Raw genomic sequence first — 43796 nt, 5'->3', positions numbered from 1 at the left:
ATCAACTCGTCAAGCACGGCTTTGGCGCGGAACAACGCCATGCTGCGACGAGGAATATGATCACACGAAACTAAACAGTTAGGCTCCTGCGGTGGGGGAAATGGCAGCGGGAATGACCGTACCGGAAATCCTATCCCGACAACGGTGGAAGCAGACGATTGGCCCATAGCCACCCCAGCTAGCCAAGGTATTTCTGCTACCTCGATGCAAGCCCTGCTCGATGATGGCGCAGCAAATCCGTTTCTGTATAGTATGTTGGTCGTGCGCAATGGCCAGTTGATTGGGGAGCGCTATTACGGCGGCGCGAAATCATCGGACCTGCGCGGCGTTGCCTCCGTCACCAAGACCGTCAGCAGCATGCTGATTGGACAGGCTCTGGCCGAAGGCAAAATCGCCAGCACGACAGATACCCTTTCCAAGCTGCTACCAAATGAGCTGGCCAAGACACCCAACGCTTACGCCGCCGGGATTTCGCTACAGCAATTACTTGACATGCGCGGCGGCCAGGAATGGAATGAGCCGACCCGCCAGTACGATGCTACCGGTGCTTCGGACCTGACTGCGTTTGCGCTGGCGTTGCCGTCAGACGGGAGAGGTCGTGGTACGCGTTGGAACTATACGACCGCCTCCTCCCACCTCATGTCGCCGATCCTTCGTGATGCGTGTGGGATGGATGAATTGGCGCTAGCGACCACCAAGCTGTTTGAGCCACTTGGTATTCGCCGCAGCGCTTGGTCACGCGATGCTGTGGGTACGGTGCACGGCTCTTTCGGTCTGCAGTTACGTACCCGCGACGTGATGAAACTGGCTTGGATGGCGTTGCAAGCGGGGCAATGGCAAGGCCGTTCCATCGTTCCAGCAAGCTGGCTGGCAGACAGTCATGCTCCCCACGTGACAAAGCTGGGTGATTCTGGCGCGCTGGAAAATATCGGCTATGGTAATTTGTGGTGGAGTGGGACCATGGCGGGATTTTCGGTCAATCTGGCTTGGGGTTATGGTGGCCAATTCGCACTAATCGTGCCGAAGCTGAATCTGGCCATTGCCACCTCAGCTGAGCAAAACTTTCCCTATGCCACAGCGGACGCGCACGAAACCAGCATTCTGAATTTGATCGGCCGCTTCCTGCGGGCCGCACCGGGTTAACACCACCTCGTTATACACAACTCCGGCGCACCGCCCAGCGGGCCTGAAAACGCGTTGACATTGAATGGCTTGACGCGCCCTTGTAAACGCGCCGCGATTCAGGCTTACGCTCGTCTTTTGCGTGGACGAATTGGCGACAGAGCCAGCACCTTGAACCGGGACGGAATTTGAACAACTCGACCCAGGCGATGCGCGCCTGAACAAACGAGCGAAGATCTTGACGGAACGATTTGCGGCTGACCCGACGGCGAGCGTGCCGAATGCCTGCCAAGGCTTGGGGCGAAACAATGGCGGCGTACCGCTTCTTCGACAACGACAGCGTCGACTGGCAGGCGATCATGGCGCCACATTGGCAGCAAACCGCGCAGCGCATGGCCGCGCTGCCGCTGGTGCTGTGCCTGCAGGACACGACCGAACTCGATTTCAATGGCCAAGGCGCGTTCGGCCTCGGTTCGTTGAGCTATCAACCCCCGCGCGGCATGGGCTGAAGGCGCGTACGATGCGCCGGATGGCGTCGAGCCGACCGACTGGTACCGCGCGCGCTGGGAAATCGAGCGGCCTGCCTGCTGCGAAAAAAACACCTCCGGACAAGCCAGGTCTGCACGACGTTCTGCGCCAACTCGCCTGCATCGGCGGCTTCCTCGCATGCAAGAGCGATGGCGAGCCCGGCGTCAAAACAATCTGGCTTGGATTGAAGGATGTTCATGTGGCGGCGGAAACGATACGCACGTTACGTGAAATGGGCGCGCTCAAGAGTTGTGTCTGACGAGGTGGTCGTAGTCAGCTAGCGAGTGATCCGAGGGGAGGATACATGCGTGGCTGCGCGAATATCGATGCGCTTATTGCACAGAATCGCGGTTCTCATGTACTACCTCGCGCAATTTAGCTGGTAAAGGAATTCGGCTGCCAGCCTCAGCGTGCACAGTAAGGCCTGATTTCCCACTATTTTCTTTCCACACCTAAACAATTCCAGAAAAGCACGGATGCCTTGTCGAAGCCGATGAATGGCGCCTTTTGGCCCACGTCGGCACTCGAATTCTCACATGCCTGCGTTGGCAGGCATCCAGACAAGGAATAGTGCAATGGTTGCGATTGTTAACGGACATGGACTTGGGCTGAATCTGACACTGAACGGTGTACTCGGCGATGGCGGCTTGCTTGGCCAGGCGCAAGCCGGCCGCAATGGCCAGCAGGTGTATGTTAACGGCAGCAATGGCAACCTGATCGTGCAGACCCGCGACGAACAGCTGTTCGATCATGGCCTCGACCTTGGCGTCTTGCGCACCTACAGCAGCCAGGGTCAGCTTGGCGACGCCGGCAGTGACAATCCCAGCACCGGACTGTATGCGCAACGCATCGAACTGATCCAGGGGGAGCTTGGCAGCCCGGGCAGCGCGATCCGCCTGAGCGGACGTGATGGTTCGCAAACCGTTTACTGGCTGGCCAGCGCGCCATCGCCCGGCGAAGGTTCCCGGCGCAGCGCCGAGTCCTTGCAGTATGTACCGGAGGCCGGTGGCTTGGCGGGTACCATCGAGGTCGTCGACGGCGCCGTTCTTTGGCGCAATCTGGACGCCACGCTGGTCCAGACCTACGATGGCGTGAGCGGACGCTTGCTGAGTGCAGTCGATGCCGGCGCTTACCGGGTCGACTATGCGTACACCGATGGCGGTTTGCTGCGTAGCGCCACCAGCGACAGCGGCGAAGCGGTGTACTACGAGTACGATGGCGCCAACCTGGCCAGCGTGCGCACGCATATCCAGGATGCCGACGGCAACTGGCGCGACCAGACCCGCGTGCGCTATGAGTACGACGCCAGCTCCCGCCTCAGCGCTGTCGTGGTCGACCTCAGCCCCGCAGACAACAGCGTGGCCGACGCAAACGTGTATCGCACCGGCTACCGCTACGATGGCGACAGCCAGCGCCTGGCATCGATTTCCCAGACCGACGGTACCACGCTGGCCTTTACCTACGTCGAAGACGACACGGGATTTCGCCTGTCGTCGGTTTCGGAAGGCGGCAGCACGTATGCGGACGGGAGCTACAACGTCACGCTGCTGGGTGCCGATGGCAGCCGGGTCGTCACGCACATCGACGGACAAGGGCAGGCGGTGCTGCAGACCACGAGCAGCCCGGACGGCACGAAAACCAGCGTGCGCCGCGAGGGTGGCGCCACCACCACCGTCAACGTCGCGGCCGACGGTACGACGACGACCGATACGGACGACGGTGCCGGCTACACCTCAACCACCATCCTCGGCGTGGATGGCCAAAGCAACACCACCTGGTCGCGCGCCGACGGCACCTCGGGAGACGCCTCCAGTGGCCCTGGCGTTGCCTCGTGGACGCGCTACGACGCGCAGGGGCGGACCGTGGAATCCGGGCAAACCCAGGTTAACGACTTCAGCCGGAAGACCGTCACCGAATACGACGAGAATGGCGACGTCCTGACCGAGACCGCGACGATGGCGTATGCCGACGGCAGCGGGTACAGCCAGGTCACGCATGCGGACGGCAGCTACGAAGCCAGCAACCGTGACCGCCTTGGCGCGGTGTCGACCAACGCCGGAACGGACGACGCTTACACCTGGCAAGACAGCGATGGGCAAACCGGCAGTTTCGAGCGCGCCGCCGATGGCACCGGAACGTACCGCGTCCGCTATCCCGACGGCACCTACAGCATTGAGACCTATATCGTGGACGTGGTCGACCACACCGTCACCTACAACGCCGAGGGCGCCATCATCGCCGACGATTTGGACCTGCCCGGCCTGCCACGGGTCAGCACCAGCTGGCATGCCGACGGTTCCAGTACCACCACCCGTACCAGCCCGACCGACGGCAGCTATACCGTGTCCGAGGATGATGGCCATGGCAACCTGACCAGCACCGACTTCGACGCCGACGGTAATCGCACCGCTGTCAGCTGGACGCACGCCGATGGCAGCAGCGGCGCCGAGAGCTTCGATGTCAGCGACGTCCCCCTTCTGAACAGTCCACTGGCGAACCAGGCGGCCGTCGGCGGCGCCGCGTTTACCTTGACGCTGCCGGAGGAACTGTTCCTTGTCGCCAGCGGCACGCCGGTCTCGTATGAAGCATCGCCGTACGATCCGACCAGCATGCAGTCGTGGCACTTCGACGCCGCGACCCGCACATTGTCCGGCGTTCTGGTCGCAGGTATTCATGGCTGGGTGCAGATCGACATCGTCGCGCGCAGCGTGGACGGCCTGAAATCGTCCACCACAGGCTGGCTCGACGTTGCCGCAAACAACAGCGCGCCAGTCGTCGTCGCGGCGCTGCCACCCCAGCAGGCGTCGCAGGGCGCACCGTTCGCGTTTGTCCTGCCGGCCGGCTTGATTGCCGACGCGGACGTCGACGACACGCTGCGCTACACCGCCTCCCTGGCCGACGGTGCGCCATTGCCAGCCTGGCTGGTATTTGATGCCACCACAGGCACCTTCAGCGGCGTGCCGCTGCAGGGCGACGTGGGCAGCGTGGACATCCGCATTACCGCCATCGACGGCGCCGGCGCAGAAGTCAGCGCTACCTTCAGCCTGGGCGTGGCCGCGGCCGCCAACGGCGATGCGGCGCGCCCGGGCCAGCTGTTCCAGTACGATGCGAACAGCGGCGAAACGACTTATACCGATGCGCTTGGCCGGGTAACCCGCCTTGGCTATAACGGCAATGGCCAGCTTGCAAGCATCAGTGCGCCAGGCGGCGCGCAGCCGGTGCAGATCGACTACGGGTGGAACGGCCAGGTCAGTACGGTGTCGGACCGCAACGGCGTCGCCACCCAGATGAGCTACGACGCTGTCGGGCACCTGGTGTACCGGTCGACGGCCGACGGCAAGTCGACCAACTGGACGTACAGCGAGCGTGGCGAACTGCTGGCCGAGCGCACCGACGATGGCAGCACCAGCGCGACCACCTTGTACTACTACGCGCCATCGCCAGCCGGCGCCGCCATGCACGGCGAGCTGCGCTACCGCGTCAGTCCGGAAGGGCGGGTCACCGAATACCGCTACGACGGCCATGGCCAGCTCGTCACGACCCTCGCGTACGACAAACAGGTACTCGACGCTGGTCAGCTCAACCAGTACATGGATGTGGCCGAGATCGCCGCCCTGGTGCTGGCCGCCACGCCTGGCGCCAGCATGGCCGGGCCGACCCGGCAGGACGTCGAACGCACCGACATGTTTTACGATGCGCACGGCCAGCTCACGCGCGTGCTGAAGTACGCGCAAGTGCAGACCGATCTGCAATCGACCGGCGTGGCCGGCAGCGCCGTCGAGACCCGCTACGTGTACGACCAGGGCGGCCGCCTGCTCAACAAAATTGACGGCGCAAACGGCACCCCGACCACCTATGCCTACGATGGCCTGGGGCGCGTACTGGGCGTGTCCGTCGGCGGCGTCGCCACGTCGGTCACGCTGTACGACGATGCCGGCAACCGCACCGTGGTCACCGACGCACACGGCGACAGCACGGTCAGCGCGTATGACAATGCCGGCCGCCTGGTGGCGCTGACGCAGCAGGGCTTGGGCACCACCGCCTATGTCTACGACGCCCTGGGGCGCGAAACGATGCGCGAAACGCCGTCGGGTGCGCGCACCTGGACCTACTACGACGCGGCCGGCAACAAGGCCGCCGACATCGATGCGGCGGGGCGGATGCATGCCTATGCCTACGACGCCAACGGCAACCGCACCTGGTCGGTGACGTATGCCGAACTGGTCGATACTGCGCAGCTCGTCGATGGCACCGGCGCGCCGTTGCCGCTCGACGTGGAAACGCTGCGCCCGCAAGCGCAGTCGGGCGACGTGCAGACGTGGACCACGTGGGATACCCAGGGGCGCCCGGTGCACCAGATCGATAACGCCGGCCACGTCACTGCGACCGCCTATAACGGCGCCGGCCAGGTGACTGGCGTCACCAGCTATGCGACCGCGCTGGACACTGCCGGCCTGGCGTCCATCCTGACGCCGTCCATGGTCTACGTGCCGGCTGCGCCGGGCGACCAGCTGGTGCGCAATTTGTATGACGCCGACGGCCTGCTGGCCGCAACCCTGGCCGCGACCGGCATGCTGGTGCAGTATCTGCACGATGGCGCCGGCAACCTGACCGAAGAACGTGCCTACACGACGGTCGTCGAGCCGGCACTGCGCGCAAGCGGTACGCTGGCCCAACTGAGCGCCGGCCGGCAGTCCGACGACGACGTGCGAACCATGTACCAGTACGACGGCGCGGGCACGCGCATTGCCACGTCGACGCTGCTGGGCTACCCCGAGAACGTGGTGCCCGGTGCGCACGTGATCGCCGGCGCGATCTCGCAGCCGGGCGAGCGCGACGCCTATGAATTTACCCTCACCGAACAATCGCGCCTGTTCTTCGACGGCGTGCAGGGCGAGGCAATGCAGTGGACCCTGACCAACGGCGCCAGCACGGTGTTTGCCAGCCGCGACCTGACCGCGACCGGCGACCGCTTCCTGGAACTGGGCGCGGGTACCTACCGCCTCACCGTCGATGGTCTGGGCGACCGCACCGGCAACTATAAATTCCGCCTGCTGGGTGAAGCGTCGGCCCAGGTCATCGTGCCCAATTACGCCGCCAGCGGCACGCTGCAGTCGGCCACGCAGTCGGCGCTGTACCAGGTCAACGTACAGGCGGGCGATCGCCTGTTCCTGCAGGCGAATGCGGGCAATTATGGCCTGCACTACACCATCTTCGGCCCGGACGGGCGCGTGGTCAGCGCACCCTACAGTTTCAGCGACAGCGGCGTGGTGACGGCCGAGCGCAGCGGCACCTACTGGGTCAGCATCGAAGGAACGGCCGGCGCCAACGAAGCGCTGGCCTACAATTTCACGCTGTACCGCAGCACGCCGCTGTCCCAGGCACTGGTGGCGGGCATCGCCACCCAGGCGAACACCGCGACACCGGGTGCGATCAGCTACTACGATATCGATGTGACCGAGGCCGGCTGGCTGCGCTGGGACCAGCTCAGCAGCGCCAACGACGCGCTGCGCTGGACCTTGACAACCCCGAACGGGACCCGGCTGGGGCAGGCGGACACGAATGGCGACGATGCGGCGCGCAGCATGCTGGCAGTCGGCCCGGGGCGCTATCGACTGGCCGTCGAGGCCGTCGGCCGGCAAGCTGCCGCGCTCGATTTCCGCATGCTGTTCGTGGCACGTGCGGCCGTGGCCGACCTGGCGCTCGGCCAGACCGTCTCGATCGATGCGCCAACCGGGCGCGAAGACCAGGTCTACAAGCTGCATGTCGACGGCGCGACCAACCTGGTCCTGCGTACCGCGATAACGACGCCGGGCCAGACCGTGCACATCCAGGTCAGCAATCCGGCCGGCGGCGTGCTCGACTATGCCGACAACATCCGCGACGGCAAGCTGCAGGATTTCGTGCTGCCGGCCGCCGGCGATTATTATATTTTCGTCGGCGGCAGCCTGGGCAACACCGGTCCCCTGGCGGCCACACTGTCCATCGACACCTGGGTCGACGCCACGGCCGACGCCGGCACCATTGCGCTGGACGTCGCGACCGCGTTCACCGGCGCGCTGGTGTCGCGCGACCAGCAGCTGACCACCACCTTCCACGTTGCCAGCGCCGGGACCTGGTTCTTCGATGCGCCCGCGTCGTTCGACGGCGGCCAGTGGGAACTCATCGGGCCGACCGGCACCGTGGTGGGCACGCGCGATCTGAGCTATTCCACCGGAACGAACGGCGTCAGCGCCTACCTGACGGCGGGCGACTACCGCCTGGTGGTGTCGGCCTGGGGCTACCAGGGCGGTGCATTCGAACTGCGCGCCACCGGCACCGCCACGGCCATGGCGTTCGAGCCGGGCACGCCCGTGGCGATCGGCGCACTGGCCGTTGGCGAATCGGCCCTGTTCGCGCTCGACGCGGCGCCGGGCGACGCCTTCGCCTACACCATGAGCGCGCCCTGGCAGTACGAAATCACGGCCTTCGACGCCTACGGGCGACGCGTCGGCTCTGGCTACTACCCGCAGGATACCCTGTACCAGCAGGGCGCCAGCGGTGCGCTGTACCTGCGCGTTACGCGCACGTCGAATGGCGACGCCGGCGCCACGCTCGATATCGTGCGTACCCCGGCCGACCCGGCCGCGCCAGCCGACAGCACGCCCATCACGGTGGGCCAGGCCGTCAGCGCCAGCGGTGACGGCCAGCTCGATTTCAGCTTCGACCTGGCGCAGGATGGCTGGATCGCGCTGAACTGGGAACGCGGGGACTGGCGCAGCGCCAGCCTGAGCGGTCCGCGCGGCGCCGAGAATTCGCTGTGGCTGGGGTCGTGGGACTGGCGCATGCCGGTGACCTGGCTGGTGGCAGGGCATTACCAGATGACGCTGACAGGCGGCAGCGGCGACGCCGCCTTCATGCTGGTCGACGCGGCCCATGCGCGAGCGCTGGCGACCAACGCCCCGGTGGCCATCGACCTGGCCGACGACGAAGCGTACGCGCTGTTCGATATCAGCCTCGACGCCGGCGCCGCCATCGATTTCCACGCGCTGGAAGGCTCCAGCGCCGGGTACTGGCGGCTGTACGATGCCGGTGGCGATGTCGTCGCTTCCGGCAACACCGCGTATGCGTACTACAACCGCTTGCCGGTGACCAGCAGCGGGCACTACCTGCTGGCGGTGGCACGCGGCGACAGCGGCGCGGTGCGCTTCGAAGTGACCCAGGGATCAAGCGCGCCTACGCCACTGGTCCTGGGCGGCATCAACCACGGCAGTTACGGGCCGGCCAGCACGCTCGACTACACTTTCACGCTCGGCGCCCCGGCCCAGCTGGCGCTGGCTGAGACGATCGCCTCCGGCAGCAGCAATTACGCGCTTCTCGACGCCTATGGCAACACCGTCAGTCCGACCTGGAGCAGCACTGGCAAGTCGACCTATTCGCTGGGCGCCGGGCAGTACACGCTGCGCGCCAACTATTACTACTCGTTGACCACGGCCGTACCGTTCACGTTCACGACGACGCTGGTTGACAGCGCAGCCAGCCCGGCCCTGCCGGCCGACGGCACCACCAGCGCCAGCGTGGACTGGGCGCAGGGTGGCGGTACCCTCAAGCTGAACCTGGAAGCGGGCAAGACCTACTGGCTCGCGCCCGCCAGCATCGGCTACTACGACACCATGGTCTACCGCGCCTGGAATGCCCAGGGCGAGGAGGCTGGCAGTACCTCGATCAGCGGCTATGCGGGCGGTTCCGGCTTCTCCATCACGCCGGACGCCAGTGGCGAATACATCGTCCAGCTGACCGGCGTCTCGGCCAGCAACGGCCAGCTGCTCACCGGCAGCATGGCATTTACCCTGTCCCAGGTCCGCGACCAGTTCCAGGACATCACATTGGGCATTCCCGTCACCGGCTCGCTGAACCTGCCCGCCGACCGCCAGGCGTACCAGTTCACGCTGGCGCAGGCTGACTGGGTCTGGATCGACGCCCAGGGTGGCGACTACACCGGCTCGCTGGTGCGCACCGACATCGAGTCGACCATCTTCACGACCGGCAGCCTGAACTACGCAGGCGAGCGCCGCCTGGTCCACCTCGATGCCGGCACCTACGCCTTGCGCCTGGTGCCGACCCGGGCATCGCCCGGCCAGTACCGGCTGGGCATCACCAGCGCCGCCGCCTTGCCGGCGCTGGCCGTCGGCGGCACCGTGACACCGGACGTGGCCGAAGGCCGCATGGCCAGCGCCTACCGTATCGACGGCAGTGCCGGCCAGAAACTACTGTTGGGCGGCACCTCGCTGACCGGCTATCCGTACACTTACTGGACCATCGTCGGCCCGGCTGGCCAGGTTGTCACGTCCGGCAGCTACTACGGCGGCGGCGGCGACAATGCGACACGGATCACCTTGCCTGTCGACGGCACCTACGTGCTGTACGTGTCGAGCCATGGCGGCGACACTGCGCCATTCAGCACGCGGCTGTCGCTGTCGGCCTGGAGCGAGCCGGTTACCGAACTGTCGCTGGGCGCCCAGGTCAGTGCCACGCTGGCCACTGGCGGCGACATCGCGCATTACCACTTCACGCTGGCCGAGGCGACCACCGTGCTGCTCGATTTGCGCGGCGGCAACGCGTCGCTCAACCTGACCGGCCCGTCCGGCAGCGCGTACAGCGGCACGCTGTCCGGCAGCGCCAGCGGCTACGCCGTCCTGCGCCTCGCGCCGGGGGACTACAGCGTCGATTTGCAATCGAACAGCCTGACCCCCGCATCGTATGCATTCGCCCTGCTGGACCTGGACGGCACTGCGGTCGGCCATGGTGCCGATGCCGTCTTCAGCGCCGAACTGGCCGCGGGTGCCAACACGTCCGTGCACCGGATCACGGCCCGGCCGGGCGTGCTGTACAACCTGGATCTGTCGGTCACCCCGGCCGGTTCGACCAATCTGCGCTATTCCCTGGTCGACGCCTACGGGCGCACGATCGGCAATGGTTATGATTTCACGCAGTCGCTCAGCTTTACCGGCCCGGACAGCGGCGCCGTCTACCTGGTCGCGACGCGCTACTCCGGTCAGACGCAGACGCAGGCAGTGGCGTTTGGCGTCACCTTGCGCCAGCCGGCACTGGCGACCGGTCCGCTGGCCTGGGACACCCCGCTGCAGCTGGCGCTGGGCAGCCGCCAGGACCAGTACAACTTCGGCCTGACGCAGGAAGAGGGCGGCTGGATTGTGCTCGACGATATCGCGGCGCCATCCGGCACCGTGGTGTTCGACATCGCGCGCCCGGATGGCACGGTGGTCACCTCGGCCCAGTATTTCAATGCCGCCGGCGCTGGCCATTTCTCCGTCTACCTGGCGGCAGGCAGTTACGTGGTACGCGTGCGTGCCAGTGCCGACGATGTCGCCGGCCCGGCCAGCTTCACCGCGCACCGCGTGCCGGACGCGCACCAGCTGGGCCGTCCCGGCGACACCAGTCACGAACTGGCCATGCCCGCCGGCGCGGCGACGACCGGCTGGTGGACGCTGGACGCCAAAGCCGGTGAACACCTCGCCCTTGGCGCCAGCACCTGGAGCGGCGCAGGCCTGGTCGAACTGGTGGGCCCGAACGGCAATGTCGTACGCAGCTGGAACCCGCAGCAGGGCACGCAGCTCAGCTACGATTTCGCCACCAGTGGCAACTACCTGGTGCGCGTGCAGCGCGCCGCGGGTGCCGCCAATGCGGTCGTCCTTAACGCGACATGGGGCGCGGCCGACACGGCGCCTGCCGTGGTGTCGACCTTCAATGCCAGCGGCACCGTGTCGACCGGCGCACCGCAAACCTTCCAGTTCGAACTGGCCGAAGCGGGCCTGTGGTACATCGACCGCCCGGCAGTGACGGACTACTACGCATATAACTACCAGCACGCCGTCGTGACCGACGCCAACGGCGCGGTGGTGGCCAGCGATTACCGCCAGGCGCACTTGCTGGGCGCTGGCGTGTACACGCTGACGATCAGCCAGGACTACGGCACCGTCAGGCCATTCAGTTTTGCCCTGCGCCAGCTCGATCAGGGCCAGGTTCCGGTCCTCCTGTACGGCCAGCCGGCCGTGTTTTCCCCGGCGACCACCCAGGACTTCACCAGCTCGATCTACCGCGTCGATGCCGCCGCCGGCGACATCGTGGGTCTGAACGTGCTCGCGCGCAATGGCTACGTCTATCCGCAATGGCAATTGCTGAACCAGTTTGGCCAGGTGGTGTACACCCGCGCCGACGCCACCAGCGACAACGCCGGTTTCAAGCTGCCTGGCGACGGACCGTACTACCTGGTACTCGATATCGCTTCCTACGGCGTGCAAAATGCCGGCAGCGTGTCGTTCCAGCTCGATAACCTGGCGACCCTGGCGCCGACGCCAGTGCAACTGGGCCAGACCATCAGCGGCACGCTCAATGGCCAGGTTGAAAGCCGCACCTACAGCTTCGACGTCGACGCGCGCACGCTGGTAGCGTTCGACCGCCTCAATTCGCAGGCCGGCGGCAGCGTCACCTGGACCCTCAGCGGACCGTACTCGGACCGCGACCTGGCCAGCGAGTATCTCTATACCAACTCGACGAACGACCCGGCTCGCACGGTAACGCTCGAACCGGGCCATTACACGATCACCGTGCGCAACAGCGACCGTGCCAGCAGCCCGTACGCGTTCCGCCTGATGCCGCTGGCGCAGGCCACCCCGCTCGTGGCCGGACAATGGCTGGACGGCCAGGTCATCAACCCGAACGGCGAGATGAACGCCTATGGCATCGATGCACGCGTTGGCGACCGCCTGTATTTCGACTTGCGCAACGTGACCCCGCGGACCTACGGCTACGACCCGAAAACCGGCAACTACCGCTACAACTACAGCGGCGCGCTGCGCCTGATCGACCCGAGCGGCAAGGTGGTGGCCACCGGCACCGATATCGTCGACACCGAGTGGCTGGCGACCGTCTCCGGGCGCTACACCATTACCTTCGACGACAGCCTGTCGAATGACGCCACCGTCACGTTCAGCATCGCCGCCTTCGTCAACAGCCCACCGACCGTGCACGTGATCGACCTGGGCGCCGAGCAGGCCGGGGTCGACCTGCATGTGGGCGCGGTGACGGTCAGCGCCGCTGATGGCAATGCGATCGCGTCCGGCGCCACCATCCACCTCGCCTGGACCACCGTCAACCAGGGGCCCATCGCCACCCGGGGCGATTTTTCCGAACGCATCGTGGTGCGCAAGGCCGGCAGCGGCGAAGTGCTGCTGCAGGCGACACTGCCGTACAGCCAGTCGGGTGCCGGCGCCCTGCAGCCGGGCCAGTCAGCCCTGCGCGGCGTGGACCTGCGCCTGCCCGATGGCCTGGTCGGCGCCGGCGACCTGGTCGTCACCATCGAGACCGACAGCGACGGCGCGCAGGGCGAGCATGGCGCCGCGGGCCAGAACAACCTGGCCAGCGCAACGTTCAGCAGCATCCTGGCGCCGTACGCCAACCTGGCGCCGGCCGGGCTGGCCCTGTCTCCGTCCGCCAACTGGCAGAGCGGCGACACCGTCACCGTGCAATGGGTTACCAATAACAGCGGCAGCGCGCCCGCCAGCGGCGCCTGGACCGAGCGCGTCGAACTGGTCAACGTCACCACCGGCGCGACGGTGTTTGCGACCAGCCTGGCGTTCATGGCGCAGGCGATCGGCGCCGGCAGCGGCGCCGAGCGCGCCGCCAGCTTCACCTGGCCGGCGGGCCTGAACGCCGTGGGCAGCTTCCGCCTGCGCGTGACGGTCGATACACTGGGCCAGGTGCCCGAATACGGCAGCGCCGGCGCGCTCGAGGCAGACAACATGGCCGAGCGCCTGCTTGCCGTCGGCCCCGATCTGCAGGCCCGCAACGTGGGCGTGCTGGCGCCGTCAACCCAGGATGGCGACACCGTCACCCTGGTCTGGGACGACGTCAACAGCGGCAGCGTGGCGGTCCCCGGCGGCTACCAGGACCATGTGGTGGTACGCCAGCGCAATGCCGACGGTTCCGCGGGCGCGATCGTGCTCGATACCGCCGTGGCCTTCGCGGGCGATGCCGGGCGTGGGCTCGGCGTGGGCGAGTCGCGCCAGCGCGTGCTCAGCTTCACGCTGCCCGCTGGCTTGCGTGGCAGCGGCGCCTTCATCATCAGCGTCACGGCCGACAGCAACGCGGCTGGCATCGGCAGCGTGTTTGAAACCAATATCGCCGGCAACGCCGAAGCGAACAACAGCGCCACCGGCGCCTTCACCAGCGTTGGCCGCAGCTATGCCAACCTGGCCCCGACCGGCCTGGTGGCCCCGGCAACCCTGCTCGCCGGGCAGGAAAGCCGTGTCAGCTGGACCGTCGTGAACCGCGGCGCAGTCGATGCCACCGGCTCGTGGGTTGACCGCGTGGTGCTGTCGCTCGACGACGTCATCGGCAACGGCGACGACATCATCCTGGCCAATGTCAAAATCAACGGCGGCCTGGCCGCCGGCGCCGCCTACACGCAGGACGCGACCTTCGTGGTCCCGGGCCGCATCAGCGGCAACTACAAGATCGCCATCGTCAGCGACATCAACCGCGCCGTCGCCGAACCGGATACGCGCGCCGACAATGTGCTCCTCGCAGGCAGCGTGCAGATCTCCGCCGCCTACACCGACCTGGCGCCCACCGTCACCAGCGCGCCCGCGAGCGCCTACGCCAACCGCGACACGCGCGTCGAATGGAGCGTCAGCAACAACGGCACGCTCGGCACCGATACCGGCCTGTGGGTTGACCAGGTGTACCTGTCGCGCACCCCCGCGCTGGCGGCCGACGCGATCCTGCTCGGCTCCGTCACCCACAGCGGCGCCCTGGCAGTGGGGCAGGGCTACGCAGCCGGGCTCGATGTCAGGATGCCGTCCGGCCTGTCCGGCACCTGGTATGTCGTGGTGCGCAGCGACGCGTTCGGCAAGACGTTCGAGCCGGGCCACACCGCCAACAACACGGTGGCAGCAGCGCACGGCACCGAGATGCTGGCCGAGCCGAAGCCGAACTTCAGCGTGCAGGACGTGACTGCGCCGGCCACCTGGCGCGTGGGCGACAATGTGCAGGTGTCGTACACCGTGCGCAATGATGGCAATGATGGCGCCAATTCGTACACCTACGAAAGCCTGCGCCTGGTGAACCTGGATGACCCGCGCCAGACGATCATGCTGGCCACGCCGGCTGCGAGCCGCCAGGTGGCCTCAGGCAGCAGCTTTACCAATACCGTCACGCTGACGGTGCCAGGCATCCCGTCTGGCAACTGGACGCTGGAAGTGGTGGCCGATGCCGGCAATCACGTCGCCGAACGCAACGAAGCCGACAACACGGCCACGCGCGCCGTCACCGTGGCGGCGCCCGACCTGGCCGTGGGCGCCATCGAGGTGGCCGGTACCATGACCGGCGGCGAGAACGTCACCTTCACGTGGGTCACGGCCAACAACGGCAATGCCGATGCGGCCAACGTCGTCGACGCGATCTACCTGTCGCGCGACGGCGTGATTGGCAGCGATGACATCAAGATCGGTGAAATCAGCCACGCTTTGATCGCCGCCGGTGGCAATGCCTTTGGTTCCATCAGCTGGCGCCTGCCGGCCGACGCTGCGGGCAGCTACCGCCTGATCGTCGTCACCGACAAAGCCAACACCATCAATGAAAGCGGCCAGGAAGCGAACAACCAGGCCGACCGTTCGCTGGAAATCGCCCGTGATGTGTATGCCGACCTGGCCGTGCGCACGGTCACCGCGCCCACCCTGGTGATCGGCGACCCGGCCAGCATCACCGTCAGCTACACGGTGGCCAATCTCGGCACCGGCGCCGGACGTACGCTGTCGTGGACCGATGTGGTGGTGTACTCAGCCGACGACATCCTCGGCAACGGCGACGACATCGTGCTGGGCACTGTCCTGCACGACGGCGCACTGGGCGCCGGCGCCACTTATGCCGGCAGCGTTACCTATACCGCGCCGGCCGGCCTGACCCGCCACGGCCAGGTGTTCGTGCGTACCGATGCCGCCGGCAAGGTCTGGCAAAACGGCAGCAGTGCGAATGACGTCATGCGCGCCGATGCGCCGCTCGACGTGATGGCGAAACCCTACGCCGACCTGCGCGTGGAAAGCCTGACCACCAGCGGCAGCCCGGTCAGCGGCCAGCCGCTGACGGTCAGCTGGAGCGTGGCCAACCGCGGCATCGGCATCACCGACAGCAGCAGCTGGGCCGACCAGGTCTGGCTCAGCACCAATCCGGACGGCAGCGGCACACGTTACGAACTGGCCAACGCCAGCCACCTGGGCCAGCTGGGTGTGGACGGCACGTACACCCGTTCGGTCACGGTCGTGCTCCCGAACGGGATCGATGGCAATTACTACGTTAACGTGCGCACCGGCGGCCCGTTCGAATTCACCTATACCGGCAACAACACCGCCACGACGCTGGCACTGCCGGTGCAACTGGCGGCGACGCCCGACCTGGTCGTCGGCGCGATTGGGGCCAATCCGCCCAACGCCCAGGAAGGTTCGCCCGTCGATATCAGCTGGACCGTCACCAACCAGGGCGCGGCGCAGGCCGCCGGCCAGTGGGTAGACAAGGTCGAGCTGGTGCCGCTGGCCGGCGGCACGCCGGTCCTGCTGGGCAGCTTCAGCTACGCGCTGGGCCTGGAGTCGGGCATCAGCTACACCCGCACCGAATCGATCCGCCTGCCGGGCAAGATCGAGGGCGGCTACCGCATCCGGATTACCACCAACAGCAACCTGGGCGCCAGCGGCGACCAGGTGTATGAGGGCGGCGCGGCGCGCACCAACGACGTTGGCCTGTCCGAGCAGCCGCTGCTGGTCAGCCTGACCCCGCGCGCCAACCTGCGCGTCGATGGCATCACGGTGCCGGACCACGTCACGGCCGGCACCACTGCCGGCATCTCGTTCACGGTCAGCAATACCGGCACGGTGGCGACCAGCGGCCGCTGGACTGATGCCGTCTACCTGTCGCTCGACGGCAAGCTGAACGGCAATTCGATCCTGCTCGGCAAAGTCGAGAACGGCACCGGCCTGGCGCCGGAAGCGCAATACGCGAGCCTGCTGGCGTCATTCACGATTCCGCTGCGCCTGCGTGGCGAGGCTTACATCATCGTACAGGCCGACGTCAACAACCAGGTCGAGGAATACCCGAACGAGACGGACAACATCAGCATCAAGAAGTTTGTTGTCGATCCGGTCCCGTTCGCCGACCTCGTCACCAGCAATGTGGTGGCGCCATCGAGCACGACCTACGGCGCCACGGTGGCTGTTACCTACACCGTCACCAACGGCGGCGTGGCCACAACCCGCGGCGACACCAGCGCCGTTACCGGCTGGACCGATACCGTCTGGCTCACCACCAGCGCCGGCAAGCCGTCGCCATCGAAAGGCGACATCCTGATCGGCCGCGTTACCCACGACGGCATGCTCGACGTGGGCGCCAGCTACCAGGGCCAGGTGTCGGCGCTGCTGCCGGCCGATATCGCCAGCGGCAAGTACTTCATCACGGTGTGGGCCGATACCTACGGCGCGATCCCGCAGGACACGCTGGCCGGTAACGTCAATCCGGACGATCCTGCCACGCCGCTGTCCGACAATTTCAAGGCGCGCGCCATCGACGTGCTGGGCCAGTTCAAGCCCGACCTGGCGCCGACGCAAGTGACGGTGCAGCCGGGCGCGGCCGCCGGCGGCGCCATCACCTTCAGCTACACCGCGCAAAGTGTCGCCACCAGCCTGACCGGCAAGTGGACCGACAAGGTCTGGCTGGCCGACAATGCCGACCTGTCGAAAGCCAGCGTCAAGTGGCTGGTGGGTACCTACGCGCAGGACCGCAGCCTGGGCAACGGCCAGACCTACACGGTCAGCGACACCGTGCAACTGGCGCCGTCCGCCTCCGGCGCCTTCCTCGTCGTCGAAACTGACGCCGACCATGTCCTGGCCGAATTCAACGAAACCAACAACACGCGCGCTGCCACGGCCAGCGTGAATCCGGTGCCGGCCGACCTGCAGGTCAGTTCGGTCGTCACGCAAGCGAACGTCGATTCGGGTGAAGAGACCAGCGTCACCTGGACGGTCGTAAACACCGGCGCCGCCGTCTGGAACGGCACCCGCGGCTGGGTCGACAACATTTATATCAGCACCGACCCGACCTTCATCGCTTCGCGCGCCACGCAAATCGGTTCAAACGTGCATGCCAACGATGCGGGCCTGGGAGCAGGGCAGTCGTACACCACGACCGCCAAGGTCACGCTGCCGCCTGGCACCGACGGCAAGTACTACATCTATGTCATCACCGATGCGACCCATGGCGATTCGCTCAGCCCGTCGATCACCAGTGAGAAGTACCAGTACAAGGCGTCCAGCGAATACCTCACTGGCCCGGACAATGCCGGCGCGCGCGACCACGTCTATGCCTACTCTGTCTACGAGGGCGTCAACAACGCCAACAACCTGGGCAGCACTGCACTGAACGTGCATTACAAGGAGCCGGACCTGGCCGTGACCGGCATCACCGTGTCCGATCCGAACCCGAAATCCGGCCAGAGCGTGCAGGTCAGCTGGACTGTAACGAACCAGGGCACGCGCGCCACGCGCACCAACGTCTGGTTCGACGGCGTCTACCTGTCGCTCGACGATGCGCTCGACACCAACGACCTGGCCCTGATCGACAAGGGCGGCGACATCGAACGCCAGTTGCGCATCCAGACCAGCGGCAGCGGCGTCGGCGCCGACGGCAAGCCGCATTATCTGCAGCCGGGCGAGTCGTACACGATGACCGCCACCATCACCATCCCATCTTCGGTCAGCGGCAATTTCCGCCTGATCGTCAAGGCCGATACCGACGTGGCCCGCGATTCGCAGGGCATCGTCAGCAGCATCCGCGCGGACCTGCCGGGGGTGTCGGTGTTCGGTTCCAGCCTGGTGGGCGAATTCCAGAACGAGGGCAACAACGTTGCCAGCATCGCCTTGCCGGTGATCCTGGCCACGCCGCCGGACCTGGCGGTGACCCGCGTCGAAACGCCCGACAGCGCCGTCGCGGGCCAGCCGTTCACGGTGACCTACCACGTCGACAATCAGGGCGGCGCCACGCCGGCCGACCAGGGCAGCTGGAACGACCTGATTTACATTTCCAAGGACCGCAACCTCGATCTGAAGTCGGATACCTACCTCGGCTATGTCAGCCACAGCGGCGGCCTGAATGCCGCCAACGGCTATGACGCGACGCTGACGGTGCGCGCCCCGGCCACGCTGGACGGGCCGTATTACGTGTTCGTGGTGGCTGACCCGGCACGCGCGCTGGGTGCCACCAGCGACGCCAGGGTGTTCGAACTGAACAAGGCCAACAACGCCGCCGCGCGTTCGCAGCCGATCCTGATTGTCACGCCGCCGCCAGCCGAAATGCGCGTCACCTCCGTCACCGTGCCGGCCTCGGCCAGCGTGGGTGGCGCTGTGCAGATCAGCTACACGGTCACCAACCAGGCCACCAATCCGGCGCTGGGCAGCTGGACCGACGCGGTCTACCTGTCGTACGACACGCAATGGGGCGCCACCGACATTTTGCTCGGCAAGGTCGACCACAACGGCGGCCTGGCCGCCGGCCAGGGCTACAGCGGCACGCTGGCAGCAACCCTGCCGCCATTAAAAGACGGCGCCTGGCACATCATCGTGCGCCCGGATATTTTCAACCAGGTGTACGAAGGCCCGATCACCTACGACGCGAACGGCGTGCATTTGCCGGCGTCGAAGCAGGCCAACATGACCGCCATGGGCGGCACGCTGGCGGTCACGGTGCCGGGTCTGCAGGTGGCCAACACCCTCACCACCACGCTGGCCGCCGGCCAGATGCTGCTCTATAAAGTGAGCGTGGCCGCCGGCCAGACGCTGCGCGTGAGCCTCGATTCGCTGGCCGCCGACGGCGCCAACGAAATTTTCATCCGCTACGGCGACGTGCCGAGTGGCTACGACTACGACGCGGCGTACACGCTGGCCGTATCGCCCGACCAGCAGGCGCTCATCCCGAGCACGTTGGCCGGCGACTACTACGTGCTGGTGCGGGCCCGCGCGGTGACCGGCCCGGCCCCGGCGCCGGTGCAGGTTGCACTGCGCGCCGAACTGCTGCCGCTGTCGATTACCAGCGTTACCCCGGACTCGGGCGGGACCGGCGATGCCGATCACCGCTGGGTCACGGTCGATATTGCCGGCGCCCAGTTCAAGGCCGGCGCGTTGGTGAAACTGTCGCGCCCGGGTATCTTCGAGATCCAGCCGGAACGCTGGCAAGTGCTCGACGCGACCCACATCCGCGCCGTGTTCGACCTGCAGAACGTGCCGCTCGGGACCTATGACCTGCAAGTGATCAACCCGGACGGCAAGACCGTCACCGAACCATACCGCTACCTGGTCGAGCGCATGGTGCAGCCGGACGTCACCATCGGCATCGGCGGCACCCAGCAGGTTACGCCGGGCGACAGCGCCCTGTACAGCGTGACCCTGCAAAGCCTGACCAACGTCGACACGCCGTACGTGCGCTTCGACGTGGGCAGCTCGAATATGGGCAACAGTGCCGACGTGCTGGGTGGCCTCGGCCTGCCGTACGTCGTGTTTTCCAGCACCGTGGGCGGCACGCCCCAGGGCCAGACGCTGCCCAACAGCGCCAACACGCAGAACTACGGCGCCACCCCGACCGATGGCACGCCGCGCGCGGACATCCCGTGGGCCCAGCTCGACGGCCAGGTCAATACCAACGGCTACAACCTCACGCCAGGCTACGCCTTCGACGTGGCGGGCGGTGGCATGGTCGGCGCCAGCTTCCAGGTGCAGACCTACCCGGGCCTGAAGGAATGGCTGGCGCACGATTTCGACGGCCTGCGCGAGCGCTTGTATGAATTGCGGCCGGACTGGCGCGCCAGCGGCCTGCTCGACGGCGGCGCTGCCGACCTCGATAAAATCCAGGCAGGCCTGGCCAAGCGGTTCCTCTCCACTGACCCCGACGAACATGTCAGCGCGCAGGAGTGGCTGGCGATGCCGTTCCGCTTCAATGTATTCGGCACCGCCACGCCGATCACGCGCGCTGAATTCATCGCCGAGCAGCGCACCTATGCGCTGCGCCTGCGCGCCGCCATCCTCGCCGATCCAACCGCGCCGGTGCCGCTGCAGGTGCTGGCCGCCGACAGCGTGCAATGGACCAGCGGCTGGCTTGCCGCGCTGGAAGCGGCCGGTTTGTTGCGTCCGCTAGACGAAGCGCCACCAATCCGTCTCGATCCGCTGGTGCTCAGCTTGAACGCCACGCTGGCGGCCGGCATCCTGCTGGCCAAGGGCGGCGAAAATTACCAGACCCAGGCCAGCATCCTGGCGTTCTTCGACAAGGTGCAGCAGTGGTATGGCGACACGGCGCGCTTTGCCGGCGACGCCCAGGGCGCCACCGCGCCTGTCGACTACGTCGAAGGGCGCGAAGACAGCCATGGCAACAGCGTCGAGATTCCGGTGCCGCTGGCGCCGAACGGCGCCGACTACAACGCCGGCGCCGCTGGCGCGACCCACTTCATCAACTTCAACATCTTCTCTGGCGGCCAGGCCGAACTGGAATACCTGCGCCACATCGGCCTGCTGGACGCCGAGTTCAAGCCGGTCGGCCCGCAAGCGCTGAACCTGGCCCAGTACCTGCGCCAGAGCGCGGCGCAAGCGAGCGCCGCCGACGCTGCGGTGAGCGTGCGCGGCCCGCAAGCGCTGCCGGCGGCCGACGGCCTGGCCTATGTGCCGGCCGGTGTCGCATTGCCGTACACGGTGTCGTTCCAGAACCAGAGCGGCAACGCCGTGGGTGAAGTGCGCATCGTCACCCAGCTCGACCCGGACCTCGACGCGCGCACGCTGCGCCTGAACGACCTGAAAATCGGCGACATCAACATCCATATTCCGGCCGACCGCGCCGCCTTTGCAGGTGACTTTGATTTCACCGGCAGCAAGGGTTTTATCCTGCGCGTGACCGGCGGCATCGATGCCGCCACCGGCACCGCCACCTGGCTGCTGCAGGCAATCGATCCGGCCACCGGCGAAGTCCTGAACGATCCGACGCGTGGCTTGCTGGCGCCGTCCAGCCTCGACGCCAACGCCAACCGCGGTTTCGTCAGCTACGCCGTCAACGCCAGCGCCACGGCGCCATCGGGCGCCACCATCGGCGCATCTGCGCGTATCTTCATCGGCAGCGCGCCGCCGGTCGACAGCGCCACGGTCAACGTGACGCTGGACGCGAAATCGCCACAGACCGCGCTGACGGTGCGCACCCTGGCCGCCGCGCCTGGCACTGCGCCATCGTTCAACGTGACGTGGAAAGCCATTGACGACGCCAGCGGCGTGAAATCGGTCACGCTGTACGTTGCCAAAGATGGTGGCGACTTCATGATCTGGAAGCAGCAGGTCAGCGCCGCCGAAGGACAGGCTGTGTTCACCGGCGAGCCTGGGCACACCTACGAATTTCTGGCTGCCGCCACCGACGTGGCCGGCAACCGCGAGGCCGCCACCATCACCAACGCCGTGCTGCCGGACGACGGCGGCAGCCAGGCGGCGCTCGACGCGCTGGGTGGCAACCAGGTCCTGCAAACGTCGGCGCAACTGCCGGCCGCAACGCTGGACCGCACGTATCCGGCCAATCCGATCTTCGGCGTCGCCAGCGCAGGCTTGCCGGGCTTTGTCGCGCCGGCCCAGGGCGGCGATTTGCAAACCGTGCTGGCGCCGCTGACACTGCGCAGCTTCGCCGACGGCTACCAGGCGAGTCAGGGCGGCATCGGCGCCCAGGCGATGGTGCAACTGGCCGACGGCGCCATCCTGGCCAGCGCGGGCGCGCTGCGCAACCAGGTGTTTTATTATCCGAAGGACGGCGGCCACAATGTCACGCCGCTGTTCACGCTCGACGCCCCGGTGCTCGACATGGCCATCGACAGTCTCGGCCAGTTGTGGGTCCTGACCGGCAATGAACTGCTGCTGGTCGACGCCGGCAGCGGGCGCATCGTCGAACGCATGAGCGGCCCGGGCGGCGCACCGCTGACCCAGGCGCTGGCGATCGACCCGGCCACCGGCACCGTCTACGTTTCGTCGGGCAATGGCGTCGAGATGTTCGACCCCAAAGCCCAACATCCGTCCACCGCATGGAAGCATTTCTCGAACGTGGCGGTGAGCGACCTGGCCTTCGGCCCGGACGGCCGCCTGTGGGCGGTGCGCTGGACCGGCGGCACGATCACGTCGTCGCAGCCGAACGCCACGACCGACATCATCAGCTTCCCGCTGACCGGCGTCGAGAAGGGCCGCGCGCAGCTCGAATACCGCCTGGCCGCCAACATCGACAGCATTGCGTTTGGTGCGGCCGGCTCGCCGCTGGCGGGTCTCCTGCTGGCCTCGAGCGCACCAGGCCAGACGCCGTCCTCGGGCAGCAGTGCAACACCGCACACGGCCGGCCTGTGGATGGTCGAACTGGCCTCGCGCCGCGTGCTGAAAGTGGCCGACGGCGGGACCAATGCGCAGTCCATCCTGGCCACTGCCGATGGCCGCATCCTGGTTGGCCAGACCGGGCATATCGACGAAATTGCGCCGATGCGGGCGCCGACGGTGATTGGATCGAGCGTGCCGAATGGGGCGATGGTGCCGTTGCCGGTGACGAACATTGCGGTCAGTTTTGACCAGGCCATGTGGCTTGGCGAAGACAGCGACCCGACTGACCCGGCGTCGGCCCTCAATCCCCTGAATTACCGCCTTGTCGCGGTGGGCGGCAACAGTGATTTGTCGCTCACGCCGTTGTCCGTGCGCTGGAACGCGGCCACCCGCTTGGCCATCCTGACCTTGCCGGACCTGCCGCCGGGCCAATGGATGCTGGAAGTGCAGCCGGGGCTGGCCAGCGCTGGCGGCGTGGCACTGGGCCGGACCTATGTGTCGACTTTTACCACGCTGCTCGACTTCTCCAGCAGCATCAAACTGACCTTCACGAACACCCGCGCCAACCATGCTACTGGCGCGGTCAGCTACGACATCAGCATCACCAACACTGGCACCGACGACCTGTATGGTCCGCTGACACTGCTGCTCGACCCGGGCCAGTATTTCGGCAGTAACATTCTTGGCGCCAATGCACAGTCGGGCATGTGGACGATCGACGTGAGCAATGCTCTTGCCGCACTGGGCGGCAAGCTGGCGCCCGGTGCCACGCTGGCCAACCAGACCGTGACGGTGCTGCCGTCGGCGCGCGTGGTCGGTACCGATGCCGACAGCGGCCAGCTGGTCAAATTCAACCTGGCGCACAGCATCTATGCGGTGCCGTACCAGAACACGCGGCCGACGTTGACCATCGTCGGCGCCACCGAACCCCAGGACAACGTGGACCCGGCAGCACTGGCAGCGCTGCTGTTGCACAGCGGACTGGCCAGCCGCGCTGCGCTGGAAGAGCGGATCGCAAAAACTGATTTCAGCGACACCGCGTCCGATGCGGACGTTCTGAAAGCGCTGCAGCTGCCGGCCGCTCTGTCGGATGCCGAAGTGGATGTCCTGTATCAACTCATCGAGGCCGTGTTCGGCGGCGGCGACAATGGCACCGATACAATGCAGGTGCTGCCGGACGCCACGGCCGGCACGCCGTGGACCGCCACGCTGGCAGCTGACGACAAGGATGGCCGCACCTTCTTCTGGCAACTGGTACAAGGCCCGGCCGGCCTGACGCTCACACCCGGCAGCATGGTGGACCCGGTCTCCGGCGGCTACCGCAATACGGCAACGTTGACCTGGACGCCAACTGCGGGCGACCTGGCCAGCACCGAAATCGTGGTGCGGGTGCAGGACAGCCGCGGCGGCGTGGTCATGCAGCGCTACGCAATCGACGTGGCCGGCGCCAATAACGCGCCGGTCGTCAGCCTCGATGGTGACATCAAGCTGACTGAAGGCCAGGTTCTGGCCCTGCCGGTCGGTGTATTCGACGCCGACGGCAACGCCTTGACGGTCATCGTGCGCAACCTGCCGCCCGGCGCGAGCTTCAATGCTGCCACCGGCATGCTGAACTGGAAGCCGGGTTACGACCAGGCTGGCGACTACAAGGATGTGACGGTGGTGGTCAGCGACGGCAAGACCGTCACGACCCAGAGCTTCGACATCCACGTCGACCAGGGTTACGCCAAGCCGGCGATTGCCCCGATCGCGGCCCAGGCGCTGCGTGAAGGCGAGCGCTTCGCGTTTCACCTGGGCGCCAGCGTGCCGGGCGGCCTGGTGCAGGCCGACGGTACCCGTGTCACGCTCACCTACGACATCGCCATGCTGCCTGGCGGCGCCACGCTTAACCGCGACACCGGCTGGTTCGACTGGACGCCGGGCTACAACCAGCACGGCACGTTCACGCTGCCGGTGGTCGTGACGGCAACCTTCACGCCACCGAACGGCGGCGCGGCCGTCACGACCAAAGTCACCCAAAACCTGGTCCTGAATGTTCTCAACGCCAATGGCGCGCCGATATTCGCCGCCGCAGACAGCTGGCAGGTGCTCGAAGGCCAGGCGCTGCAGGTGAGCGTGTTCGCGTTCGATCCGGACAATCCGGACTTCGCACCCAAAATCCGTCTCAACCCGATCAACCCCACGGGCGCGCTGTCCGAAGGGCAGGGCACGTCCACCGTGCATTATCAGGTCGATGGCTTGCCGCCAGGCGCGCGCTTCGACGCCGACACACTGGAAATCCTGTGGACGCCCGGCTACGCCCAGGCCGGCACCTACCAGGTCACCGTGACGGCGACAGATAATGGCGATGGCGGCATGCCTGCCTTCAGCCAGGTCGTCATCCCGATCGTGGTCGAACAATCCTACCGTCCGCCGGTTTTGGCCAGCATCGCCAGTGCCATTGTCGGCAAGGGCGCGCAGCTGAGTATTCCAATCAGCGCCACCGACCCGGACGGCCAGCCGGTCACGTTGACCGTGGTCGGCCTGCCGCGCTTCGCAACGTTCACGCAGACCGGCAGCGGCGCCAATGCCAGCGCTGTCATCAACTTCGCCCCGGGTGCCGGCGACCGCGGCGACTACACGATTACCGTGGTGGCCCAGAACAATGGCGGCGGCGACCCGTCGAAGGCATTGGCCAGCGCGACCACGTTCGTTCTGACCGCCAGCAGCCTGACCGAACCACCGGTCGTGACTGTCCCGGCGCGCTCGGTTGCGCTGGTGGGGCAGGAATTGCGCATCCCGATCAAGGTGTCCGATCCGGACCAGGATGCGCTGGACTACAGCGCCCAGGGATTGCCGGACGGCGCGCACATTGTCGTCGACCCGCAGTACGGCAATGCCTATATCAGCTGGACGCCGACGGCGGCCCAGCTGGGCAGTTACGATATCAGCCTGCAGGTCAGCGACAGCGGCCTGCCGCCGGTCAATGCCGGCATCCCGCTGGGCGCCGATTTCGTGGCCCGGGCTAACGTGGTATTCAGCGACCTGCGCATCGTGGTGCGGGCCGCGAACAGTGCGCCAGAACTGTTGGCGATCAATGCCACTGGTGCCAGCGTCACGGCCAGCAATGGCGGGGCGGTCATGCAGGCTACTGAAGGTGTGCCGGTGGCACTCTCGGTCGTCGTGCAGGACGCCGACTTCGACGCGATGAACTGGACCGTTACCGGCTTGCCGGCCGGGATGGTGATGGAGCGCAGCGCCGGCGCGAACGGCCAGGCCAGCCTGATCTTGCGCTGGACTCCGGGCATGCTGGCGGCCCAGGGCGGCGCCTCGGGCGTGTACCAACTGGTTATCAGCGCCGGTGACGGCGCCGCCTCGGTCACGCGCACCATCGAATTGCGGGTGGCGAACGTCAACCAGGCGCCGCTGGTGCTGCCGATGCCGATCCAGATCGTGCATGAAGGCCAGACGCTCGGCTTCTCGGTGCGCAGTTCGGACCCGGACGGCGACCTCGTCGGCCTGTCCCTGCTGCATGACGCCACCACCCCGGGCGGCGTGCATTTCGACGCGGCCACAGGGTATTTCGAGTGGACGCCGGACGCCAATGCGGTCGACAACGCCGCCACCAAAGCCGGGCTGTACACCTTCCGCTTTACCGCCAGCGACGGCGTGGCAACCAGTATCACCTCGGTGCAGGTGCGCGTGCTCGACGTCAACCGGGCGCCGCAGATCGACGTCGCCAGCCATGCGCTCGTGGTCGGCCAGAGTGTCGTGCTGCCAGTCGTCAAAGGCAGCGGCGGCCCCGCAAATGCCATTCGCGTCAGCGACATCGACGGCGCGGCGCAGACGCAAGCGCTGCATGTATCGTTCGACAACCTGCCGCAGGGCGCCGTGTATGACGCCCAGGCGGGCACGCTCAGCTGGACCCCGGGACCGGGGCAACTGGGCGATGTGGTGGTCACCGCGCGCGTGACCGACGGCGCCGACACCGTCACCCGCACGTTCACCCTGCGCGTGGTCGCCGATGCGGCCATGAACGCCCCGGTGGTGCTGGTCGACCTGACGCCGGCCACGCCGGTGTTGCCGGGCCAGACCGTGCTTGCGACCGTGCGCGCCAGCAGCTTCAGCGCCATGGCCAGCATCACGGCCCAGGTGCGTGCGCCCGGCAGCGCCGGCTGGACCGATGCAGTACTGGACAGCGCCGGGCGCGTGCGCCTGACGCCGGCCACGGCCGGCATCATGGAAGTGCGCATCGTGGCCACCGACGTGGATGGCTTCCGCACCACTTCTGTCCAGCAGATTCGCGTGCGCGATCCGCTTGATACCGCCGCACCGCTGCTGACCTGGGGCGGCGCACTGCCGGCCGGCTTGAGTACTGCGCCATTGACGGTGTCGCGCACCATCAGTCTGCAGGCGAACCTCGCCGAGGCGCAGCTGATGGGATGGAAGCTGGAGCTCGCCAGCGGTTCCGGCAACAACTGGACCCGGATCGGCGGCGCGGACAGCAGCGCCACCAGTGCGAACGGCTTGTTCGATCTGGCCACGCTCGACCCGGCGCTGTTCGCGAACGGCGTCTACCAGCTGCGCCTGACGGCTTGGGACCTGTCCGGACGCACCAGCGAGATCGACACGCGCGTGGTGATCGACAGCGCCAATAAATCGCTCGACCTTGCCAGCGTCACCGACGCCAGCTTCACGCTGGGCGGCCATACGCTGGCGCTGACCCGCACCCTGGCAGCGGGTGTCGAAGGCGACATAGGCAACTGGTCCTTGCCACTGCTGGCCACGCACCTGACGAACGACCAGGTGACGTCCGACGGCAGCGACGGCCTGGCTGCCTGGCGTGACGGTGCGCGCCTCTGGCTGCAAATGCCGGGCAGTGTCAGCGCCGCCGGCGCCGCCACGCAATACTTGCAATTCACGCTGGGCGCCGTGTCCCAGGTGGCAGCCAACGGCCAGGGCATCGTCGACGGCGCGCCAGTGGTGGTGCATCCGCAATTCACGACATCGAATGGCTGGACCCTCGAGGCGACCACCATCGACGCCCAGAATGGGCTCGATGGCCAGGCGGTCAGCCTGCAGCGCCAGGGTACGCGCCTGTACGACGCGGTCACCGGCCTGCCTTGGCAACCGGCGGCTTACACGCTCACGGGTCCGGACGGCACCCGCTATCAGCTCGATGCGCAAGGCCGCATGATGGCGGTGGCGTTCACCGACGGCCAGCAGTGGCTGGTGAGCGACAGCGGTGTCGCGCTGGTCGGCGCCGATGCCAACGCGCGCGTCACCTTCTTGCGCGATGCGCTTGGTCGCATCGTGAACATCGCCGGACCTGTCACCGGCGCCGTCGATGGCGGTGCGTCGTACGCCTATCGTTACGATACCCAGGGTCGTTTGAGCCTGGTGCGCGCCCTGGGCGGCGCCGACACCGGCGCCCAATATGGCTACCATGCCGACGGCACGCCGATCACCGAGCCGGTCACGGCCAGCCTCGGCGCGGCGGTTAACTGGACCGCCGCAGCAAGTGCCGCCGGTATCGGCGCCAATACCTGGAACGGGGTACTTTCGGCCGGCACCCCGCTCAACCTGAGTTTCACCGTGCGCGCCACGGAACTGGCGTCCAGCATCAAGACGCCGGGCGCGGCCGGCACGGTGTTGATTGCCGTGACCACCACAGGCGCAACCGTCCAGTTGGGCACGGTCGGCGCCACCATTCTCGGCAGTGCGCATAGCGGCGCCAGCACCACCACCATCCTGCGGGTGACCGAGGAAGGCATGAAATTGCTGACGCTGCAGGGTGCCGGACAAGTCGACGTCCGCATCGCGCTGGCCGGCGACCTGAACCGGGACGGCAAGCTCGACGGCGCCGACAGCGCGCTGTTCGAGCAGATGCTGGCCGCTGGCGCCGTCGGTGGCGACATCGACGGCGACGGCCTGGTTAACGCGGCTGACCGCCAGCTCCTGTATGCCAACTATGGCGTGCGCACCAACCAGGCGCCGGCAGCGCCGGCGGCCGACCTGGCGCACCTGGTCAAGACGCATACCGACCTTGGCACCAGCGTGGGCCTCGATACGCTGGCGCCGGACCTGGAAGGCGACACCGTGTTCTGGAAGGTGCTCGGCGCCACCCACGGCACGGCGCGCCTGGCGGCCGATGGGCAGACATTGATCTTTACGCCGGAACCGGGGTTCTCCGGGCACGCGAGCATCACGGTGCAGGCCGACGATGGGTATGCGGTTGGGGCGCCGATCGAGGTGGGGGTGGATGTCAGTGGGGCTGCGCTGGTCATGCTGCATGTCGACCGTATCGCTGCGATCGCGCTGGGCGGATCCGTTCAGGTGAAGGTGACTGCCGATTTCGCGGATGAGAAAGGCGTTGCAGTCGATGCGTCGTTCGCCCATCTGAGCAGCTCTAACGCAGGCGTGCTTGCGTTACAGGATAACGGAATGGTGCGGGCCATTCAGGCCGGCGTCACTGTGCTCAGCGCGCGCGCGCGCGGCATCGAAGGCATTACGACAATCAGCGTCGATTCGGAAGTGAATCTGTTAATGAAGGCGCAAACGTTCGACGTCGACGTGTATCCGCGCGCAATCGACCTGCCTGCGGGAACCGGTCAGCGCCAGCTGAAAGTCACGCTGCCCGACCATACCAATATCTCGTCGGCCGCCAGTGGTACGCGCTACTACATCAGCAATCCCGATGTGGCAGAAATTTCGCCTGATGGCTTGATCCTCGCAAAAGGCGCGGGCCTGGCGCTGATCTCGGTCGTCAATGGCGGCATGCAGCACGACATTGTGCTGCGGGTGGAGCAGCCGGCTGTCGGCAGCGCACTCGTGGTGGCAGCCGACGGCGCGTCGGTTGCGGATGCCCAGGGCAACCTGATCATGGTCGCCCCCGGCGCCTTGCAGAACGATGCCACGGTATCGGTCAATGCGCACAGCTTGACCGATTTGGGGCTTGCCTTGCCGGTGCCGGACTTGATGCAGGCGATTGGTGCGGTGGATATTCATATCGGCGACCAGACATCGGCGCTGCCGCTGCAACTCGCGGTCAACGTCACTGCCGCGGATGGTTCCGGCCCGCTTGCAGCAGGCACCGAAGTGTTTTTCTGGCAGAAGGGTACGATCAACGACGCAGCAGGCGTCAGCCACGACACATGGTGGCTGGTCGACAATGGTGTCGTGGGCAGCGATGGCATGGCGCGGACGTCGAGCCCGCCGTTCGGCGGCATTACGGGCTCCGGCACCATGCTGGTCACGTCCAGCCGCGTTGACATCAACGAAAATACGGGTGAAACCAAGGTAAGCGGCAGCTTGCTCAATTGGGACGCGATCTGGTCGCCCCAAACCAATATCGCGATGGCGCCCACGGCGTTCATGGCGACGGCAGCCCTGGGTATTTTTGCCGCCATGTCGGTCGTGTCGCTGATCAGTTACACGACCAGCGGCTCCTATCAGAAACAAGTACCGGGAACGGACTTTGACGCGAACAAAATTGCGTTGTCGTTCGATGCTTCGCCGCCCGACCCTTCGGATCCGTATGCACCGGATATTACAGGCCTTGCGTTTGATCCGAGTTTGCGAAAACTGACGCTGACGGGGACCAATTTCATTCCGCCCGACCAGGCCAAAGGGAATTTCAAACTGCGTATCGGACTCGTCCCGCGTGGCGACCAGCTTCCGGCACAGACGGCCTCCGGCACGGCGCCAGACCGCGGCCTGATATGGCAGACGTTTGCCGCCACCATCGGCGCCGACGGTTCAATTTCAATTAATGTTCCGCCGGGTATTTCCCTGTCACAGCACGACATCTATATCGAGCGTGCTGCCAAAGTGTCCGGACCAAATGGAGCGAGCGTCCCTGACAAGTGGTCTACCAGCAGCTACATCGAGAGCTGGCTGGACGGTGGCTTCGAGGATGTGCTTGTTACAAATAAAGACACCATTCACGTGTTCAAGTCGAGCACGCCCGACGCGGCCAGCCTGGGCAATACAGCCATCGATCTGGTGACGGAAGTAAAAGTCGACGATGCTGGCGCACCGCTGGATTTCTCGGGTTACTACACCAACCAGATCGCATTCACGCCGGACGGTACCCTGGCATTCGTCGCTGCGCGCAATGGCAAGATTTATGTCATGGACACGGAAACGAAGGCAATCGTCTACACGGTCAACGTGCAGAACTCGACCACGCAAATCTCGAGCCTGCTCGCCAACGGCGGCTGGCTGTATGTCACCGAGGGCAATCAGTACGGCACCGCTTCCAATGGCCGCCTGCTGCGCATTAACATCGACCAGATGTCGTCCGGCTTCCTGAAAACGCAGCAAGTTCTGGCACTGCCGGCCATGGCGAGTCCGGGAGGATTCATGGCATCCGCGGTCAATTCCGGACGGTATCTGGCAGTGACGGCGATGGCGGATCGTATCGCCATCAACAATGCCCCGGCCACGACTCCCGGCAACGTGTACGTGATCGACCTCGGTCTGGTCGACGTGAATGGCAAGATTGGCACCAGTGCCATTAAAACAGTGGCACTGTCGGACTACCCGCAATCGAACCAGGGCAAAGGGCCGATGTTCATCACCACCGGTGCCAAGCCCGGCGAATTCTTGCTGACCAACGCGAAGGATTATGACCGGGGTGTGGCTGGCATACGTTTCGATATCGGTGAAAAAGGAACGTTGGGCGACCTGTTGCCAATCGCCTCGACATTGTTGACACCGCAGGCGTCTGACAGTGCATGGCTGGAAAAAAAGTTCCAGGAGAATATCCAGCGCGCGAACGGCATCGTCATGGCGGTCTACGGTGGGGAAGAGTACGCGCTGGTGTCCGATCTGAACTATATCTTCAACGACACCCATTACACGGACTATGAAGGCTGGGGTGCCGGTCACCAGATCGGCGGAAAAATCGGGGTGATCAAGGATCCTCTTGGTAAAAATGGCGGACCTTACTTCCTCGGTGCGACGACGCCGATCCAGGATGGTTCGATTGACCAGATCTCGCTGACAGCGGACGGCAAGTTGTACGCCAGCGTGCTGGTCGAGGATTACTCGAACAATATGGACCGGATCTACAAGGCCCTGTTCATATGGGATGCGCCGCTTTTGATCCAGGCTGCCATCGATGCCAAGGGGCGACCGTTGTCGACGCCGATCGACCGGACGTCGCCTGGCGGTCCGCAGATCCCGGGCGTCACGCCATCGCGCTACAACGGTTCCAACGACGACCAGCAGTTCGGCTGGATTTACGGCATGGCGACGGCGCCGGTATGGGATACCGAAACCGAGGGTAATTTGCCGGCGAAATTCACCGCCGTTCCTGCGAATGTGGCCGCCGCGTTGCAAACGTCCGGGTCGATGTGGTCGCAATTGTCCGACCGTGTAAGCGCGGCAGTCAAGGAAGCGTCTTCGTCCGCCGAGGAAATTTATGAAGACGTGACGACGGTAGCGTCGAAAGAAGCGCTGCGGCTGATGTCGGGCTTCTGGTTCCTGTCGAATGCGGTTGCGGGTGGCCTGCTGTCGCGGTTGGAGATGCCAAACGACAGTCAGCTCGACAACATGGCCGAAGCGGCCAAGGTATTCAACGCAATGGAACCTGACGACGAAACACCGGCAGGGGACTGGGCCGGAACGGCCGAAGGCATTGGATCAAGCTTCATACAGTTACCCCTTCAGCTGGCAGATGTCTTGCTCCAAGGCGTGTATACCCTGAACCGCCTGATCATGAATGAACCCATGCCGGACATGCCGGGGCTCAGCGAGATTGGCCGGCAATTCGCCGAGGAAGAAATCACAGCCGATGAGTTCTGGCGTGCCATTATTGGGGATCTGCTGTACAGAAATAAGTTCAGCGGCGCCGCGATTGATATCTATGACGCGTTCAATAAAGCACTGGACGGCGAATTTGCCGGGATGGCCCTGGCGTTGACAGACGCCGCGGCGGCATTTGTCGGCGCGAAAAAGTCAAAATTCGATGCGAAGCCGAACGTTGCCGCAGCAGCTGGAAACGCAAGGGCGGCGCGAGCCAGGATCAAACTTCCGCGAACAGTGACAAGGATGGCGCAAACTGTTGAGGCGCTGAGCGTAAGAGTCCAGAAGCTGGCGAAAAACACGAATATACAAAGCCTTGAAGTCCTGATGCAAGTTGGATTTACGATCGTGCCTGGAATTCAGGCTTCAGTCGCAGGTGGCAAGCTCGACTTGAGATCGATCCCGCTCTCGCCTGTAACGTTTTTGCAGACGCCAGTCATTCACGTTCCCAAATCGAGTCGAAAGAACGACGGAATGCTGGCTGAAAAGCTGGTTCTTCTGTTCATGAACCAGGCAACGGGTGCAGATTTCAAGCCACTCGTCAACGTGTCAGATAATGGATTCGACGGGTATTGGATCGACGATGATAACAAAATCATCTGGGCACTTGAAATCAAGAGCACCATCAAGCCTACGCCCGGGCAGGCCAAAAAGCCGACGTTCGGTCAGGTCGGGCGTTGGATCAAGCAGGCTGCAGCTAATCATATCAGTAACAAAAGCTTGCAGGATCCGGCGCAGAGGCAAGCAGCGATCAGAATGCGTACATTAATTGACAGAGATGGGTACACGATTCAGGGGATTGGCGTCAAGATTTCGATACCGGAAGCTAAGCCAACCAAATCCAATTCTGGCAAAGCGACGGCCACGATATTCCGCATGGCCACAGGAATACCTCTTCCACAGTCTGTGACAAAACATGGGAACGCAGCGGATATTGTTCCACTCGCCCTGAATGACGTGCAATCCGTCGTTGAAAGCGCCCGCCGCTACTGGATTGCCGCGGGCGTGCCAAGCGGTTCGCTCGATGAAGTGCATCTGCGAATCGGCGCGCTTGCGCCAACGCTGGCTGCCGTTACGCTAGGAAACCAGATCACGCTGTCCGAGGACGGGGCTGGCTGGGGCTGGTATGTGGGAAATTCGCCTGCGGACAATGATGAATTTGAACAAAGATCCGGCGCATCCGATCTTGCAGCGAAGCCGAACAGCGCTGCCAAGTCGCGCCTGGATCTCCTGACCGTGCTGATTCATGAGTTTGGCCATGTCCTTGGCCTTGACAGTATCGATGGTGGTGAGACAGTGATGTCGCGTTATCTCGACCCTGGTGTGCGGCGTTTGCCCTCTGCGCAAGACCTCGCCACCCTTGGGTTGACGCTGTCAAACCTCTACGACCTGGGCAACGCCAGCGTGATCGGCGGCGGGTCAGCCAGCATCATTTCGGGAACGGGAGAGCCGCAATGGGCATCGGTCATCCACGATACACTCCTGGAAGGCTTCGACAATTGGACGAGTGCAGCGGTTGTGCGGGGAGGCAATGGCGAACTCGTACTGGCTGAGAGCGCCGTTAGCAATGCGCACCTCGAACAGTCCTTCGTCATCGGAGCGCAGGATCGCTATCTGGCATTTACTGTCAATAACCAAATGGCGGATGACAGTTCGGGACCGCGCGATGCCTTCGAGGTGGCGCTTTTGTCCAGGCAAAATGGCGCGTCGTTGGTCGATACCGATGGATTGGCGCTCTCCGATGCCGTCCTCAATATTCAGGCAAGCGGCCAGGCTGCCATGTCATCGGCAATTCGAAAGGTGCTCAACACCGACGGGAGCACGACCTACTATCTGGACCTGCAAGACGGCGCCTTTGCCGGGCAAACAGCGAGTCTCTCGTTCGACCTGATCGGCTTCGGCGCCACGAACAGCAGCGTATCGATCCGCGATATCCACCTGGTCAAACAGGCGATCGCAACTGACGACACGATCATGATCGATGAGGATACTGCGGTCACTGTCCCGGTACTCGCCAACGATCTTCCGGGCGGTCCCGTTGCGCCCGTGGTCGAGATCGTCGCCGGCCCTTTGCATGGTGTCGTGACACTCGACGCTGCAGGGCAACCGCGCTACGTTCCTGAGGAGAACTACCACGGCGAAGACCGCTTCACGTATCGTTTCACCAGCAGCGACGGCCAGTCCAACGTTGCCACCGTCCGCATCACGGTGCGTCCGGTTAACGACGTGCCCTTTGCCGAACAAGGCCTGATCGACGCAACGGTCACCGCCGGTGCGCCATGGTCCTTCAATCCGCTGGCCGGTGTCACCGATGCCGACGGCGATGCGCTCACCGCTCGGGTGCTGATCCAGCCCGGGCATGGCAGCATCCTCGAAAATGCAGACGGCACCTGGACCTATGTGGCCGACGCGGCCTATGCCGGCATCGATGCATTCACGTATGTCGCCGACGACGGCACCGGCACGTCCACACCCGTCACAGTGCGATTCACGGTCCTGTTATCGAACACGGCCCCGACCGCGCACAATGCCAGCATGACGATGCTCGAAGACGGCAGCATCATGCTCGACTTCGCTGCCTTCGGCACCGACGCCGATGGCGACGCCCTGAGTGTGCGCGTGACCGGCATGCCGGCGCACGGCACGCTCACGCGCCAGGATGACGGCCGGTGGCTCTACCGTCCGGAGGCTAACTACTTCGGCGAGGAAGGCATACGCTTTGTCCTCAACGATGGCGAGCTGGATTCGGCCGAAGCGCTGCTGCATATCGACGTGCAACCGGTCAACGATGCCCCTGTACTCACGGGACGCGACCTGACGCTGGACGAAGACGACGCGGTCAGTTTCGACCCGTTGACGGGCGCATCCGACATCGACGGCGACACGCTGAGCGCATACGTGGTCACGGGGCCGCAACACGGCAGCGTGAGCATTGCCGCCGACGGCACCTTCATCTACCGTCCGGCACAGAACTACGCGGGCGCCGACAGCTTCACTTACCGTATCAGCGATGGACAGGCCGATTCGAACGTCGTCACGGTGAACCTGGTAGTCACGCCAGTGAACGATGCGCCTGTCGCACAGGATGGCACGGTGACGCTCGACGAAGACGGTACGATCGTCGTCGACCTGCGTACGCTGGGCTACGACGTGGACAGCATCACGCTGGACGCCGAAGTATTTGCCGCACCGCTGCACGGTACCCTTGTGCGGCAAGCGGACGGCCGCTATCGCTACACCCCGGCGGCGAACTTCAACGGTGACGACACAGTGCAATTCAGGTTGCGTGACGGCGCGCTGTTCTCCAACAGCGCAACATTGCGCATTACCGTGCTGCCGGTGAACGATGCGCCGGTTGCAATCGACCTGTCGGCCAGCATGGTGCAAGGCGCGGCCGTATCGCTCCAGCCGCTCGCTTCCGCGTTCGACATCGACGGTGACAAGCTGGCAGTGCGCGTGGTCAGCGGTCCTGTCCACGGCACGCTGACTGTCAACGCAGACGGCAGCGTCAGCTACCGTCCGGCAGCGAACTACGCCGGCCAGGACAGCTACACCTACGTTATCAATGACGGCAAGCTCGATTCGAACGTGGCGACGGTACGCTTGACCGTCACACCGCTCAATGGTGCACCAACGGCGCAGGTATCGGTCGCAACCGGTGTCGAGGATACGGCACTGGTCATGCGCTGGAGCGATTTCGCGGTGCAGGACGCCGACGGCGACGCCTTGACCATCACGGTGATCGAACTGCCTGCGCAGGGCAATTTGCAGGTCCTGCGCAGCGGCGCCTGGACCGCTGCGACCGTCGGCATGGGCTTCACCAAGGCGGACCTGGATGCCGGCAAGCTGCGTTTCGTCCCGCTGGCAAACGCCTCGGGTGGGTCAGGCTACGCCGCAGCCGGCTATGGTAACCAGCGTGCACATTACGCGCGTCTTGGCTACAGCGTCTCCGACGGCCATGCTGCACCGGTCCTGTCGCATGTCGACATCGACATTGCGGCGGTTGCCGATGCGGCGCAACTGCAACTGCTGGGCGACACGGTTCAGCGCGAGGTGTTCAACACGGGTTGGGAGTCGGCACGCAACGTCGACAACCAGTCGACCCTGGTCAACCAGGGCGTGTTCGACGGCTGGTCGCTGATCACCGGCACCGATGCCCGTGGCACGGGCATCACTGGGGGCAGGGACGGGTTTGAGATCTGGACCAGCGGCGACCAGATGGCGGATGCCAACGATCGCACCCGTACCGTAAGCGCAGCGACCGCCGGTGGCAGCAACTGGCTCGAGATCAACGATGCCGGCGGCAGCCAGTACCAGACCCTCGGTATCGCCCGCCAGGTCGCCACCGAGAAGGGCGCCAGTTACAGCCTGAGTTTCGACCTGGCCGGACGCCTGGGCTTCGGCAGTAATACGACGCGGATTGCGGTCTACCTCGATAACGTGCTGATCGCCAGTTTCGACAACACCAGCGGCAACACGGCACTGAACTGGCAACATGCCGTCGCCAACTTCGTCGGCACGGGCGGCAACCAGGTGATCCGTATCGTGACAGCAGCCACCGCCCGTGATGCGGACGGGCGCGGCATGATGCTCGATAACATTTCACTCAACGAAACCGTGAAGTTGAACCATGGCGTGCAGGGCGGCGCTGTGCTGCTGCAGGGTATCCAAGCCAGCCTGGCTGACACCGACGGTTCCGAAAAGCTGGCGTTGTCGCTGGCAGGTCTGCCAGTCGGCACCAAGCTGACCGACGGTACGCACAACTTTACGGTGACGGCCCAGGCGCCGCTGGCCGACATTACCGGCTGGAACACCTACGCGCTGGCAATCACGCCACCCGCCAGTTTCAACGGCAAGCTCACCTTGCAACTGAACGCGACGACGACCGAAACGGCGACGGGCAGCAAGGCAGTCGTCAGCCGGACTCTCCTGGTCGATATCGAAGGCGTGGCGCAGGTGCCGGTGCTGACCGTAACGCCAGGCGGCGCCAGCATCAGCCGTGTCATCGTCGACACGAGTTGGGAAAATGTGCTCGATCTCACGACCGGCGCCACCGTACTGAACGTCGATCAGTTCAGCGGCTGGGACGGCGCCGAGGTGCGCAACACCAAGGATGAAGCGTTCATCGTCTGGAGCAACGGCGACCGCATGCAGAATGCCGCCGGCCGCAACATCACCGTCAATGCAGCACAGGGCGCGGGCGAGCAGTGGCTGGCGCTGACGAATGGCGTCAACAGCGGCGTGAGCAGTTACTACGATGCCCCTGGCATCGAGCGCGACATCGAGACCATTGACGGGGCGACGTATTCGTTCACGCTCGATTATGCAGCAGCGCTCGGATTGACTGCTGCCAACGCACGCATCGGTGTGTATCTCGATGGTATCCAGATCGGCAGCTATGCAAGCGCGGGTGGCACCAACGGCCTGAACTGGGAAGCATTGAGCTTCAGCTTCAAAGGTAACGGCAATCCACGCAGCTTGCGGATCCAGCTTGAAGGCACCAGCGACACAGGAACGGCGAAGGGCGCGATGATCGATGCGCTGAGAGTCGTCGAAACCTTGCCGGCCAGTGCCAATGTCGCGTATGGTTTCATGAATGCCGCAATCGGATTACCGGTGCTTGCTGCGAGTTTGGCAACAAATGATACAGGGGGAATGCTAAAAACGGAGTTGCTGGGCTTGCCGGTTGGCGCTGTGATTTCGGATGGCTTGAAACGTGTTGTCATCGGTGTCAATTCGCAAAGCGTCGACATCAGCAGCTGGAACCTCGCAAAGCTCACATTGACGCCGCCGCGAAATTTTACGGGAAGCATTGCTCTGCAGGTACGTGCGAGCAGTTTTCATCAAGAAAATGGAAGCAGTGCGACGATCACGCGCGAATTGGCTTTGGTGGTGCTCAGTGGTGCCAGTTGCGAAACACCAGCGGGCGTCAGCCCGTATGTGAACTATCTGGCCGATACTGCCATTTTCGCAAGCAGCCAGGTAGACTTCATCACTGCCAGCGTCACTGCGCCGATTATCGGGAATGGCATCGCTATCTCTGCGATCGGCGGAGATTCGCTGCCTGTTGCCAGCGCAAATGAATCGCTCGAAGACTGGATGCGGCGCCTGACTGGGTCCGTTGGAAATGCGCTGATAGATGAGTTGAAGCGCGTATTTGGATGATGTAGACATATTTCGCCGGATATCTATCTTGTGATCGATATTCGGATCTATAAAAATCGATGCATGAGCTGAAGGTGCTTTCAGTTCATTTCTTTAAAATATGAAAAAAGGTGAGTTGATGGTGATGAAAGTTACGGGTTGGCCAAGTCTTGATGCCCGCTGGAAGGCAGGTTGGAAAGCATATTTAAAAAATGGAAAAGAATGGTATGACGTCTATATCGGTGCAATACGTCAAGAACTGGATCTGTATGCTTCGAAGGGAGATTTATTAAATCCGGATGAAGATTGGTCAAAATACAAACGGTGGGAGCGCCATATATCATCGCAGCTTGAGATGTTTGGCCTCCTAAGAGCGTTCGATTTGGAATCGTCGGCCAGAATCGATAATATTTTTGATATTCGAGCGGCCGAAGAAATATATGCCGCTATTCGTCTCGAAGAACTTAGTATATTGTACGTGCATATAAAATCTCCTGAACGGTTAGGTAGACAATTAAGCACGCTTAATATTCGAGTGATGCCTGCAGTGTCCTTGGGAGTGATTGTCGGCAATGATTCGGCACTCCCGCTCATGCGCTTACTGATTGTGGCGTGCCGACGGGGTTGGTATTCCCTGGATGACAGTTGTCCGATTTATGTCTTCATGCTGTTGATAGCAGCAGATTTTCTTGGGGAATCATTGCCGAAAGAATTGGCGGCATTGTTGCGTAGTTCGCCACTGGGGGATTTGTTGTCCAGGTGGGATGACCCGGACCCAACGGCGCTCGTCGAATTGTGCGTAGCGGCGTCCAACTTCCATACCACTCGCTGTCGGTCGGGCACAGACATGGAATTTGCCAATGGGAATTGGTGTTACACACCGGTCGAACTGATGCTGCTGATGCGCCTCCGGACGTTACGCGGCTTGGCGATACCACACTTTGAACATCCACTCTGGATAGCGCCTTTCGCGAATTTTGTTCCTTCCGAACCCCCAATCGACAGCGAATTGATGCTGGGTTTTGAAGAACGCATGCGTACAGATGGATTTGACGAAGAATTCATCACGCAAAATGTCTTGATAGAAAACACAGGTAATTAAATACAGAATGTCCACCCTATCCGAAACAAGCCTTGCAGCGTCGATTACCTGGCAAAGCTTTGCCAGTCCCGTACTTGGGCTGGTTTTTACGGCACCGTCCCATTACCAGGACGATAGTGATAAGCACTATTTCCAGGTAACTGATCCGACAGCAGAGGCGCAATTTACCGCAGCAGTCTATGCGGGGTCAGCGATGGACCTCGCGACATGGGCGAAAGCCCGACTCGGCAGTATTCACGACGCCATGCCGCTGCTCGCGCCGGTGGCAGCGCCCAAGCGCGTCACTGGCAATCTTGGCGCCGCTGTATTCGCTGAATACGAAGGCGTACTGGAAAGCGCCGGAGTACCGATGAGATACCTGGTGCTTTGCTTCGTGCTGCCGGCCGGCGTTGCAAGTTTTTCCGGCGCTATCCCGCTGTCGGCCTGGAAAGGGAATGAGACGTTTTATCGCGACTTGATGACAGAGCGTCTTTCAAAGTACGAGGTCCGGGGTACGTCAGATGAAGGCGTAGATCTGCTCGCTTTGAAGTTGGCCGCCGCGGCTGGCGACCGGCAGGCGCAATTTGTGCTGGCATCGACATTGGCAGCGCAGACCGAAGACGCGACATCTGACCGCGCAGTCGAGAGCGTCGAATGGTACCGAAAGGCGGCTGATCAAGGTCACCCGGACGCGCAGGCGACTTTAGGCGTTTGCTATGCGAATGGTTGGGGGTGCACCGGCAGTGCCGAGCAGGCCGCAATATGGTGGAGCAAAGCTGCCGAACTGGGCAGCGCGCGGGGGCATTTTGCGCTCGCAGTCGCGTTCTCGCAGGGTTTCGGTCTGACGGAAGACGACGAAAAAGCGTTTCAGCATTGCCGGATTGCAGCGGAAATGGGACATATAGAAGCGCAGCAGCAATTGGAACAACTGCGAGCACACAGGCGTGCGGGCGGCAGGGGTGATCAATGAAGTACTGACAGAGTGTCGCCACGACCATCGGAGGCACGCCTGATACACAGTCGTGTGCTCATCGACACCAGCTAGGAAATGTGCTCGATCTCACGACGGGCGCCATCGTCATAAACATCGATCAATTCAGCGGCTGGGATGGCGTCGAGGTGCGCAACACCAAGCATGAATCTTTTATTGTCTGGAGCAACGGCGACCGCATGCAGAATGCCGCCGGCCGCAACATCACCGTTAATGCAGCACAGGGCGCGGGTGAGCAGTGGCTGGCGCTGACAAATGGCGTCAACAGCGGCGTGAGCAGTTACTACGATGCCCCTGGCATCGAGCGTGACATCGAGACCATTGACGGCGCCACGTATTCGTTCACGCTCGATTATGCAGCGGCGCTCGGATTGACTGCTGCCAACGCACGCATCGGTGTGTATCTCGATGGTATCCAGATCGGCAGCTATGCAAGCGCGGGTGGCACCAACGGCCTGAACTGGGAAGCATTGAGCTTCAGCTTCAAAGGTAACGGCAGGCCACGCAGCTTGCGGATCCAGCTGAAGGCGCCGGCGACACAAGTACTGCCAAAGGCGCGATGATCGATACGACTGAGAGTCGTCAAACCTTGCCGGCCAGTGCTAATGTCGCGTATGGTTTCATAAATGGCGCAATCGTCTTGCCTGTGCTTGGCGCAAGCCTCGCGATTGGCGACGATGGCGGCAAGTTGAAGACGGAATTGCTTGGGCTGCCAGTGGGTGCGGTAATCACGGATGGTGTTAAGCGAGTCGTTATCGCAAGCACCTCGCAGGCGGTTGATGTCAGCGGATGGAATTTAGCGAAGCTCGTGTTGACGCCGCCGCGAAATTTTACGGGCAGTATCAATCTGCAGATAAGCGCCACCAGTTTTCATTCGGAAAATGGGAGCACTGCGACGACGATGCGTGAATTGGCTGTGGTGGTGCTGAATAGTCCTGGCTGCGCAACGCCAGTCGGCGGCAACCCATAGGTGAGCTATTTGGCCGATATTTCAGTTGTCGCAAGCAGCCCGACAGATCTCATTAGCGCTAGCGTGTCCACGCCGGTTGTTGGAAGTGGGCTGGTATTCCTTAATATCAGCAACGCTCGAATGCCTGGTGCCAGTGCAAGCGAATCGCTCGAAGAATGGATGAGGCGATTGACAGGGTCAGTTGGAAACGCGTTGGTAGATGAGTTGAAGCGCATATTTGGATAATTGCAAAAATTCTGGCTAGTTTCGAAGTAATCGGCAAGCAGATGTATGAACCCGGGCATCGAGCTGAAAATGAATGGCGAGTAAAATTTTACAAGTTAAAAAAGGAATTCGACGATGAAGAAAATTGCTGATGGCCCAGTACTGGATGCCCGTTGGAAGGCGGGTTGGAAAGCACATCTTAAAAATAAAAAAGAATGGTATGATGCATCTATCGAGCCGACACGTGAAGAACTCGATCAGTATGCTTTAACAGGGACTCTCTCCGCTCCGGATGAAGATTGGTCCAAATATAAGCGGTGGGAGCGAGATTTGTCGTTCCAGGTTGAAATGTACGGACTATTAAATGCATTTAAATTAGAGGCCGCTGCTGTGATCGAAGGCGTTTTTGATGTTCGGACGGCGGAAGAAGTATACGCAGCTATTCGGCTTCAAGAATTGATCAGCTTATACGTACATATAAGATCGCCTGAGAGGGTAGGCAGGCAATTAAGTAGGATGGATATTCAGATAATTCCTGCAGTCGCATTGGGTGTAATCATTGGTGATTCCTCAGCTTTGCCGCTCATGCGATTGCTGACAGTGGCTTGCAAGCGAGGTTGGTATTCGCTGGATGATAGGTATCCTATTTTTGTTTTTGTTTTACTGATGGCGGCCGATTTTCTTCAGGAATCTTTTCCGAAGGAATTGGCGTTATTGTTGAGTAATTCTCCTTTGGGTAATTTATTGTCCAGTTGGAACAATCCCGACCCGGCGGTGCTCGTTGACTTATGCGTAGCGACCTGCAACTTCCACACCACGCGCTGTCGCGATAACGTCGACATGGAATTTTCGGGTGGTATTTGGCGTTACACACCAATAGAAATGATGCTGTTAATGCGTCTCCGGTCGTTACGCGGGTTGGCCATTCCGCAATTTGAACACTCTATCTGGATTGCTCCATTCGCGAATTTTGTTTTTTCCGAGTTGCCGATGGAGAGTGAATTTATGCGGCGTTTTGAACAACGCATGCGTACAGATGGATTTGATGAAGAATTCATTACTAAAAACGTCTTAATGGGTCACACGCATAAATAAACACAGCATGCGCACCTCACCCGACACAAATATTCCAGCATCGATTGCTTGGATTAACTTTGCCAGCCCGGCATTTGGCCTGGTTTTTACCGCACCATCGTACTATCAAGACGAGAGCGATGATCAGTATTTCCAGGTAACTGATCCGGTGGCAGCGGCACAATTCACGGCGGCAGTCTATGCCGGCTCTGCGATGGACCTCGAGACGTGGGCCAACACCCGGCTTGCCGGTATTCATGGCGCCATGCCACTGCTCGTCCCGGTAGCGGCTCCAAAACGCGTCACTGGCAATCTTGGTGCGGCTGTATTCACTGAATACGAAGGCTTGCTGGAAAGTGCCGGAGTACCGATGAGATACCTGGTGCTTTGCTTCGTGCTGCCGGCTGGCGTTGCAAGTTTTTCCGGCGCTATCCCGCTGTCGGCCTGGAAAGGGAATGAGACGTTTTATCGCGACTTGATGAC

General features: G+C 63.6%; 9 protein-coding genes and 1 pseudogene. All 10 read left to right on the top strand.

Annotation, left to right across the window (positions count from 1 at the left end; translation table 11 throughout):
* Window positions 1-204 precede the first annotated feature (204 nt).
* Window positions 205-1143, top strand: a complete 939-nt coding sequence (locus V6M87_RS25700) for a serine hydrolase domain-containing protein (RefSeq protein ID WP_332879526.1) — start codon at window positions 205-207, stop codon at window positions 1141-1143.
* Between the two features lie 196 nt (window positions 1144-1339).
* A pseudogene (locus V6M87_RS25695) lies at window positions 1340-1625 on the top strand (transposase DNA-binding-containing protein); the annotation flags it as partial.
* 17 nt (window positions 1626-1642) lie between these two features.
* The gene (locus tag V6M87_RS25690; protein ID WP_332879525.1) at window positions 1643-1909 is read left to right on the top strand and encodes an IS4 family transposase; all 267 of its coding nucleotides are present in this window, start codon (window positions 1643-1645) and stop codon (window positions 1907-1909) included.
* A 316-nt stretch (window positions 1910-2225) separates the two neighbouring features.
* Window positions 2226-39014, top strand: coding sequence for a tandem-95 repeat protein (locus V6M87_RS25685; protein ID WP_332879524.1), 36789 nt, complete (start codon window positions 2226-2228; stop codon window positions 39012-39014).
* Window positions 39015-39114: 100 nt separating this feature from the next.
* Window positions 39115-40095 carry a hypothetical protein gene (locus V6M87_RS25680; RefSeq protein WP_332879523.1) on the top strand — a complete coding sequence of 327 codons (981 nt, stop codon included), beginning with the start codon at window positions 39115-39117 and terminating at the stop codon, window positions 40093-40095.
* Between the two features lie 7 nt (window positions 40096-40102).
* Window positions 40103-41044, top strand: coding sequence for a tetratricopeptide repeat protein (locus V6M87_RS25675; protein WP_332879522.1), 942 nt, complete (start codon window positions 40103-40105; stop codon window positions 41042-41044).
* A gap of 80 nt (window positions 41045-41124) precedes the next feature.
* Entirely contained in the window at window positions 41125-41628 is a 504-nt protein-coding gene (locus tag V6M87_RS25670; RefSeq protein WP_332879521.1) for a hypothetical protein, read from the top strand.
* Complete coding sequence (locus V6M87_RS25665; RefSeq protein WP_332879520.1) at window positions 41625-42035, top strand: hypothetical protein; 411 nt, start codon at window positions 41625-41627, stop codon at window positions 42033-42035. The genes V6M87_RS25670 and V6M87_RS25665 overlap by 4 nt, the downstream gene beginning before the upstream one ends.
* Before the next feature lie 339 nt (window positions 42036-42374).
* On the top strand, window positions 42375-43334 hold the full coding sequence (locus V6M87_RS25660; RefSeq protein ID WP_332879519.1) for a hypothetical protein: 960 nt from the start codon (window positions 42375-42377) through the stop codon (window positions 43332-43334).
* Between the two features lie 7 nt (window positions 43335-43341).
* Window positions 43342-43796 (top strand): hypothetical protein (locus V6M87_RS25655; protein ID WP_332879518.1); only part of this gene is annotated, 455 nt, incomplete at its 3' end.

Origin of the sequence: Massilia sp. S19_KUP03_FR1, assembly GCF_036688685.1 — a bacterium.
Taxonomy (GTDB): domain Bacteria; phylum Pseudomonadota; class Gammaproteobacteria; order Burkholderiales; family Burkholderiaceae_D; genus JALYUM01.
Note: the sequence above shows the minus strand (reverse complement) of the source record. Positions and strands in the feature narration are given on the sequence as shown.

What these genes read in the sequence shown, in the direction of transcription:
- V6M87_RS25660 (WP_332879519.1), top strand. Translation starts at nt 42,375, where the DNA reads ATGAAGAAAATTGCTGATGGCCCAGTACTGGATGCCCGTTGGAAGGCG.
- V6M87_RS25665 (WP_332879520.1), top strand. Translation starts at nt 41,625, where the DNA reads ATGATCGATACGACTGAGAGTCGTCAAACCTTGCCGGCCAGTGCTAAT.
- V6M87_RS25690 (WP_332879525.1), top strand. Translation starts at nt 1,643, where the DNA reads ATGCGCCGGATGGCGTCGAGCCGACCGACTGGTACCGCGCGCGCTGGG.
- V6M87_RS25680 (WP_332879523.1), top strand. Translation starts at nt 39,115, where the DNA reads ATGAAAAAAGGTGAGTTGATGGTGATGAAAGTTACGGGTTGGCCAAGT.
- V6M87_RS25685 (WP_332879524.1), top strand. Translation starts at nt 2,226, where the DNA reads ATGGTTGCGATTGTTAACGGACATGGACTTGGGCTGAATCTGACACTG.
- V6M87_RS25675 (WP_332879522.1), top strand. Translation starts at nt 40,103, where the DNA reads ATGTCCACCCTATCCGAAACAAGCCTTGCAGCGTCGATTACCTGGCAA.
- V6M87_RS25700 (WP_332879526.1), top strand. Translation starts at nt 205, where the DNA reads ATGCAAGCCCTGCTCGATGATGGCGCAGCAAATCCGTTTCTGTATAGT.